Here is a 57,671-nt window from a genome sequence, read left to right on the forward strand (position 1 = left end):
TGGCGAATGGAAAATCGTGATTCCCTCACTGCTGCTTGGCGGTGTGTTCGGCTATCTGATGAAAAGCAGCGGTGTCTGGTTACACCGCCGCTCACAACATGCATCAGCGCGCGCGATTCGTCAGTCAGCCTGAGACTGATTTGCTTTGTGTTATGTATTCCCGTTTGCCATGGTAATCACCCGTTTTAAGGTCCAGCGTAGTAACACGGGAATACAATCCACACCGTTCTCCTCACAGTGGGAGACGATAGCCAGCGCCAGATCAGGCTTGGCATGTTTTTTCAGCACCCTGGTGACGACTTTTTTGGCCGGAATCGGATGGTCATGGGGGATTTTCACCATGTCTTTAAAAAAGAATTCGAAACCGTGAGCATAGAGAAAATGCTCAATATCCCGATCCGGTAATTCGGTGAGGCGATGGCGTTCCTGATCATGGCCTAACATCCCCTGAACCGTTGCTGCGTACTTTTTACCGGCGGCATCGCCATCGGTGACCACGTGCCATTCGATACCAAAGGCTTTGGCCACTTTGATTAAAGATTTCAGCCCCGACTGGGCAAACTCAATAATCTGCACGCCTTCTGCCGCCAGGTTATAGCCGCATTGGCGCGCCAGTTTCGCTGAATAGCCACACTTCAGTCTCACCTTCGACCAGCAGCCAGCAACGGGCAAATAATGCGCCGGAGCGATGGAAACGAATGTGAAAGCCGATGCGGCGCAGTTCATCCCGGCCCAAACCTTTGATCGGCATGCTGGTGGCGACAGTGCGGTCGGACTTTCTGACCAGGCGGCGAATCGAATGCAGCGGCACTGAACCGAGCAGGTCGCCACTGTTGGTGGTGAGGATTTTCTGCATGGGCAGCAGGGTCAGTAAACTCCACGCGCGGGCGAGGTGAGTCGGGTGCAGACGGCCTTCAGGATCTTCAATGATCAGAATCGGACGAGCAAAACGCCGCAACTGATGCGGCCCTTTGGCCTGCAGATAAGCGTTCAACAGACCCAGCAGCAGTAAACGGGTCTGGCGGTTTTTGGTTTCGTCGACAATTTGAGTCAGGTTCTTTTCATTGGTTGGTGTGCCGTAAACCAGACTTTCGCGCTCGCGGCGCGGGTTTTTACGCCCCTGATCTTTGAAGGAGAAATAGTGCTCTACCAGAGCGTGCATCGCATTAAGGCTACTGCGCATTTCGCCTTTATTGACGTGACCGGGAATCGCCATCAAACGGCGGCAAGTATTATTGATACGCTTTTCTACCCGGGAATTCACATCATGCTTGTTATCAAACGGACGCTCAAACTGACGGGAATCGCGCAGGCGGATGACGGGATGCAGGGTCATCAACTCCTTAGCGAGATTTTCCGGATGATGAATCGCAATAGGATTGCCATCCAAATCGAGGAATGCGTATTCAGTGGTAATATTGTATTGCACCCGTGAGCCGCTGATACGATAGATAATCCGGCTCTGGCCCTCATCATCTTCACGCCAAACCGGTTTAAGACTGCGGTAACGGCCCGCTTTAGGCTCCTTGCGGTCCGAGGCGATAAAACTGAGAATGATCTGGATATCCTGGGTCTGCGGGTGCGAGATAGAATAATCGACGTGAAAGTCCTGCAATTCGAACTTATACGGTTCGCCATTGGCAGGCATCATCACCGCCAGTGCGTCGAGCAGCGACGATTTACCCCAGGTATTTTCACCGATCAAAGTGGTAAGGTCATCGAGAGTGAGCGATAAACGACGAATGCCACGAAAACCTGATACTTCAATTCGCTCTAAATGCATAGGCTCAACTTCCTTGCTAGATGTTCGTGTTGAGTTCTTTTATTAAAGAATAATGAATAAAGAATAAAGGAAAAAGCGTGTTTCAGCCGACGGATACTTCACAAACTCGTTGCAATAACTAAATAAATACTTGAAGCAGAATAGAAATTTTCTGTTTTTGTTGCCCAAAGCCTACCGGGCTCTGTAATCGTTTGCCTGATTTCCTTTCTGTTTACATTACTTTATACGCGTTAAATGTGATGTACGTCTAAGCGGGTAAGTTTCTTTTCAAAGCCATTTCATAAAAGTCACGTTTCTGTCATGATCACATGGCTAGGATGAAAGAGAGAAAAAAGAGATAAAAACGATATGAAGAAAACAAAAGCGATAACGTCCGTCACTCTGGCTCACATCAACGATACCCATTCTTACTTCGAACCAACCTCCCTGCAACTGACTCTGGATATCCAGGGTAATACAATGATGCCTTTCGTCAGTGCAGGTGGTTTTGCCCGCATTGCTACCCGAATTCATCAGTTGCGGGACGATGCGAAGCGCATGCAGCGCAGCTTTTTGTTTGTCCATGCCGGTGATTGTTTCCAGGGAAACGCTCTATTTTTCCCTGTTTAAAGGCAAAGCCAACGCCGATATGCTCAATGCACTCAACATTGATGCAATGACCCTTGGCAATCACGAACTGGATATGGGTAACGAACCGGTCGCGCAATTTGCCGAGCGAATCAATTTTCCGTTGCTGGCCGGTAACTGGGATTTATCGGCAGAGCGAGCCAATAAGGCCCATCGCCTGTCTGAGAACAGCAAAGTAAAAGCGTACGATACTACACGTCGTTGCGCGAACTGGATTACTAAACCTGCCGGCGACTCACAGGTTGCGCTGTTTGGATTGTCGCTGGATAAAATGGCCGATATCGCCAACCCGGACAGTGATACTCCGTTTGTGGATGCCTTAGAGACTGCGCGTAATACTATTGATGAGATTCACCGTGCCGGTATCAATAAAATTATCCTGGTCAGCCATCTGGGCTATCAGGCGGATAAAGAACTGGCGGCAAAGGTCGATGGCATCAGCCTGATTGTCGGCGGACACAGTCATGTGTTACAGGGTGACTTTAGTGCGCTGGGATTATCTCGTGAAGAAGCGTATGGTCAGCACATCAATGATACATACGTAGTTCAGGCCGGTTTACATGCGCTGTCACTGGGCCACTGTCATATCGATTTTGATGAGCAGGGTAAGGTGGTCAGTTTTCAGGGGCGTAATGAACTGCTGTTGGGTCGTCGTCTGTTCCTGGATGCGAGTATGAATGAGGCCGGCAGTGATTCGGCTCACCTTGAAGCCTGCGAGTGGGTCAACAATCATCCTAACGTGGTGGTGTGTAAAAAAGATCCGGAGGTGCAGGGCATTCTGCTCAACAAATACATTCCCCGTGTACGCGAGTTGCAGAATCAGGTAGTCGCGCAAGCGTCACAGACGCGCCGCCATGTGCGCATTCCTGATGATGAGGGACCCAGCCAGCTGGCGCCTTTGGTGGCACAATCGTTTGTACATGCGATGCAAAACCGCGGTCATCCGGTTCAGTTTGCTATCCATAATGCCGGAGGTGTACGTACTTCAATCCTGCCCGGTAAGGTTACGGTGGCAGATATTGCCGGGAAGCTGTTGCCGTTTGCCGTTCCTATCGGTGTCTATCACGTCAGCGGGCAAACCATTGCCGATACGCTGGAAGGGGCGATCAACAACGCGATTAATAACGGCGTCGAAGGAAACCGGCTCCGGCAGCTACCCTTATACCAGTCATCTCAAGTTTGATTACGATGCGGAAAAACCAAAAGGTGAGCGCATCAGCCAGCTTAAAATTTTGTTGGGCAGCGAATGGCAAACTGTTGAAGCCCATCAATATTATTGTGGAACTTCGTCCGCTTATACCATGAAAGGCAAAGAAGGTTATGACGCGTTGCTGAACATGAAAGATGAAGGGGTAGTGACCAATGTGTCGATGGCCGATGCCTTTATTGAAGTCTTGACTGACTACCCGGATCTACTCAGTCCCCATTCGGAGGCGGCGTTGACCAGCAGTTCCCGCTGATGTGGCACAGTCTTTGCTCCAGCTTATAAGGAATCTGTTTCCAGGTCGACAATGTACCGGAGGAAAGGATGTGGGGTAAAGATTGGTTTGATGCTGCGGTCGTGGCAGCCTGGGTTGGCGTGTGGTCCGTACTTGTCTACGTACTGCCGTTAGCCGGGATATAAGAAAAAGGAGCGCGATTGCGCTCCTTTTTGCTTTTGGAGATTTAAATTCATCGAACGTTGAAATATCTGCAGGGAATCCGCCCACTCGAACTATTCAGAATTAGGTGTTCATTATATCAAATTGATATAATCTTATTGACTAAGCCAGATGGTTTGTTCATGATTGTATCAGTCTGATATAAAGTTACTAAGGACATTTACTGAATGAGCAGTTCAGAGCCTTTAAAAATTGCGGAGTTTCCGCTTACACCAAAATCAGCAAAACGAATCCTAAGAGACCTGGCGGAAAATCATACAGCCCGGGTGAAATTTTCAAAACACGCAAGGGAAAGGTTGCTAGAGCGCAAAATCACGATTCAACAGGTTTTGTGTGTTTTGAAAAGTACATCTAATCGTTTTCATGAAGGCCCTTATCAAACCGCAAAAGGTGATTGGCAAATGAATGTTGAAGGCATCGCTTCTGGTGATTCGATTCGGGTACCTTTAATACTCAGGCGGCATGAAGACGACCCGCAAGTACTGATAATCACAGTTATTGATATCTGATTAGTAAGATAAAAGATATTCCACTAGGAGTAAGACATGAGTGCATTATACCACTACAAAGAGTGTGGTTTGCCCAATGTACATTTGAAAAACGGCTACACTCTGGAAACCATTGATGGTGAAGAGTACCTAAGTATTGATGATTTGGATGGTCTGCATATTGCCATCGCAATACAGCTAGTTGAAAAATCTCAGGCGTTGACCGGAGATGAATTCAAATTTTTGCGTCAGCATTTCAATCACTCACGACGAGTATTGGGTGAGCTTCTGGGAGTCGATCAACAAACGATTGGCCGCTGGGAAAAAGGTGAAACCTCGATTCCTAAAAACGTCGACGCGACGATGCGACAACTATTTTTAGAGTCAATTGATGAAGACAGCAACCTGGGTTTACTGCTGCAAAAACTGGCAGCTGCTGAAGCAGAAGTGATGATGACTGACATTGTACTCGAAGAGCGCGACAATCATTGGTTGAAAGCTTGCTAATGGCATAAACCGCTAAGCTGAATACGTGACAGCAAAGCGCAAAAATAAAAAGAGCCTTTGAAAGGCTCTTTTTGCGTTCTTAGAATGTAACGGATTAATCTTCCAAGAAAATTAATCTGATCATTCAGACTTATTTTTTACGGCAGTACTCAGCAATGATGAACATTGACTGACCGTTTACCTTGCCTGAAACGTGCTTAGGATCGTCACTCAGGCTGATGCCACGAACAACTGTGCCTTGTTTGATAACCATAGAAGAGCCTTTCACCGGCAGGTCTTTGATTACCGTTACGTCGTCACCTTTTTTCAGCTCAACGCCGTTTACGTCACGCGGTTTTTCAGCATCATCGTCCAGGCCGATCTCTGCCCATTTCTGGGTCTCTTCGTCCAGATACATCATTTCCAGTAGATCCTGAGCCCAGCTTTCCGCTGACAAGCGCTTCAATTGACGCCACGCCAGCACCTGAACCGGTTGCACCTGGCTCCACATGCTGTCATTCAGACAACGCCAGTGGTTTACATCTACTGTCTCTGGTTCTTCAATCTGACCTTTACATGTATCACACAGCATAACCGCGTGATCGACAGTGATTTGAGTGTGCGGTGCCACCACAAAAGGAGACAGTGAAGATTGGGCTGCACAAAGTTCACATTTAGATTCGCAGCGCTCAAGTAGTGTTGCTTCAGTAGACATAGTCCCACCTTATAAATTTTAGTAAGCGCGTATTATCCACGTTACACACAAGAAAGAAAGGGATATTCTGACTTACACTTAAAATCAGTGGGTTATTTACCGAAAATTGCTGATAAATAACCCACAATCGCTGCAATTAAGCGCTGCCACAGTTAGGGCGCGGGGTGGAAAACGCGGGCATTGACTGGATTTTAGCCGTCAGGTCTTTGATACGGGTATTGTGTGAAGGGTGGGTCGAGAGCAGTTCAGGCGGTTGACCACCACCTGAGGCTTTATCCATATTTTTCCACAGTTCAATGCTTTGCTTGGGATCAAACCCAGCCTTGGCCATCAATTCCAGACCCACAATATCGGCTTCAGATTCCTGCGAGCGGCCATAGGGCAGTATCACGCCATATTGCACACCCAGACCGAGAGCGGCCATGGTTGCTTCTTTATATTGGGCATACTGGGTAGAGCCGATCGCGACATCGGTAATCTGCATGCCGACATTGGCTATCTGGGTTTGAGACAGACGCTCGTTACTGTGGTTGGCGAGGACGTGAGAGACTTCGTGACCCAGCACGGTCGCCAGTTGGTCCTCATTGACCGCGACTTTCAACAATCCGGAATAAACGCCGATTTTGCCGCCTGGCAGGGCAAATGCATTTACTTCATCGCTGTTAAATACCACCACTTCCCAGCTATCAAAGCCGCTCTGTTTAGGGATCTGGCGGGTAATCGCAGTAGCCACACACTGCACATACGCATTGGTCTTTGCGTCCTGATTAATAGGCACTTCCTGCTTCATTTGGCTGAATGACTGGTCACCCAGACTGGTCATATCCTGGCTGGAAAATAGCAGCAGCTGGTTACGCCCGGTTGGCGAGGCCGAGCAGGCAGTTAAACCGATAACAGCCAGCGCACAGCAGGCTTTGGTCCATGAACGCATTGGAGTCTCCCGATCAAAACGACACGAATAAAATGTGATAGATTTAAATCCTAACACGACTTAAAAAAAATGGAATGCTATTGGTGTTTTGTCATTATCATTCAGCTCGTTACAATACCTTGGTTAACTAGGTTTATAGCTTTGGCCTATACCTCAGATTTATAACTTAGGTTTATCAATAAAATCGCGATTGCGTTGAGCATAACTCCGCGCGACAGCGATGTATCACAGTCAGGAATGCTGCATGGAAATTTGGAAAAAGCCGATCAGTCTCGAGATCCTCAATCGCACATCGGCCAATACATTGATTGAACACCTTAATATTGTTTACAGCGAAATTGGCGATAATTTTATCTCGGCTACGATGCCGGTATGCCATTTTACTCATCAGCCGTTAGGCATGCTGCACGGCGGGGCTTCGGTGGTACTGGCGGAAACTCTGGGCTCGGTTGCGGCAAACTTTTGTGTGGATGATGACTCGTATTGTGTCGGCCTCGATATTAATGCCAACCATATCCGTTTCTATGCGTGAAGGGCATGTGACTGGCAAAGCAGAGCCTCTGCATCTCGGCGTCTCGACCCAGGTGTGGCAGATTACCATTACGGATCCGCGCGGCCGTCTGGTGTGCACCAGTCGTTTAACGATGGCGGTGCAGAAAGCGAAAAACAGCAAACAAAAACTGAATAGCGGTGCCTGAATGGTTATTGATTTTAAAAGCGGAAAAATTGTTGTGACGCCCTTTGAACTGGTTGTCCGTCTCAATGGTGAACATCGTGTAACGCTGCAAGCACAAAGCGATGCTGTGCAGCTGATAGGAAAAGGGGCGAATGTTATTTCGGTCAATGGCAGTGAAGCCAAGTGGTCAATCAAACTGGATAACGAACAGCAGTTGCAGCAGATTGGGGCTGAACTGGGGTGTGAAATCCTGTGACAAGCCCACTTGTAATATGAGACCAAAATAAGGAAAATCTCTTATCAATATCGATCTATGAGATTTCCTCCTTTATGAGCAGCCCGCGTTTACGAATCCAGTTTGAAACCCTGTTTGAACATTTCAACGGTCTTGATGCTGAAACCCAGTTAGAAGACGTCACAGAGATTCTGTTCTGTACCCGACGGAACGCGCGGATCGTACTCAATAAGATGGAGGAGGCTGGTTGGCTGGAATGGCATCCTGCGGCCGGGCGGGGCAAGCTATCGCGGCTGATTTTCAAGCGCAGCCGATCGGATGTGAGCGAAACTCTGGCCCGACGTTATCTGGATGAAGGCAAAATCGGCCAGGCACTCTCTGTACTGGATCAGGATGCGGCTAAGCTGACTCAGGTGATTCAAAGCTACCTCGGCGTTCAGCATCAGGAAGGTTTGCAGGTTGTGCGTCTGCCGTATTACCGTCCGCTCTCTATTCTTAACCCCGCCAAACCGATGCGCCGCTCGGAGCAGCACATCGCCCGGCAAATTTTCAGTGGCTTAACCCGCCTGGATGAAGATGAACAACTGCAGCCGGATTTAGCGCATACCTGGCAGGCAATCACGCCTCTGCACTGGCGCTTCTATCTGCGTCCGGGCGTTCGTTTTCATAACGGCGAACTACTGACCACCGAGATTGTTAAGCAGAGTCTGTGGGCGCTGCGGTTTGTCAACTTGTTTGCCCATATTGACCGGGTTGATTCTCCGGGAGACTGGGTGGTCGATGTACATCTGCAAAAAGCGGATCATCGTCTGCCACTGCTGATGGCCGAAGCGTGTGCCAAAATCTTGTTACCCGAGGCTGAACGCCCGGATAATTTCGACCTGATGCCGATTGGCAGCGGGCCATACAAAGTCGTAGTGAATGACGAGAAACGTTTGGTACTACAGGCTTATGACGGCTACTTTGGATTCCGGCCACTGCTGGACAGGGTTGAAGTCTGGGTCATTGATGAAGCTCATTCCTCAATGGTGTTTCCGAGTCTGTCGAACCCAATTAAAACCGCACGTGGATCGTTTACGGAGGATGTCGATCTCGATCCCGGTTGTACCTACCTGTTACTGAACCGCAACAACGGTATTGCTGCTAATGATCAATGGGCGACCTATTTTCAGAATAAACTCAGCACACTGAACCTGTTTCGGCGCCTTCCGGAAGAGAAAGTCGTTGAACTTGGTGTGCTGCCAGCGTACGGGCTGAAACCGGGCTGGTATCATCAGGCTCCGAGCAACAGTAGTATTCAGCCGCCGTCAGCATACAAGGTCACCGTAGCTTATCATGCTCAGCACCCGATGTTTCCTACTCTGGCACAAGTGATTCGACAGCTGCTTAACGAAGATGGTATTGACGTCGAGTTTATCAAATATGAACTGACGGTCGCGGAAGTTGAACAGGTGGACATCTGGATTAAAGCCATGGGGATCGCTAACCATCGTGATGACGCGTTAGCCGGCTGGCTGCTCAATTACTCGGATATCGAATACATGAGCCGGGCCGATGACTTTAACAGCTGGTGCGAGCTGGTCGATGAATGGCGAGCAGACGCGAAGGCGGTATTTCCGGCCAAAGAAACTCGGCAAAGCGCTGGTGGAGCAGCAGCAAATCGTCCCTATGTTCCACTGTTGGCTTGGTGTGTCGAAAGATCAATGTGGTTCGTTACAAAACGCAAAATGTAATGCGTTAGGCTGGTTTGATTTTAGTCAGGTCTGGGTTAAGCCGGAGTTGGACTGAAATGGCAAAACCACGTAAGAAGTTACCGGAAAAAACCGTCGATATATTCTGCAGTAAATGCCGTACCCAATTGCTTAAATATCACAAGGGTGGCAAAGGCGCTCTGGTGAAATGCTTTAAAGAGAGAATTAGTCAGGATTTTACTCTGTCAGAAGGTATCTGCCCGCAATGTGGCAGTGAATTTGCCCGATCTACTTTGATTCGAGGTACGCCCGCGCTGAAAATTGCTGGTGGTAAGGTGATGATAAAATAGCCTTTTTTGGAGTTAAGTGAGTAAAAATTCACAAATAAAGCAAAGAAAACATATGTTTTTACTGGTTCCGAAAAGAAATTGATTTTTATCTATAAAAACTGTCATTTTCTGGTTAATAAACTACCATTATGGCGGCGAAGTGGTAAACTACGCGCAGTTTATACATATTGCTATTTAAAAATTCTGCCAGGGGGATTCAATGGAACTCGCGTTAATCATTACTTTTATCGTTGCTGCTGTCGTTATGGTCAAAAAAGAGATGGCAGAGAACAAATAATTTAGCCCATTCGCACTTTTTAATACCGATTTTTGAATGAGTTAAGTTTCTCAAAACGAGTAAAATGTAAAAAGCCAGCTTTTGCTGGCTTTTTTAGTTCAAGTCTTCGTGTACTCAATCAGAATTCGTACTTCGCTGTCAGTGAGAAGTTGCGTTTTGGTTGCGTCAGGTCTTTATCTTCAGCAGACTGATCACGTACATCGTTCCAGTGGTAGTACTCTTCATCCGTCAGGTTGAATACACCGGCGCGCAGGGTGAGATCTTTAATCGGCTTGTAGTAGGCGGTGATATCAACCACGGTGGCGGCTGAAATCGGCTGGTAATCGCCGTTGATGTCGCTCTGTTTCTTCTTTGCGGTGTAGTTCAATGTCAGACTGGTACCCCAGTCACGGGCGGAATCGTAATTGATGCCGGCCACTGCGTTCCAAGGACTCACGCTGTTAAGCGGGTTACCTTCATCATCTTCACCTTCACTGTATGCGGCAACTAGACGGGTGCTGAAGCCCTGAACGGGTAAGAAGCCGTCCCATGACAGTTGGTTTGAGAATTCGACGCCTTTGATTGTTGCCTCGTCGATGTTGATTGACTGATACACCGCATCGCGTGTTGCAAAACTACCGGAAACCAGTTGGTTGTCGATGAAGTCATCGTAGTCACTGTAGAATACCGATACTTCGGTGCTGCTGGCATCGGTGTTAAAACGCCAGCCCATCTCGTAAGAGATACTCTTTTCTGATTTTAGATCCGGGTTGGGCTTGTTGACATAGCCGAAGGCCGGGTTACCGTAAGAGTAGTACAGCTCCTGGAAATCAGGGGCGCGGAAACCCTGGCTGACCTGGGCAAACAGGCGATGTTGTTCCGTCAGTTTATAAACGGTGCCCAGACGCGCGGTCACTGCCGAGTCAGAGTACTTGGTATATTCACTGATATCGTTCAGGCTAGGGTTTCGCACTGGCGTCACCCGGATTGGTTTCAAATGAGTCGTAACGTACGCCCGGAGTGATGATAAAATCATCCAGGGTAATTTCATCCTGAACAAACAGTCCGTAGCGGGTCTCGCTTGCTTCCGGAATGTAGAAAATCACCTGGTCAGAACCGACGCTGTTAAACTCTTTGTTGGTGTTTTCGATATCTTTATCGCTGAAAGAAGCGCCGTAAACCAAGTAGTGATCAGAGCTGCCCAGGGCAAAAGATTTATCAAACTGGGCATCCAGCTGAATGCCTTCATCTTTATACAGGTAATCTTTATGCTGCACATTACCGGTTGAAGAGCTGGTACGGTCAGTGATACCGGTTTCCTCTTTGCTCATCCAGTCCGCTTGCCAGGTGATACGGTCTGCAATCAGGAAACCTGCGTCCCAGATATGTTTAATGCCAATTTGATACTGTTCGGTTTCGTCCTGGCCGCTGGCATCAGTGTAACCATTGTATGCCAACTCTTTCAGGTCATCTTTGTTACGAATAAAGTTGCCTGAGAACTCCAGACGATGCTCCGGATTGAGTTGATACTGCAGTTTTACCAGCAGGTTATTCGCGCTGTGGTCGGTTTCATCCGGGCTGCCAAAGTTGTCTTGTTGCTCGCCGTCACGACGAGTGTAGGCAACCAGAGATTCCAGATCGCCGGTTTTATTGGCCAGAGCGATTGACTCGCTGAAGGTTTTGTCGGCGGAGCCGTATTGCAGTTTGGCATAACCACCAAAGTTGCGGCCTTTGAGTATATCGGCCGGATCTTTGGTTTCGAATGCGACAATACCACCAATTGCATCAGACCCTTGTAAAGAGGAGGCCGCGCCTTTGACAATCTCTACCGATTTGAGCATATCGGTATCCACTTCAACACGCGAAGAGTTTACAAAAGAAGAGCCTGAGTTGAACTGGTTGGCCTGTGACACACCGTCCACAATTACCTTAATACGGTTGCCTTCAATACCACGAATATTGATACTCTGAACACCTTGTCTGGAGTTCGTCTCCAAAGTTACCCCAGGGGTATACTTGAACAGGCTATCGAGATCCGAAACCAGATTCTTTTCAATCTCTTTATCGTCAATCACCGTGACTGACGCGGCGGTATCGGTTATTTGAGTGTTTGTCCGCGTCGCGGATACCACGATTTTTTCTGTTGGGGCATTATCATCTGCATAAGCAGTAGGAGAGAGCGCAAGCAATATAGCAATAGACAATAAGGATCGATTATACATCTGCTTTACCTTGTTATAGTTCATTAACGTTGTCGGCGGCAGAGTTTATTGGATCTAAATAATAATTACTATCATTTGCATTTGTATTTTTGCGGTTTTTTGTGATCCTCTGCGGATAAATGTATGTTTAGTTTGATATGAATCAATAACTTATAAAATTAGGTTGGCAAGATATAAAGTTTTTACTTTATTAACTAAGTGTGACGCAGATCACCATAAGGCATGCCATTCTGTAATGAGAGGATAACAATTTGCAAAGTCCAATTACGTTAGAGGCGCTCCATATTCTGGATGCCATTGACCGTCGGGGTAGTTTTGCGGCGGCAGCACATGAGCTTAATCGAGCACCAAGCTCACTCAGTTACCAGATTCAAAAGCTCGAGCAGGATCTGGATATCATGATCTTTGACCGTTCAGGGCACAAAGCCAATTTTACCGATGCGGGTAAGCTGATCCTGGAAAGGGGGCGCGGCATTCTGAATGCGACCGAAAAACTGGTCAACGACTCGACTCTGCTGGCTAATGGCTGGGAACTTGATATTACTTTAGCTTTCGACGGCATTATCCCTATTGCTAACTTTTTTCCGCTGGTCGAAGCTCTGGGAAATGTCAGCAAAACGCGGATTCGTCTCCAGGAAGAGATTCTGGCCGGCTGTTGGGAGTCTTTGGCTGACGATCGGGCCGATTTACTAATCTGTCCGCGTATCGAGACTTTGCCACAAGATGTCAAAGCCGAAACGCTGGGCAGTATGGAGATGGTGTGGGTGGCTGCAACCAATCACTATGTGCATAAACGCACCGGTGGATTTGATGCCGAAGCACGACAAAAATACCGTGCAATCGCAATTGCTGACACTGCACGCGATCAGCCGGCAATGAGCGTTAACATCCTGCAAAAGCAACCACGTCTTACCGTGACAAACTTTAATGCCAAATGTCAGGCGTTGTTAAGCGGTCTGGGCATCGGCACCATTCCTAAACATGTTGCGGAAACCGCTGATTGCTGAAGGCAAGCTGAAAATTATTGAAGGCAGTCCGGAAAGTCATATGGAACTGATTATGGCGTGGCGCCGCAATAAGATTGGTGAAGCAAAATCCTGGTGTATCCAGTATCTTAAGAAGCACTGGTCCCTGGTTTAACCCGAAACATCGTTCAGGTATTTGCGGCAGAATGACAATGCAGCCCGGCAGGCTACATGGCTTGCCGGGCTGCATTTTCTTGCATCGTTTCGAGTTTAAGGACCATATCGGCGGTCCCGTCTTCAAAATGAACGTCCACCGCAAATCCCAAGCCTTTTGCCAGCCCCAACATTCCACGGTTGGTTGGCATCGTCATGCCTGACATCTGCAGGGTACCTTTACTGCGGCAGTAATCGATGATTTTACCCATCAGAATTTTACCCAGGCCTTTACCCTTAAGATCGGAGCGGATCAGAATCGCAAACTCGGCATCGGTATTTTCCGGGTTAATCAGCGCGCGTGACACGCCGATAATTTCTGGCTTATCCCCCTGATGAGTCACAGCGACGAAGGCCATTTCACGGTCATAATCGATCTGCGTCAGGTTGGCCAACGCTTCATGGTTGAATTCGCCGACATCAGAAAAGAAGCGTTTGTAGAGATCTTCCTTACTGACCTTTTTAATAAACGCGGCATGGTCTGGTTCATCTTCGGGCAGAATAGGGCGTATAGTGACAACGTCACCATCTTTCGCCGTCACTTCCTCCGCCATCTCTGATGGGTAAGGTCGGATGGCCAACCGTCCCTGGGCATCACCGTTAAAGCGCTTGAGAGTTAAATCCGCATCGAGAATAGTAAATTGGCTGCCGTTGACCAAAACTGGATGGATATCCAGTTCATGTACTTGCGGGCATTCGACCACCATTTGTGAGATTCGGACCAAAAACTCCGACAGACCATCCACATCAATCGGTACCGGCAGTTTCTGCAGGCGTATCTTGCCTCCGCGAATCGCCCGCACAATCAGATAGCGGGCCAGGATCATATTAAGCGGCGGCAGCGCCGCAGCCGCATCTATTGCCTCGTTCCACTCCGAACCGCCCTGGCCGAGCAAAATCACCGGCCCGAAGGTGTTGTCATGTTTGACTTTAATTCGCAGCTCTTCACCACCGGCCAGTTTGGCCATGCCCTGAACCAGCAAGCCGTGGATATTAGCCGAAGGATAGGTGATCTGAGTTCGGTCGAGAATCGCCTGTGCCGCGTTGGCCACTTCGGCGCTGTTGCGCAGGTTGAGCATGACCCCCTGAACATCGGATTTGTGAGTAATATCCGGGGAACGTAATTTTACCGCAACCGGATAGCCTATGGTTTCCGCAATATGAACCGCTTCACTGGCATCAGATGCAATCCAGGTCGGCAGGACGCTGAAGTTGAAACATTTGAGCAGACTGCCGATTTGATGAGTATCGAGCTCGACCTGATCACTGTCTTGCAGATGCTCGTCAATCCACTGTTTGGCGCTGTTCACTTCTGAGACGTGAACGGCTTCTGCTGTGGTTGGCGTTTCCATCAGTTGCTTCTGGTTTCTTCGGTATTCCACCAGGTGCATAAATGCAACCACAGCACTCTCCGGGGTCCGGTACGTGGGGATCCCAGCCTGAGCAAAGATCTGTCGCGCCGGACGGGCGGTTTGTTCCCCGGACCAGTTAGTGAGAATATTGAACCGACGAGATCGCGGGTGTGATTTGATCACATCCACAATCGCCTGTGCGGTCTGCTCTGACTGAGCAATCGCAGAAGGACTGTGCATGATCAAAATGGCGTCGATGTTGTCGCCATCAAGCACCGCTTTTAACGCATTCACGTAACGCGTGTGGTCGCCATCGCCGACGATATCAATCGGATTACTGTGCGACCAGCTCTGCGGCAGGCACTGATTAAGCTTCTCATACACGCTCTCTTCCAGCTCAGCCAGTTTGCCACCGCGTTCGAGCAGGGTATCAATAGCCATAATCGCAGGCCCGCCACCGTTGGTGATGATTGCCAGACGCTCACCGCGCAGCGGTACCGAGTGAGTCAGAGTTTCTACCGCCGCAAACAACTCGTGACTGTTGTTGACCCGCAACATACCGGAACGCCGGATGGCTGAATCGTAGATGATGTCTAACGTATCATCACCACCGGTGTGCATTTGCGCCGCCTTACGGCCAGCGGACGTTCGGCCGCCTTTGAGGACCAGGATTCGGCGGTTACGCGAAGCCGCACGAGCGGCCGAGATAAACCGGCGTGCGTCCTGGATGGTGTCGACGTAGAGCAGAATAGCATCAGTGTGTTTGTCGGTACTGAGGCAATCAAGCAGGTCGGAGAATTCAATATCACTGGCGTTACCGAGTGAGACAAAGGCTGAAAAGCCAATTTCCTTGTCGTTCGCCCAATCAAGAATAGTGGTGCACACGGCTGCTGATTGGGAAATGAAGGCAATATTGCCTTTCAGGGCGGTGACCGGTGAGAATGAACCGTTAAAATTTACCCATGGCAGGATGAGTCCCAGACTATTTGGGCCGAGAATACGCATTCCGGCGCTTTTGGCTATTGCCTGACACTGCTGCTGAATCTCGTTACCTTGCGCATCCAGCGTATGCATGTCTGACGAGAGCACAATGACGCAGGACACTCCTTTTTCAGCGAGCTGCTGAAAAATAGCGGTATTGCGTGAAGCGTGTGTGCACAGAATCGCAATGTCAGGAACCAGCGGCAAGGCTTCAATCGTTTTATAGGCCAGAACACCGCAAACTGAGGGATAATAAGGCGTAACGGGCATAATCGCACCATCAAATCCGCCCTGAAGCAGGTTTTTCATCACGATATTGCCGGCCCGGAACGGGCGAACCGATGCACCGATCACGGCAACGGATTTCGGTTTCAATAACTGGCTTAAATTATTCATGAGTTAGGCTCACACGCGCACAGATGACGTGGGTATATCTTAACCAATAACCCATGCCTCTGTTACTGTATTTAATCTGGTTGTGATCCTGACGGCATGCAGGTGATGCGACTTTGTGTCACAAATCACAGGATATCGATGATAATTCTACTGCTACGCTTGATTCTGAGCGCTGCTATCGGCATGATTTAATTACTTTCTACTCAGAGTGTTTAAGATTCCATGAAAAAAATTGCAATAGTTGGCCTGTCAGCGCTACTCGGTGCATGTTCATCGGGCAGCTACATCACAGACGTAACGACCGAAAGTCATACTGAAGAGTACGCTGCCGCACCGGTTTCTCAGCCTGTTGTGTCTGCACAGGGCACCGCACAAGGCGTGACAGAGCAAAATGTTGAAATGAATGTTGTCAGAACGGCTCCGGTTGTCGCGCCAACCAACACCGTTCAGACCAAACCTGCTGCTCAGCAAAAACCAACGGTTTCTATCACACCTCCATCTGCAAAGCAGGTGGCAATGAACCCGCGTTACGGGTTTACCATTCAAGTGGTAGCGGTTGGCACTCAGAATAAAGTCGACGAGTTTGCGAATAAACTGCCAGGCAACGGCCAGCCTATTTGGGAAAACTATAAAGTCGTTAACGGTACCAAGTGGTATACCGTGCTATTTGGAGATTACGCCACTCGCAAGGAAGCTGAGGCAGCAATCGCAACTCTGCCGGGCGAATTTAAGTCTCTTAAGCCGTTCGTGAAAAGTATCGATACGATTAAAAATTCACAGTTCCCGACGCTGAATAAACTGAATTAACTCTGGTGAGTCATGAATAAAGGGGCAGGAAGCCCCTTTATTGTTTGTTCTATGACCATTTAAACCATGATTGTGTGAGAAATTCGCAGGAACGGTGTAAGTTGAGCGCGAATTGATTATCATAGCCAGCTAATAATTCCTGATGTCACGGAAAGATTTCAATGACAAAAAACACTATCTTACTGTTGTGTGGCGGCGGCTCTTCTGAACATGAAGTGTCACTTGTTTCTGCAAACTACCTTCAGCAGCAATTAGCTTTGACTGCAGATTTCGATGTCATTCGCGTCGAAATGAAACAAGACGGCTGGTTTACCGACGCCGGTGAGATTGTTTATCTGGATACCAACTCGGCGACACTGAACGATGAAGCGCTGTCAGTTAAGATCGACTTTGTGGTTCCTTGTATTCACGGCTACCCCGGTGAAACCGGTGATATTCAGTCGATGTTCGAACTGGCCGGAATTCCTTACCTGGGTTGTGGTCCGGAAGCGAGCTCTAACAGCTTCAACAAAATCACCTCCAAACTTTGGTATGACGCGTTAAATATCCCTAACACGCCTTATCTGTTTTTGTCTGAAAACAGTGAGCAGGCGTATCAGGATACCTTGGCGGCATTTCGTCAGTGGGGAAGTCTGTTTATCAAGGCTGCACGTCAAGGCTCTTCAGTAGGTTGTTACAAGGTCACTAAAGAGCATGAAGTTGCTGATGCTATCCAGAATGCATTTAAGTTTTCTGAACAGGTATTAGTTGAAAAAGCGGTTAAACCACGTGAACTGGAAGTGGCCGCCTATGAGCTGAACGGTGAACTGTTTATTACCAAGCCTGGTGAAATCATTGCACCGGAAGACGCCTTCTACAGCTATGAAGAGAAATACAGCGCCGGCAGTCATTCACGTACAGAAGTGGAAGCTCACAACCTGAGTGATGAGCAGCAACAACTGATTCAGGATGTCGCGCGTAAGGTGTTTACCCACATGAAGCTGCGCCATTTGTCCCGGATTGATTTCTTCCTGACACCGGAAGGTAACGTGTACCTGAACGAAGTGAATACCTTCCCGGGTATGACGCCAATCTCTATGTTCCCGAAAATGCTGGAACACAACGGCCACAAGTTCTCAGAATTCCTGGCAGATTGTGTACGCTCGTCACTAAGCGTAAAAGCATAATCAATCCAGTGGCTTAAAGCTGACAAATTTCAGCTTCTCTTGTTCCGCGGTGTTCTTACTTCCAATATATTGGTAAGGCATCGCGGCACTGAGCCAGCGTCCGAAACTCTTGAATATCCCTCGCTTTATACCCTTGTTTTGCCAACTGACGCGCAGCACCAATTCGGGCTGAATGGCCGGAAAATTTTAACTCTGGTTGCTGCAGATACTCACCGGCATTTCTCAAAATTCTGAAGATCGATGAATCATTCAAAGCTCCGGCGGAGATATTGCCGTGGCGATCAATAGCACGGAATATCACACCTTGTTGCTGGGGCAGTAATGCCACCCAACGCGATAGCGTCACTTTGGCCTGTGATGATAAAGCATAGGTCGTTTCACCAAACTGAATCAAATAATCTTCGCTGTCTTCACTCAGACAAACCAATTGCTCAAAGCTGAGTTTCTTTAACTCCGACCGCTTCAATGCACACTCAAACATAACGTGATAAATCGCCAAGTCTCTGATGACACGGGGCGCCGGATTATCATTGAGCAGTTCAAACAGTTCATCGAGGTGATGTTGATCAAAGCTGGCTGCCTGAGTATCGTCACCATGCTTCTCTAACCGTAATGAGGTAAGTGTCGTTTTTACCTGGCTGGTTGCAGTCGGGTCCTTTTGATTTAGCAAGCTATGAACAAGACTTATAGTGACAGCGTAACGTTTTATTGTGCTGTATTTTCTGGAACGAGCCTCAAATTCAAGGAATTGACGAACAGCTGTCGCAGAGGCCGGAATAGGGCGTACCGAGCGCGAAATGCAGAATTCCAGGAAGATATTCCAATCTTTCGTGAATGCCAGTAACGAGTTTGCACTGTACTGGTGCTGAGTCAGCTCATTTAGTTGGTCACGAGTGACTAGACGACCGAATTCAGTAACCTTCTGTTTTACAATGACTTGATCTGTGATCACCGTTAGATTTTTTTTCACTCTCACGCACTATAACTAGTTTTTTGCTAATAAATATACTTGCTAACACGAAATATACAATTATTATTTAATTTACCGTAACCAAAAGAAACAGATGCTTATGCCAATAGCTACTTATCGAGGGTTTAACCTCAAATCTGCGAACAATTCTACGGAAATATGGCAAGTTCAGATTAAGAACCATCTTTTGTCTGGCAACTTAGCAGCGGTAAAAAAGAGCATCGATTGGTGGTGTGAAACTGCTTCGATAATCGACCCGAAAGAGTTCGATTCTGTTGGCCGTAAACGAGATGACGCGGCTGGAATCCAGGAAAATTTCAATGGGTTTGCTCTGAAGAAACGACACTGGTGAAGCGAATGGTTGGTATTGTTTTTTCAATGGACGCTTAATTAAAGGCTCAAAAGTTGCCATTCAAAAGCATATCGAGGCATACTTGCTCGCTAGACAGCGTGCTGAAGCCCAACAAAAGAAGTAGTAGATTGTTATGACACTTGTATATTCGACAGAAGTCGGCCGAATTCAACAGGAACCAGAGAAAACCGAACGTCCTAAAGGCGACGGTATTGTCCGTATCCACAAAGAAACCAAAGGCCGTAAAGGCAAAGGCGTTTGTATTGTCAAAGGCCTGGATTTGGATGACGCGCCACTCAAACTTTTGGCAGCTGAACTTAAGAAAGTCTGCGGTTGCGGCGGCTCGGTAAAAGATGGCGACATCGAGATCCAAGGCGACATGCGCGACAAGATTAAAGCGTTGCTGGAAAAGAAAGGTTTCAAGGTCAAATTAGCCGGCGGCTAATCGGCTAATAACCAGGTTGATATCGGCAGATAGCAAAGTAGTTATTAGCTATTTTATGGTAAATATGGTTATGTTCAATAAACCATGTCGTAATCCGGATAAGGCTATCAACCAGGAAAGAGAGAAGAGTGCCTTAGACAGGCGCTCTTCTTAATACTCAATATTATTTAACATAACGTACATAATACGCACTTAGAGTGATTGCTCTAAAGTACTGTGGGCGTCAGCCGCATACAAAGCCAAGCTACCGCAAGCCATTGATAATCCTTGTAAACCCAGCCCGTTATACTTTTTTGCAATGTTTTCCCACATCGCTTTAATGGTTGGATTATCGTTGCGGTCAGCCTGGCAACCCAGTAACGCCACCTCTGGGTCAATTCCTGAATTCTCTGCAAGGAAAATTGCTTGTGAATCAGTCATATAGCGTTTGCATTTTCTGAATTCAGATATTCTCGACGCTGGAACTTTCATATCCAGCGCTATTTGTTCCCAGATTTGGTATTTATGATTCCCATAACTGGTAATTTGACTGCCTTGGTTGCTCGGCCTTAACCCGACACCTTGGCGGTCACCCAACTGTTAAGGTATTTGGTTATGGAGGACAACTCGGTTTTGATGACAGCTCATGACATTCAGGATCTCTCAATCTACCTGGCACTGTATGTGTCGCTGTTCTGTTTTGTCGGCTGCATACTTGGTCGTTTTGTCCTGACTCCAATCAAACGTTACGGCGTGACGTTCTCTCAATCTCGCTCTGTGGATGGTCACTGATATGGATACCATCTACTTCGACAACGCACCGGCCATTGGCATCAACGCTTATTTCCCTTGGGGCCATCGTTTCTTCAAATCACAGTTTGAGTTCGACTTGTATCTGTCGACTCACTACTGCAGTGACCCTTATCAGATGGTCGAAATCACCGATGAAAACTACCAGGAGCTGCTGCTCAAAGGAGTTTTCCATGCCATCTAAAAAGCCATTGAACCTATTTCACGATCAAGTGCGTCCGGTCAAGGTTGACCACTTGGCGTTTACGTTCGCGTACTCGGACTTGAAACACTTGGACCGCTCTAATGACCAGGACTTTATCAACCTGCAGTTTCCTGAGTATCGGGAGCCTGCATTGTCTACGCCTGAGCAACTGGATAACGCCATCACTCAGTACAAAAACAAGGTGCGCAAGATTCTGTCACATCGCTTTGAAGAGTTCATGCAAAAAGTGATGGGCTTTCGTCTGTCACCAATGCGCGGTCGCGGCCTGCATGGGTACGACGATTCGATGGTCATTCTGGATATGACCGGCACAGTCGAATGTGGTCTGGTCGGCATCGGCGGGAAACCTTGATACCGTGTTTGTTCAGATTAACGGTACAGGCTGCACACGACTGTTTGAGCGTATCTCACACACCAAACTGCATTGGTGGTTAGCCACAATTCTGGGCGTGACTCGCCTCGCCCGTCTTGATTTGGCCGTCGACGATTAAATAAAATAAAGTCGGTTAGCTTAAAGCAAGCAAAGGTTTTTCGAACGTGCGCACAAATAGTATTAATCCTTCTATTATGAGTCTATAACTCCGAAACCACTTTGCGATTCAAATCTATCCTAATGATGAAATAAACTGCTTGTTTAATATTGAGAAAATCGCCGAAGTAACCAATAGATGCCATTTAGAACACACAGAACTCACCACAGGTGACACACATCTTAGTTTTAGGAATTGCTCCCAAATGGGACTAACTCCCATCTATTAACACGTATATAATTGCTTATAGGTATAAAGGTTTGTTATACATTTGTTCGCTTCAGATCTGCTTTCAGGAGTGGGTTATAAAGTGGTTGCATGATTGTGTTGTCAGACTAATTTTGAGTGACGCGTTAAACAGACAATCTATCTACGATAGTTTTATATACGAGTTCACTTTGACTAAATTTAGAATCTTTAATAAAAACTAAAAAACTCAATATAGGTAATTGAAATGTCAGTAAAATTTCAACATTTAAATAAGTTCCGAAAAAATGAAAGCTTAATTGCTGAGTATGGCACCGAAAATGCTCATTTGATTTGGTGTATGGGGCTCTACTTAGATGAGTCTGATTTGGATAAGTTAGGAAACGGATGGTTTGACAGACGGCCCAAACGACAAGGGTATAGACTTTATCTATCAAAACAACTCTACTCTATACATTGTACAAGGCTATTTCTCTAAAAAAGAAGATTATAAAATAGAGGCTCCAGCAAGCAAAGCTGCAGATCTGAATCAAGCATTAGCATGGGTTAAAACGGGCAACATATCGGCGCTACCAGTAGATTTAAAAGATAAAATATCAGAGGTACGATCATTAATAGATAATGATGAAATCGATACAATAGAACTCTTATACACTCACAATTGCATCGAGTCTGAAAATGTTCGTAGAGAGCTTGATACGTGCGCGCAGTATCTAAAAAGTGCTTATTCAGAGAAAGATTTGGCCGTTGAATATAAAGAGCTTGGAGCAAAAAGTATTGAAAAACTTTACATATCACTATCTCAACAAATAGTAATAACAGAAGATATAAAATTCGACGGTGAAATATTTACATCTTTAAACGATGATGGTTGGAGTGCTTACTTAGGTTATGTCAATGGCAGTTGGTTACATGAACAATATTTGAAAAAACCGAATGATTTGTTCAGTGCAAACTATCGTGGATTTATGGGTATAAATAAAAGAAAAAAAATAAATAACGCGATCAGATCTACAGCAGAAAACAATCCAACAGATTTTTTTGTATTTAACAATGGCATCACTATTCTCACTGTTAAATTCAACTCTCTTAATAATACACTAAGCGGAATATCAATTATAAATGGTGCACAAACTACAGGTTCAATCGGTGCAGTATCTGATTCAGATAAGCTTAATAATGTGAAGGTAATGTGCAGAATTATTGAATGTGATGATGAAGAGAAGGTGAAAAAAATTGTGCAATACAATAACACTCAGAACCATATTACTACGTGGGACCACTATACAAACAGTATGGAACAAAAGGCACTAATAGAAGAGTTTAAAAAATTCGGATATACTTATTCTCTTAAGCGTGGCTTTGAAAATTCTGGTGCCTTATTTGGTATTGAATCAGTAGCTCAGCCATTAGTTGCATTCCATGGTGATTATAATAGTGCTAACAGAGGTAAAAACTACGTCTTTGAAACTAATAGCGCTTATCAAAATGCTTTCAAAGACTCAAAGGCTCAACATATTTTACTTGCTTATTGTGTTTCCAAAGCAATTGAAAGGCATAAAGGTTCTTTAAAATCCAAACAAAATAGAAAGGATAGCGATGAAAAGGCGTTTGTTTTTCTTCAGAATTTAAAATCTAGATATTTTGTTACTGCTGTTGTTGGTCAAATTTTGGATGAAATTGCTGATCAATCTATAGATGTAAAATTCGCGAAATTCAAGTATAACTCATGTATTACTTCTAATTTCAGTTTGGATGATTTAATCGGATTTTGGGTGCCTGTGGTCGCAGCGATATTACCTCTAATCATCAGTGTAACTAATACTGACTTGACGAGTTATTTAAGTGAAACTAAAGAGAATCAATTACAAATCGTTTCTGATTCAGTTAAAGAGAAACTTGCCTCACTAAGACAAATAACTGATTTACAACCTCTAACAGATTTAGCAACTCATATTGAGTAACTAATAGTAAAAATCCGCCTTCTTAGAAGGCGGATTTGGTTTACAGCCCCTGAAAGGGGCATTTCCGCGTTGTTAGTTCATCTTCAACTCTAACTGCGCCTCATGTTCTTGATCTTGCTTGTCTTGGTGTCTGACGTAACGTCTAATGATTTCTTCATTTACACCAACTGTATCGACAAAGTACCCTCGTGCCCAAAAATGATTTCCCCAAAGTTTCTTTCTTCTATGCGGATATTTATTAAACAACCGGGTTGTGTTTCTTACCGGTTTCCATTGAACGTGCTAATTGTTAAGTGTGCTTCTCGAATCACTGATGATGATTTTGGCAAACAACGTTAAGAGATTTCGATCCTGGCTTTCTCAACCTATCTTCAAATTGACCATAACTTAAGTTGCTCCACTCCTGATAATTGAATAACTCATATCAATGGCAAAAGACTTTGAACTTACCAAGTCTTATTCATACGGCCTAAGAACATGCTTTTTGCCTGTCATTATTCCACTGTTCTAACTGTCTACCTGCTTGTTTCAACTGGTTGACGACGTAAGCACCGAGCACGACACAGACATTGAATAAATGATCTACAACCCCCGCGATCAAGCCGACTTTGACACCGCTCAAATGCAAATCCGCTACACAATTCAAAATGCAATCATTAATCTTAACCTAGAAGTATTCGCACTGGGAGTTTTGCAATCATTAACAAAAAGAACCAAATACGTACCAATCTTTGCTATCAAAACTCATCGTCGAATTATAGTTTGCTGATTTGCACTATCTTGCTCGTTGCTATGCAAAGCTTTTGGTCAGATGTCACTGATATCACCTCTATTGGTGCAATGATGCTGATTTTGTCATACATATAATTAGTTATAGTGCGCTAGATATGCATTGCTGGAATTAAGTGAACATAGATTTATCTGAATAGTAACCCTAAGCAAACCCTGAATGTTTATTGTCTATAATCACAGTTACGTACTGAAAACACCATAAATGATGGGCTACAGGGCGGCCGTTTCATTGAGTGACGCCGTCACAAATTGAATTATCAAGTCAAACGCACATCCAAGCTACATTACCCCACTTTTTGTGTTGTGAAAATTTCTTATCTTGCCGCAATTGTACACTGTTTTATAGTTTTACCACTCAACACAAAGTACGTGATCAAAAGTAAAATGAAAAAACAAAATTACGTCTATCACTTTCGCTGGGCAGAGCAAACTTTTTGGCTTAAAAAACGTGGTGAGGACAAACGTAACCTTCTCAACCGAACGCTGAGTGGACTGGCGCGCTTAAACAAGCGCTTTCGCAAACTGGCACTACATAGTGCCGATACGCCTGAGCAACGATTCTTACATGAAGTGAAAGCGTATCAATATGCCATGGCGCATCAACTGCCGGTCGCCCGTCTTCGCTATGTCAACAAATCCTGGTTTATCACCGAAGATGGTGGCTCTCCTATCAATAAAACAGACGCCAATTCGCCTAAGCTGCTTTTCCGCCGGGCAATGTGTGCCTTAAATGAAATGCACCAGAAAAACTTTATCCACGGCAGGCCGGCAATGCGTGACATTCTGGTCAATCAAAACGGTAAAGTCACGTTTGTCGACCTGGAAGAAGCCCAGATCAGTAATGACCCGGCGCGGAAAGTTCGAGATGTAGTACTGTTTCTGCTCGACTCATATCGACTGCACAGCGTCAGTCAGCAAACGCGTATACGCGCAGTAGAAGCCTGGATTGCCGAAAGTAATGAATCAGTTCGCGCTGAATTCAAACGAGTCAGCCGCAAATTGAATCGCTATATCTGGCTTGCTCATACTGTCTTGCTGTTCAAGCCCAATCGACTGTCAAAACAACTGGTGCTGTTGGCGCGCTTTCTTGCTTGTATCGACCTTAATTAGTCATCACCCCGACATAGCACGTTGTAGCGCCTGAAGACACCCAATGCGACCCATCCGGAGCCTGTTTAGCGGAAACGACTCAAACAGGCTCAACACAGGATTCAGTAACATCACCCCGTCGATAACCCCGTTGGAAGTTTATCTGGTTCAACACAAACCGGGGCATCTTTTACGTTGCAACTGAGTTGCGGGGCAACCTCTGCCGTACACCAGACTTCAGATTAAACACAATACCGACCTGACGTTCTAAAACCTGTTCTGGCTTTATATCTGCCATTAGTAAGTAATCACACCGTAACGCATTAGCACAAAACACTGGTCTATTTTTTACCCCTAACGGAGATTGTAATAAAATTACAGATAGCTTTCATGGGAGTCGTACGGCAGGATTTTATCCTGCTATAAGTAGTTGTTTATTATTAATTTAGTGGGGTTAATTCAGAAATTACGGAAAAAAAGGAGGTGCTGGGTGATTTTGAAAGGCAAAAAAAGAGCACGTTACGTGCCCTATTCTTGGTTGTCTGCTTGTTGCTGCTGCTCCTGGCGGATTTGCTGCGCTACGATTTTAATCGCTTCTGCAGTACTGATGCCCTGCGCCATCAACTGCTGAATTTTTTCGACCGCCGCCTGTTGCTCGGCGTGGCTTAAGGTAGGTAAATCATCAAACATAAAAAAGGCTCCTTAATTAAGGAGCCCAACTATAGAGGTTCGTTTAGTAACTCGCAAGGAAGTTTACGTATCCGCCCATGGCATTTTCATTGGTGTAGCTGGCACCGATATCAAGCTGGAACAAATTCAGAGGCGATAAACCAATACCCGCTGTTACCGTCCCTTCACTTCCACTGTATGCCAGGTTCTTGTTATAACCGGCGCGCAGTTTTAGCTGACGCATTAAATCAATTTCACCACCGACGCGAATCATCTGTGTGTTATCGGCAAAATCATCAAAGCGTTTGTCTTCATTCAGATCGTAATCAACACTCAGAGTAACGTAGTCAGCAACGATGCCCGCCCCTACGGTGTATTGCGGACGAATCTGATACGAGTACTGCAGGTTTGGATTACCGGCTACCTGAGAAACCACGCTACGCGTTTCGATATCACGGCTGATCAGGTTACTGGCTGCCAGGCCAATCCGGAACGGACCATAAAACCACAACGCGCCGGCGTCGATGTTAAACGTAGTTTCGCCACGGCTGTTTTCACGTAAATCAGAAATATCGTAGTTGTTGATACCCGCTTCATACACATAGGTGTAGATACGTTGTAATTTCGGGCTGATACCAAACGACATGTGTTGGCCAAGGAAGGTTTGATACTTGGCCAGTGAAATACCGACTTCCGTCACTGCGACCGATACCGCATTGACGGTACTGTTCTGTGCGTTTCTCAAGGGTACACAAGTCGGTGTTCGCTGGCGTGCTGCAGTTGTCAGCAATTTGCGGCGTAGCAAAAGTTTCAGCATAGGCTTTGCCGAACAGGTTCATGGACAGATACTGGTTCGGAATACCAAAGGCGACGACACCGCCAATGTTGGCATTGACTACATCTCCGTTCACTTCATCCATTTTGGCCTGCAACTCGGCAGCGCGGGAAACATCACCACTGTCGATCAGATCGGAAATTGCATCCATATTATCGACCAGGTTATCCGGGTCGTTGTAGTTGATACCAAAGCTGGGAAGAATCATGCCGGCATCATCATTGCGACGATAAATCGCCACAATAGCCGGATTATAGAAAGGAGCTGTCAGGTAGTTTGCCGCGACTACGCCGACACCACCCATCGCATCACCACGTGCTTCAATCGCGTAGTTCGCTGCGAAAACGCCCGGAGCTGTCACAGAGACAGCCAGCGCGAGAAACTTTAATTTAGTATTCATGCCGTTACCCAACCATAAAATCCATTTGGTTATATAACGGCGTATTTTCCATTAACTTTAGTTATTCATCTAGCGAAACGTCATATGTTTTGCTGATAACTTGAGATTGCTCAATAACTATTGGCCCTTGCCAGCGATGATGGGTCATCGACACTGCTAACACATAGCGATCATCGGGCAAGTCGTCCTGCTCCAGTTTGGTCGGATAGTCTGACTCGTAGGTCTGTTTCCAGATCTCTTTGTACTTACCATCTTCATAATCAAACACGGAGACACCCAATTTAGGCAGCGGGCAATAACGGTTCAGCAGCGCGTTTTTCTCAACGACCCATTGGTCTTTCGAAGCCCAACGTACAGTCTGTTTTGCTTGCGGGTGACCGAAAATAATCCACGAGCTCCAGGTTTCTTTATCCGCAGCGGTGATATCCAGACGGTAAAGGCCCATATTGAGCTTGGTATTGAGATTGTAGCGTTTCAAATACGATTGCGTGTTTGATGTGACACTGTCACGGTCGGTTCGGGTAAAGGTACTGTCACTGGAAAGAGGCTTATCAACCCACTGTGTCAGCTTGATGTCGCTGATCGCTTTGGTCACTTTGGCATCAATCAGTACCTGGTACGCATCGCGCCCCGGGCTTTGAATATCAATTCTGCGCAGAGTGACTCCCGAAATCCAGTCCGGAAATGCTTTGTTATCTAAGCCTTTACCGCAATCGACAGTCAGTGATTGCAGCAATAGTTCATCGAGGTGTGAACGAATGTTTTTGTTGTGATCGAGCTGCCAGACTTCAACCAAAGAAGCGAACATGCTCGCTAGGTCGTTGTTGAGCAGGTTTTGGTGCGCCTGGGTCAGTGGAGTGCTTTTTTGAAACCACTCCACTGCCTGGGCTGATAAAGGCACGCTGAGCAGCGTGCCAATCAGTAAAGCCGTTGATCGCATTGTTATGCTTTCATTTTATATCCGACGCCGCGTAGCGTCTCGATATCCAGGCCAGGTAGTTTCTGACGCAGCTGCAGTACATGCGTATCCACGGTACGAGTCGTCGGAAAATGGTTGTAGCCCCAAACATGGTCAAGCAGTTCATCACGAGTGAACACCCGGCCCAGGTTGCTGGCCAAAAACAGCAGCAGATCAAACTCAGTACGTGTCAGAGTCACAGACTCACCGTTAAAGAACACTTCACGCGTTGCTTTATCGATGATCAGATTGTCAGTCACAACTTTGCTGTCGTCCATCTCATCATTGTCCGGCAGGCGAAGCTGGGCACGAAACGCGGGCAAACAGTTCTGCTTCAGCAAACGGTTTGGTCAGGTAATCATTCGCACCTGCATCCAGACCGGTTACTTTGTCTTTCACTGTAACCAATGCGGTCAGAAGAATAACAGGAATATCTTTAATTTCTTTCCAGCCAGCAAGATGTTGAACTGAGTCACCATCAGGAAGCTGTCGATCGAGAATAACCAAATCGGCTTGATCCCAATATTGCTTTACCGCAGCGATCGTTTCTGCATGTAAACAGTCATATCCTGCTTGCTCCAGACTGACCAACAGGCCGTCAGCTAGGTTTTTGTCATCTTCAACAAGAAGCAATGTCTGTTTCACAGGGTATCTCCAATATAAATGTGGTCGGTGGTCCAACGAGGTTCATTGTTCCCCCCATTCTTCCGACCATCGATTCTACTATAGTTAAACCAAGTCCTAAGCCACTTTTACTGACGAAAGGCTTGCGTAAATGACGCCAATCCTTATTGGTGAGCGTTCCCTGGTCCTTAACCTTAATGGTCACAGCATCCGCTCGGGTGATGACTTCCAGCGTCACCGGAGCAACGCCATACTTTACCGCGTTGCGTATTAAATTGTCGACACATGTACCAAGCCAATACACATTGAGCTTGGCGGCGATATCTTGGTTGATGATCAGCTCGACCGGTTCGGCAAACTCTTCTTCAACTTTAAATCTTAACCACTCTTCAACGGACGGAACCCAGTCTGTCGCAAGCGGCTTATTATCGGATTGCAGATAATCTTTACTTGCTTCAGCGAGTTGGCGTAAACGGCGTGAATCTTCACACAAGCGACGAAACTCATCGTATACAGACTCCGGTAAATGTTCAAATTCACGTCGGAAGCCTTCCACCGTCAGGGACAAACTGGCGATTGGGGTGCGCAGTTCGTGAGTCAGAATTTGCAGAATCAACATACGACTCTTCATATCCTGACGCTTTGAATTCCATCGGTAAACCGACCAACCCATCACCAGCAGGATGTTGGCAATCACCAACACCACCATACTTATACGTAACAGGTCAGAATGATCCTCAATATTCCAGCAGATGTTACCACGCTGTACAAAACAGGTATTTTCCGGCGACGCTATACTGAAGGACAATCCGGCTTTGCTGGCGTTTTCGTTCCAGGTATCGTCATCAAAGACATAGTATTCGTCACCTTTGCGCAGCCAAAGTTCCCCGTCATCACCAAACATTACGGCGCCGGCAATCAAAGCGGAGATGGTGTCTTCGCTCATACTTTGCAAACGGCCCAGTAACGTACCAGCTGCCGCTTTCGGACGCTCCTGGATGTGCATGTACTGAGTCAGCTTGTTCATCAGTTCAGGATGCACTTCAGCATACCGCGAAGCATAAGTACCGCCGCCGGGATGAATCAGCGCACTGCGCCCGAACCAGCGCAATGGTAATTGGGTGCCTTTACATAGTGCCCGGGTAAAAACCAAAGGTTCCGTCACTAAAGGGTTGAGAGGCAGTTTACCTGAGCACGTTCTTGCTAGCTGATACAGCTGCTGGATGTCCCGGATTGGATAGGATGATGTTTGCGGCAGCATCGTATCCGGTGTCAGCAACCGGGTCGGATAGTCATTCTGTATTGCACGTATATCGTAAGATACTACCGCGGATTTATAATCAAACAGCGATATAAACAGATCGATACGTTCCGGTAACGAATCTGCATAAGTCGCTGAGGAGAAAGAAATCCCCAGTAACGCTATGGTATTTAGTATCGCTTTAATCAATTTGAATCTTCGGTAGATCATAGGTTTACAAAACTATATCGTATTATCCGAAAAAGATACATTTACCGTGTTATATTGCTGTCAATAATGCATAGATCACAAACAAAGAAGCCAGCTAAATGCTGGCTTCTCTATTAAATGCAGGATTTTTACCCGCATGGTGTATGGTTTATAGTGCGCGTGAGATAGCGTCAACACTCTCTTTTGCATCACCAAACAACATATGTGTGTTGTCTTTAAAGAACAGAGGGTTCTGCACACCGGCGTAACCTGTGTTCATCGAACGCTTAAACACGATGACATTCTTCGCATTCCAGACTTCCAGAAACCGGCATGCCGGCAATCGGGCTGTTTGGATCTTCTTGTGCCGCCGGGTTAACCGTGTCGTTAGCACCGATAACCAGTACTGTGTCTGTCTCGCTGAAATCGTCGTTGATTTCATCCATTTCCAGTACGATGTCATACGGTACTTTGGCTTCTGCCAGCAGTACGTTCATGTGACCAGGCAGACGCCCCGCAACCGGGTGAATACCAAAGCGGACTTCAACACCCAGTGCGCGAAGTTTTTCGGTAATCTCATGCACCGGATACTGAGCCTGAGCCACTGCCATACCGTACCCAGGAGTAATGATGACTGACGTTGAGTTTTTCAACATGTCCGCCACATCTTCAGCGTTGATTTCACGGTGTTCACCCTGCTCTTCATCACTGCTGATCACCACGTCCTGACCAAAGCCACCGGCAATGACACTGATGAACGAACGGTTCATCGCTTTACACATGATGTAGGACAGAATCGCACCGGAAGAACCAACCAGCGCTCCGGTTACGATCAACAGGTCGTTGGCCAGCATGAAACCTGCCGCGGCCGCCGCCCAACCCGAGTAAGAGTTCAGCATAGAAACCACAACCGGCATATCCGCACCACCAATCGATGCCACCAGATGGTAACCAAACGCAAACGCGATAAGTGTCATCACGATCAGTGCAAACATGCTGCCGTCAGCATTCACAAACTGAACCATCAGCAGTGTAGAAACAACCACAGCCGCCAGGTTAAGCTTATGTTTGTGCGGCAGGTTGAGCGGAGATGACTTAATCAGACCACGCAGTTTACCAAATGCCACGATGGAACCCGTGAACGTCACTGCACCGATGAATACACCCAGGAAGACTTCAACCAGGTGAATCACGTGCTCGGCATGAGTCGCAACTTCAGGTGCGTCCAGGTAGCTGTTATAGCCAACCAGAACCGCCGCCATACCAACGAAGCTGTGCAGAATCGCAACCAGCTCCGGCATTTCGGTCATTTCCACTTTTTTTGCAAAGTGGATACCGATCGCACCACCAATCAGCATTGCGATGATAATCCAGACAAAACCCTCAGAACCCGGACTGAAAATAGTCGCTAGAAGCGCTATGGTCATACCGGCGATACCGTAGTAGTTACCGGATTTGGCTGATTCCTGTTTAGACAGTCCAGCCAGACTTAAAATGAAAAACAGAGCAGCAACAATGTAGGCCGCCTGTACTAATCCTGCAGACATTGTGTACTCCCTTAATTTTTACGGAACATTTCAAGCATACGTTTGGTCACGGTAAAGCCACCAAAGATGTTGATACTGGCAATCAAGACGGCGATAAACGCCAGGAAAGTCACCACGCCATTACCCTGCCCGATTTGCAGCAGTGCGCCCACAACGATGATGCCCGAAATCGCATTGGTTACCGACATCAGAGGTGTATGCAGAGCATGGGTAACGTTCCAGACCACGTAGTAACCCACGACACAGGCCAGAACGAATACGGTAAAGTGCCCAAGGAATGCAGCCGGGGCCACTGAGGCGATCCACGCAAACGCACCCACGCCAACCGCGAGACCAACCAGTTTTTTCACCGGAGAGACAGGTTCAGACTCTTTTTTTTCGGCTTTAGGCTGGGCTTTTGGCTTTTGTTGTGGCTGAGCAGAAACCTGAATCGGCGGTGCCGGCCAGGTGATTTCACCATCTTTGACCACGGTGACGCCGCGCACAACCACATCTTCAAAATCGATGTTGATATTGCCGTCTTTTTCTTTGCACAGCAGTTTCAGCAAGTTAACCAAGTTAGTTGCGAAAAGTTGAGAAGATTGCGTTGGCAGACGACCCACCATATCGGTATAGCCGATCACTTTAACGCCATTCGGGGTAACGAATACCTGGTCTTTGACTGTGTATTCACAGTTACCGCCGTTCGCTGCCGCCAAATCGACAATCACGCTGCCCGGTTTCATGCTGTCGACCATCTCTTTGGTCACCAGTTTTGGCGCAGGTTTGCCCGGGATAAGCGCAGTGGTAATAATGATGTCGACATCTTTCGCCTGAGCCGCATACAGTTCAGCCGCTTTACGGTTGAAATCATCCGACATCTCCTTGGCGTAACCGTCACCTGAACCGGAGTTTTCCTGATAATCAAGTTCCAGGAACTCAGCACCCATTGACTGAACCTGCTCTTTTACTTCAGGTCGAACGTCGAAAGCACGTACGATAGCACCCAGGCTACCTGCCGCACCGATGGCAGCCAAACCAGCAACACCGGCACCGGCGACAAATACTTTCGCTGGCGGTACTTTACCCGCCGCGGTAATCTGACCGGTAAAGAAGCGACCAAATTCATGCGCCGCTTCCACCACCGCACGATAACCGGCGATGTTGGCCATTGAAGAGAGAGCGTCCAATGCCTGAGCGCGAGAAATACGTGGTACGCAATCCATCGCCATGACATTGATACTTTTCACGGTCAGTTTTTCCATCAGCTCTGCATTTTGTGCAGGCCAGATAAAGCTGACCAGTGTGGCGCCTTCCTTAAGCAAAGCAATCTCGTCGACGCTGTCGTCGCTAAGCGGTGCATTGACTTTCAGGATGATGTCCGATTGCCAGGCTTCATCTTTAGTCACTACTTTTGCACCAGCAGCTTCGAATGCAGAATCTTCAAAACTTGCCAATTCCCCTGCCTGAGATTCGACAACGACCTCAAAACCTAGCTTGATTAACTGTTCAACCGACGATGGTGAAGCAGCGACTCGCGTTTCCCCTGCGAGTATTTCCTTTGGTACACCAATTTGCATAGCTTATCCTTGACTATTGGCACAATGAATATTCTTTTTTTATCTAACGACTGACCTAACTTCAAGCTATTTGTTATATAAATACAAAGTGTTATTTCATATAACGTCAGGTATTAAAAAGATGTGATTGACTCTACACCGATAGCAACTTCACCGACAACTTGGCAGAGGCGGAACCAGTATAAGCATATCCATCTGTAAACTGGAATTTGCAATGTGCTCAAAAAACAAAAGAGCCACCAGCATATCGACTAATGGCTCTTTTATTTATGATTTCTGTCAATGACTTGAGGGTTAGGAGAAGATATTACCGCTCATTTGATCGATGAACATCTGCGCTTTTTTCAGCATCAGTTCTTTGGCATCTTCTTTACTTGGCAGAACATCGGAACGAATGAAACGATGGGTTTTCAGTTCACCGTCTATTTCTTTGGTAATCCGGCCGGCGATACGATATTGGCCGCCTTCCGCCTGTGGCTCCTGATAAATAAGAAAGCCTTTGTATTCGACAGGCTGGACAACTTCAATTTGGTTCTCTGACTTACCGCCAAACAAACGAGAAAACAATCCCACAATTACTCCTTTGGCTCATGCATTTTGTGATTGATATCGGGGCGAATGAAACGCAAGCGTAGATGCAACACAGCTTTGTTATTCATAGCTGTCGTTACTGACTAACCTTAATGACCTGGCAGCCGGTTTAAACATCCGGTTTCGGATGACGCAATATCGGTTTTTCATACCATTCGAGTTCTGCGTCTTCATCGAAGTGCGTTTGCGTCATCACCACCGGCACATCATCACGGTTTTTACGTCGATCATCAAGGATCATTGATTCCGCTGCCTGAACGGCAGTTTCTGCCCTTGTCTTCAGCGTCAATAAGCGGGTTTCCGGTAGTGCCGCAAGAAAATCGATGTCGTGGCGAATGTAGATAGGTCGGATCTGGCTCAAAGCCAGACAGGCCAAGTCAGCCAGCTGTTCGTTGTTGTATTGCCGGGTATAATGCTCTTCTGCCAAAACATGGCCCACCAGCACTTCCATATAATTGTGCACATCAACACTGATTTGCATGTTTCCACTCCTGATCTTGAACAATCGTGGCCATAACGCCCCGATTCATGATTTTCAACTTAACGTGCCTTGTACTGACACACAAGCATTGCTGATAATTTCGCCTTTAATCTATGGCTTGACGCTCGGTTTATAAGATAAGTTTAGCAAAAAGCTTGGAAAATCATTAAATAGAAGTATCCTAGCGATCATAATAATTTTTAAACTATCAATAGTCACCGTTGAGCATGACATCGAGTTTAGTTAACTCTTATTGGTTTCGCTTTTTCTTTCCAATCGCATTGCTGTGCGCCCTGTGGCTGGGAATGAATAACGTTATTTTGCTCACCCGCGCCAACTTTGGTTTCGCGGGTAGCTTGCCCTACGTCTTATTTATCACCGCCATTGCTATTGCACAGCTGTTTAAGCAAAGCCGGATCGGTATGATCGCCAGTGCGATGATGCTGGGTTACTGGATCATCCAGACCCGTTTGCAAACCTCTCTCGATCACGGTTTCTGCGTTACTTGAACTCTCTTTGCTGGCTACTCTGCTGCCTGTTGCGTGTCTGCTGGCGTACACCTTTAAAAATACCGGATTAGTCAGTCGGGGCTTTACGCTTTATCTGGCGATATTAGTCATGTTTTTAGGCTGGAGCGGCCTGATCCTGACCCAGTATCAAGCCGGTGAGTTTAGCCTGGGCGGTGGGGATGGGATTTTGTTTGCCCTGCCGAGCATTTCAAAACTGCCGTTTATTGTTGTTCTCTATCTCTTGGCACTGACCGGTCTGACCGGAATCTTTGTGCTGACCCGTAACCACCTGATGGATGTGGTTGTCTATAGCGCTATCTTGCTTGCCAGTAATACCTTTATCTTTTTCCAGGTTCAGTTTATCTCCTGCACCATGTTTTCCCTGGCAGGAATTCTGCTAATTCTTCATCTGCTGTCCGCCAGTCATGAGATGGCGTTTATTGATCGTCTGACCCAACTTCCCGGCCGTCAGGCGCTTGATCTTGATATGCGTCATCTGCATGGCAATTTTGCTGTCGCGATGATCGATGTGGACCACTTCAAAAAGTTCAATGACACCTATGGACACGATACCGGCGATGATGTGCTGAAACTGGTCGCCAGTCGCCTGAGTTTAATTCAGAACAAAGCACGGGTATATCGTTACGGGGGCGAGGAGTTTACCGTGGTGTTCAAAGGCAAAAGAGCCCGCGATGCGATGGAGTATCTGGAATTATTGCGCTCCGATATTGCCCAGTATGATTTAGTCCTGCGAAATCTGACTGCTCGCCCGAAAGACGATAAAGACGGAGCTAAACACCGTAAAGGCGTAAAAAGTCAATCCGTCAATGTTACTGTAAGTATTGGCGTGTGTCACAGCGCGCAGCAATCCGACCCGTTTGCAGCATTAAAGCTGGCCGACAACGCTCTGTATAAAGCCAAACAGTCGGGACGTAATTGCGTTAAAAGCGCCGGACCCAAGGTGCATCACTCCTGATTAAAGAACAGGACAATACTGCCGCCTTTAAACGCACTGCCGTAATTCAGAGAGAGCCCGATCCCCACATTATCGATCCAATCACTTTTAAACGGCGGTGTCATCAACCAGCCAAAACCGTAGAAATAATGCCAGGATGAAGACACAGACCACCGGCCCCAACTTTGTGGCGACTCGTACTTGAGTCTGATATGCGGCTCTAGCACAGCCGCCCAGGCACTGGTATTAAAAATAAGATCGTCAAGAAACGGCTGAAACAACTGCCCGGTCGGACTGTGGTAATCAACGCTATTTTGATAATACATCAGATGATGGCCGATCCCCGGCTCCAGCGACCAATGCTGATCAAAATGATGCCTGACCCGATATGCGCTATAGAGATCAACCAATGTCTGATGAAAATCGTCATGGGGCTCGCCGTCGACAAACTGGATCGTTTCATCACTCAGTGTCCCCGATAAACGCAATAAGACACTGTGTTGATTCACTGCATCCTCCTCACTCAGTTCAAACGTATACGGCCATGAAGCGACCGCGTACGTTTTCCGGTTGTCGAGCGAAGTTTCGGTCCCCCAGTCTTCATTCTCGGTATTGAGAATCTCATTTGGGTTAAAATCACTGATGCCAACGGTAAACACTTCGCTGTCACTCAATACGACCGTAGCAGCAAAGTTATTCTCAAGAAACTTTTCAATAAAAGCGTAGCCTGCGTGCACCGGTAATGAGAACAGGCCTGAGAATGCCACCGCGATGACAGATTTTTTGGTTGCTGCGACACCGTTTTTAGTTGCGGCGACGCAGTTTTTAGTTACGGCGACACAGTTTTTTCCCGTGATAGCTGAGTTTTCACCTGAGATAGATGAGTTTTTACCAATGCTGCGCATGCGTTCATGTTGTTATTGTGCCATACCTAAAACCTATATCAGCCAGGATAAGTGCAGCGGAAATTCTGGTAAATTTATGCTTTCTATCACTAATTTGATAGCAATCTCGGCGCACAATGGCGCAATTGCAGTTGTCGCAATACAATAAATGAGCACAGAGAGTGTCAGATCATCATCGGGTAACAGAATCTCTGTAAATCCCTTGTAGTCGCGTATCAATGTGAACCGAATTAGACCAATGCCAAGGAGGCTATTTGGCTGTTAATCAAGAGGCGCTTGCCAAGTTTGGCCCCCTGATTCGTACCAGTTGGGTTTCGTCCCTTGTTAGTGGCAATCATCTGGTTAGTGTTATGGAGAGCAGCATCACTGATGGAATACGAGCCTCACGCCAGTATTTGGTTTCCACCGGCAGGCGTGACCTTTGCTATTTTCCTGGTGCTGGGTTGGTCGTACCTGCCGGTTTTGATCGCCTGCTGTATCGGATCAACATTCTGGGAAGACAGTTTGTATGGCTCACATCAGACCATTTCTACCCTCATCTCGACCGGTTTGCTGTTTGCCGCCATTCACAGCTGCTCCTACTGGGTCGGTGCTACTATTCTCAAACGATTCAATGAGCGCAGCGGTTATCTGAAAGTCCCGCATCTGATCTTAATTTTTCTTTTGGTTGCGGTGCTCTCCTCGGTATTAGCCGCCCTTGGCGGTTCCTCTGCGCTGGCTTTGACCGGCATTATTACCAGTGAGGAAATCACTTCGTTATGGGTGCCATGGTGGATAGGCGATTTGATTGGCGTTGTGGTCATCACGCCGATTATTGTCAGTCTGCTTGGCGGTATTTACCCGGAAGAAGGCCGCTGGCTGACTCAGTATTTTAAACCGCTGATCACTAATGCGCCGCCGGGACAATTTCTGCTCAAGCTCGCCACTTCTATGGTGATTTTAACGGTAATTAGCCTGCTTGTTGCCTACTATCCGTCGTCCCATATTGTGTTTACGGTTTTTTTCCTCGGTATTGCCCAGATGTGGATTGTATTTACCGAAACGGCAACCCGCTCATTTCTTAGTCTTGCTCTGCTCAGTACCCTGACCGCGCTGCTGATTGCCTGGCTTGGATTGTCTGAGAAAGCGTTGGTGTATCAGTTCACTATTTATCTGCTGGCGGCAAACACCTACTTCGGATTATGGGTGCCGCATATTCTGGTCGATAATCAGAAACTGCGCCGTTTATCAGAGCAGGACATGTTGACTGAAGTGGAAAGTCGCGGCTATTTCATTCGTAATGCCAAAGAGGAAATCGTACGCGCCAAGCGCTACAACCAACCCGTTTCTTTACTACTGTTTGATGTCGATAATTTTAAAGCCATCAATGATACCTATGGCCATATTGTCGGTGACAAGGTGTTAACCAATGTCGCACGCTTAGTGGATGAAACCATCCGGGCATCTGATAAGGTTGGCCGCTTTGGCGGCGATGAATTTATGGTACTACTGCCAGGCGATAACGAACAACAGGCATTACTGCTGGCAGAGCGCCTGCGCCACGCTGTTGCCTGCACAGATTTCGAAGAGCTCGATTGCCCCGTCACCTGTAGTTTTGGTGTGGCTGAAGTGCAAGAGAAACGATACGTTCAGCACCGCGTTTGAGCAGGCGGATAACTGTTTGCTGGAAGCAAAACGCGCCGGACGCAATCAGGTTAACGCCTGAGCCGAGGTAAGATTTGAGCTTAAGCCGAAACCGCACGCTATTCAGGGCACTAAAACTCTTCTCCTGAAAACAATTTTTATCTCGTGAAAACGAGCCCTATCCCCAGAGAACAAGCGCTATACGCTAAAAACAATCAAGGAGCCTTAATGGCTCCTTGATTGCTGATTATATGTCGCCTGCTTGGCAGATGACGTTGCCAGATAACATTGTGCGGTATAGAAATCAGCTAAATGCCTGGCAGGTCTGACGCAAGACGATTTGATTTTGTGCCAGCTCTTCAAACTGTCCGCCCTCAATCAAAGCGGCAATCTGATCCGCGTCGATGCGGGTTGCATCGTAAAGTACGGCACACAACTCATCGCCGTCCAGCAACTGATGCTGCTCACCATATTCGGTGTACCGAGATGAGCCCAGTGAAATAATCATGCGTTCCGGGTAGCCCGCTTCGGCAACTAATTGACGCAGGTCATGCAGCGCACCTTGATCTTGCTGAGTATTAAACTGACTCATCACCCAGGTAATCAGCTTTTCGTAACTGTAGCTGTAGTCTGACAACGAAACGTCTTTACAGCAGGATGCCCATTGACCATCACGATGATGGAAACTGCAGAAGCGATATTTATCCAGGTTGTCGAGTGCGCCAAAGCTTTCAAGCGGCCACACCTTTTTCGCGATCCCTTTCGAAGCCGGGCCCCAATTCTTTTTCTCAGCCAGTTTCTTCACTGTGGCGTTGCGGTAGGTAACGTCATTTAGCAGAGTCATCGACTCCGGCTCGATGCCAATCACCGAATCACCCAGATATTTCACCCGGGCAACCAGCGCAATTTCCGGTTCCATCTGCACTTTGGCCGAGGTTTCTTGTGGCAAACGCACCGTATCAAATGAATACGGATTCACTGCCAGGTACGCTTCTGAAGCACCAGAGACATAAAACGGGAAAATAGCCTGAGGGCTGCTTGCGTCGACCTGGCCTTGTAAACCATTGGCTTCACCCGTTTGCTGCAGGTGGCCGGCAAAATTTCCTGCGATACCGACCCCAAATAACGGGACTTTCTTATTATTTTTCGGGCTCAATCTGTCCTCCATGAACCTGATGTGTTGAAGAGTTACGCTGTCACTTGTAGCCCGCGTAGTACCATTTCGACTAAAAACTCCTGTGCCTGTTCAAACTCTTGTTCAGTCATAGGTGCGCCTTTAATCAACTGAATTTCCGTATCAAAATCGGCATAAAACTGAGTTGCGCCCCAAATCAGAAACAGCAGATGCAGCGGCTGAATCGGACGAATTAACCCCTGCTCTATCCAGGCTTCTATAATGGTCGCCTTGCCGGCTGCCCAGTTGACCATAGGGAACTGAATCGCATCGGCAATCACCGGCGCGCCCTGGATGATCTCCTGGGCAAAAATCTTCGATTCCTGCGGATGCGTGCGGCTGTATTGCATTTTACCGACAATATAATTTCGCAATACCGTTTCCGGTGGCAGACTGGCCGCCTCTTCCGAAAAGCCATCATTCCACATGGTGAGAATTTCTTGCAGCAGAGCCTTGTACAGCCCTGTTTTGGATTTGAAATAATACAGGATATTGGCTTTAGGTAAATTCACCCGGTCGGCAATCGCTTGTACCGAGGTCCCTTTATAACCATGTTTTACGAATTCATCGACCGCAGCCTGCAAGATCATTTCCTCATTACGACGTCGGATCTCGCCTGAAATAGACCGTTTTTTCTGTCCCTGTTCCGTATCCAAACCGGCTCCTTGTGCGTCCGTGTGTCTGATTTACTGCTGTTAAATGCAGCGGCTGTGGTGATATTGAGTGCCTGTTCTACTTGACTGTCTGTTTGAATAAACTGACCGCATGCCGCTGCTGATTCCCTAAATTAAGTATCGCTTCACTACCTGTTGTCAAGTGATGCAACACAATCCCGACTCCATCCCTGTTTTAGGGCAACTGCACTCTATTAGTACAGCGTAATACTGTCTGTCACTGTCTATCCCTTGTTGAATCTAGAGTTGAACAACAGGTCAGGTTTTTGCATTTACCTTTACGCAAAAACAAGAAAGGAATCAGTTTTCTATGACTACACCACTGCTTGAACTGTGGAATATCAGTAAGGTTTATACTGGTGTCGTGGCTAACGACACGGTCAATCTTACACTTTTCCCCGGAGAAATCCTCGCCTTACTGGGAGAAAACGGCGCAGGGAAATCGACTCTGGTCAAAATGATCTATGGCGTAACGCCACCCAGCGACGGAGCCATTCTATGGCACAACCATGAAATCAAGATTACGTCACCGAATCAAGCCCGCGAACTGGGTATTGGTATGGTTTTTCAACATTTCTCCCTGTTTGAAACCTTAACAGTACAGGAAAACATCCAGCTCGGTCTGGATAAAACCTTTCTCGACACTCTCGATGACCTGCGTCAGACCATCATCGACAAAAGTGCCCAGTACCAATTGCACGTTGACCCGGACCGCTATGTGCACAGCCTGAGCATCGGCGAGCGGCAACGGGTTGAAATCCTGCGCTGCCTTATCCAGAACACGCAACTGTTGATTCTGGATGAGCCGACCTCAGTCCTCGCACCGCAGGAAATTGAAGGCCTGTTTAAGGTCCTCAACCAACTCTCTTCCGAAGGCTGCGCCATTTTATTTATCAGCCATAAACTCAAAGAGGTTACTGCACTGTGTCACCGCGCGGTGATCCTGCGTGGCGGTAAAGTCAGTGGCGAATGTAATCCGGCGCAGGAAACGCCTAACTCGATTGCCAGAATGATGGTCGGCGACGAGACGCAACTATCGGAAAGTTATCCCAAAGCCAGCGGTCAGGACGCTATTTTACAAGCCAAAGCGCTCTCCTTAACTCCTTCTCATCCCTTTGGTTGTGCCCTGAACAATATCAACCTTGACCTGCGTCGCGGCGAGATTCTCGGTCTGGCCGGTGTGGCCGGCAATGGGCAGGAAGATTTGCTCGCGGTCCTGAGCGGCGAAGACACCCGCGCCCCGTCCGACAGCATTTACTGGCAGTCGCAACCAATAGGCAACATCAACGCCGGGCGACGGCGTAAACTCGGATTGGCTTATGTACCGGCCAACAGGCTCGGTCAGGGTGCGGTCCCGGATATGACGTTAGAGGAGAATACTCTGCTCACGCACGGTCATTCATTAAGCCGACGTGGGGTCATTGCGTTTACTAAGCTACGCCGGCTAGCCAATCAACTGATTGAAAGCAACCAGGTAAAATGCCGCAACGCCCAGTCTCAGGCCAAAAGTTTATCCGGCGGCAATCTGCAGAAATTCACTATGGGTCGCGAAATTACTCACGCCCCCAAGGTACTGATTTGTGCCCATCCGACCTGGGGAGTCGATATCGGTGCTGCCAGTGCAATTCACCGCCAGTTAATTGCGCTGCGTGATCAGGGCGCGGCCATTCTGGTGGTGTCCGAAGACATTGATGAATTGTTTGTGCTGTGTGACCGCATTGCGGCCATATACGAAGGTCAGGTTTCTGCTGCAGTGAGCACCACTCAAACATCGATCGACCAGATTGGCGAGTGGATCGCCGGCGGATTCGTCTCCGCGCAGGAGGTGGCACATGCTTAACGTCCAACCGCGCCTGGAAAGCTCGCGCACCATGATGTGGCTGTCGCCATTTATCGCCGTCGCGATTACGCTGGCGATTTCCAGCCTGCTGTTTACCTGGCTTGATGTCAGTCCGGTTAAAGCGTTTGAAGTCTTCATTCTGATGCCGTTTTCTGACAGCTACAATCTGGGCGAAACTGCTGGTTAAAGCCACGCCGCTGATGCTGTGTGCAATTGGGCTGGCGTTATGTTATCGCGCCAATATCTGGAACATCGGTGCGGAAGGACAACTGCTGATCGGCGCTGTCGCTGCCAGCGCCGTCGCCGTTAACGCAACCGATGAATCCGGCCCGGCCACCCTGCTTGCAGCGGTGTTGGCCGGTATGGCTGCCGGGGCATGCTGGTCTGCCATACCAACCTGGCTTAACCGCCGCTTTCATACCAATATCATTCTGACCACCATCATGCTCAATTATATTGGTTTATACGTACTGCTGTGGGCAGTGCATGGCCCGCTGCGCGATCCGCAAGGTTTTGGTTTTCCGGAATCCGTCATGTTTGCCGATTCAGTGCTTTTGCCTGCGCTGGCTGAATCAGGCCGGGCAACGCTGGCGATTGTGGCCGCGGTGATCATCGCTGTGACTGCCGGATGGATGCTGTTTAAAACCTTACCCGGCTTTAGCCTTCGGGTGCTGGGTTCTGAACGGGCCGCCGCTCGTTACGCCGGATTTGCAGAGAATCGTCTGGTATGGGGCGTGATGCTGTTTGCCGGCGCGCTGGCAGGTTTCGCCGGTGCCGCCGAAGTGACCGGACCAATTGGTCAGTTGATTCCTTCCGTGTCGCCCGGTTATGGCTATGCCGCGATCATTGTGGCTTATCTTGGCCGCCTCAATCCGATCGGCGTGATCCCGGCGGCCCTGTTTATGGGAGCACTTTATATGGGCAGCGATCTGGCCCAGATTGAACTTGGCCTGCCGACAGCCGTGACCGGGCTGTTCCAGGGCACTCTGCTGTTTTGTCTGCTGGCATGCGATTTCCTGATTCATTATCGCTTCGTCCCGGCTTCATCACTGCGCAAAGCCCCTCCGCCTGCAGACAATGCAGCCTCATCCGTTAGCACAGCACAACCTGGCTACCAAGACAACGGACTTAACCAAGCAAGCGGAATTAACCAAGAGAACGAACTTAACGAAGAAAGCGGCGTTAGCCCAAAAGGAGCGGCATGATGGATGCGCTATTACTTCAATCGCTGTGCATTGCAGCATTAAAAACCGGTACACCTCTGCTAATCATCGCGCTTGGTGAACTGTTATGTGAAAAATCCGGCGTACTCAATCTCGGTCAGGAAGGCATGATGCTGATGGGCGCGATGGCGGGCTTTGCCGGTGCCTTTGTCTCCGGCAGCTTATTGGTGGGCATCATCGTCGCGATGCTGGCCGGAATGATGATGGCGTTGCTGTTTGGTGTTCTGACTCTGTCACTAAGCAGTAATCAGGTCGCGACCGGACTGGCACTCACGATCTTCGGCACAGGTTTGAGTGCGTTTCTGGGCAGCAATCTGGTCGGTTCCACCATTGACGGTTTCAAAGCGTTACCGGTTCCTTATCTGAGCGACATTCCGTTTATCGGTCCCTTGCTGTTTAACCATGACATTCTGGTATACAGCAGTTTTGCTCTGGTGGCCGGCGCTTGGTGGGTCATGCGTTATACCCGTATTGGCCTGATTATCCGCGCAGTAGGTGAAAATCCCCACTCTGCTAACGCGCTGGGTATCAAGGTGCTGAGAATACGTTACATTGTCACCTTATTTGGCGGTGCCCTGGCGGGTCTGGCTGGTGCCTATATGTCGCTGGCCTACACACCAATGTGGATGGAAAACATGACCGCAGGACGAGGCTGGATAGCGCTGGCTCTGGTGGTGTTTGCTTCCTGGCGCATCGGATACTTGGTTCTCGGTGCCTATCTGTTTGGCTTTACCTCCATCATGCACCTGATGATGCAGGGTATTGGCTTTGATATTTCGCCTAACCTGCTGGCGATGACACCTTATGTCGCCACTATCGTGGTCATGGTGTTGCTCAGTTCCAATGAATTGCGTCAGAAACTGGCGACACCGATGAGCCTGGGTAAACCTTTTGATCCCAAACGGCATTAACTCTCAAACATAATCAGTTCTCAACCAACTAAAAACGCATCAACTTGGTGCATGAGTATGCAATAAGGCACTAATTTGAATCATAACAGTGCAGCGTTTGGTAAAAGATAAAAATGGACCTTGCGCTGCTCTGCCTCATCACCCCTTATCGGTAAAGGGCTGAACAGAAAACGGAAAATAATTTTTCAAAATACGACCAATTGGTCAGGTTTTTGCTTTATCTCAACTTGGATGAGGCGCGCGCAGACAAACCTCGCACGTTGCACTGCGCGCCCGCATCCACATTAAAAATGAAAACGGAGAATTTCATGAAACTCAATCAGTGGATGACAGCAGCAGCACTTTCGGTATCTGCGCTTTTCTCAACTTCGACTCTGGCGCAGGATCCGCTCAAAGTCGGGTTTGTCTATGTAGGGCCTATCGGTGATCACGGCTGGAGCTATGAACACGATCAGGGTCGTATCGAGATGGAAAAATACTTTGGTGACAAAGTCACGACGACCTATGTCGAAAACGTTGCTGAGGGCGCGGATGCAGAAACGCGTGATTACTCAGTTGGCTAAATCCGGCAACGAGGTCATATTTACTACCTCCTTCGGGTTTATGAACCCGACCGTCAAAGTCGCAAAACGATTTCCCAATATCACTTTTGAACACGCGACCGGCTATAAGATGAGTAAGAACCTGGGCACTTACGCCCTGCGTACTTATGAAGGTCGTTACGTTTCCGGGGTTGCTGCCGGTATGGCGACCAAGAGCAATACGCTGGGCTACATCGCCACCTTCCCGATACCGGAAGTCATCCGCGATATCAATGCCACCTATATGGGGGCAAAAAGCGTCAATCCGGATATCCAGCTGAAAATCGTCTGGGTTAATACCTGGTACGACCCGGGCAAAGAGTCTGATGCAGCGAACGCTCTGATTGACCAGGGCGCAGATATCATTATCCAGCACACTGACAGCCCGGCGCCATTGATCGCAGCAGAGAAACGCGGCGTGATGGGGATTGGCCAGGCATCGGATATGAGCCATTTCGCTCCGAAAGCCCATATGTTTTCGGTACGTGACCACTGGGCTCCCCACTACATTCAGGCTGTCCAAGGTGTGATGGATAACAACTGGCAGGCACAGGACTACTGGGGCGGCCTGAAAGAGGATTTATTGCAGATTGTCTCTATCAATCCTAATCTTCCAGAAGAGATCAAAAAAGCGATTGAGAGCACCGAGCAGAAGATCAAATCCGGAGAAATCGTTCCGTTTACCGGCCCGATGAAGGACAACCAGGGCAAAGAGGTAATCGCAGCGGGTCATTCGTTGACTGACAAAGAACTGGCCGCAGTCAACTGGTACGTTGAAGGTATCGACGCCAAGATTCCAAACTAATTCAACTCAGGCTCGCGTTTCCGGTGGAAGTCGGTGCGCGAGCTGTTTTTTGGTTATTAAGTTGACCATTTGGACAAGTTTTAGCAACACAGAGGAAGTTATGTTAGAGCTCATGATTAACAGCGACGTAGTCAAAGTAGCGTCGGCACAAGCCGACACCATGCTGCTCAACTACCTGCGCGAAGAAAAGCAAATGACAGGCTCTAAAGAGGGCTGCGCCAGCGGTGATTGCGGCGCTTGCACCGTGGTGATGGTGGATCTCGATGATGATCAGAGAATGCGCTATCGTCAGATCAACGCCTGTATTACCCCCATTCATGCGCTGCACGGTAAACAAATCATCACCGTGGAGCACCTTAAACAACACGACCAACTGCATCCGGTTCAGCAAATGGTCGTCGATCGTCACGGCTCACAATGCGGTTTTTGTACCCCGGGGATCGTGATGTCGCTGTATGCGCTCTCTAAACAGGAGCAGCCGCCGCACAATCCGAGTGATTTTCTCGCCGGCAACCTGTGCCGCTGTACCGGATACGGCCCGCTGATTGATGCCGCCAACGCCATCGCTGAGAGTAGCATTGACGATCCGCTCAGTCACAACGACGCTTCGGTAAGAAACCTGGCTCCATTCGGTCGAGCCAAGCAGCGAAGCCGATTACGCCCGCCCGCAAAACCGTACCGAGCTGGCTACAGCTATCGCCGCCATGCCGGACGCCAAACTGATTGCCGGCGGAACCGACCTGGCGCTGGAGGTGACTCAGCAACATCATCCGCTTGAACAACTGATCGATCTGTCACACGTTGATGACCTGCTCACCATCACCCCGACTGAGACCGGCTGGCGTATCGGCGCTGCGGTGCCGATGAATCAGGTGCATGCATTTATCAAACAACACTATCCGAGCGCTGACGAGGTGATTGAACGTCTCGGCAGCCTGACGATACGGAACCGTGCCACTTTAGGCGGCAGCCTGGGTCACGCGTCGCCAATTGGTGATATCGCCCCGCTGCTGATCAGCCTGCATGGCGAAATTGAAGTCGATGATGGCAAGCACAAAGCCCGCTTTGCACCAGATGCGTACATCACCGGTTATCGGCAGACCGCATTGAAAGCCAACCAATGGATCAGCGCCATTCACCTGCCCCACATGGCCGATAACGAGCGTCATGCGATCTACAAAATCAGTAAACGCTATGAAGACGATATCGCCACCGTCACGCTGGGTCTGAACATGACCTTTGATGAGCAGCAAACCGTGACCCGCTGCATCATTTCCGCCGGCGGCGTTGCTGCCAAATCGGTACGCCTGAGTGAGCTGGAAGCGCTGTTCATTGGTCACCCGCTTACCCAGTCAGTAGTGAAGAAGGCCCAGAACAAAGTGCCTGAGGTGATTCAGCCACTCAGCGACGTGCGCGGCAGCGCGGCTTATCGGGTAAAACTGGTACAAAACCTGCTGCAACGTTTTTATCTCGAGTCCCGACATATCGAAACAAGGCTGGTGCAAGATGCGTAAATTAACTTCTGTTACCACCGACCACACGGCCAGTCCGTCCGTGAAAAGCGATCCGTCTGTGAAAGGCAAGCCGCTGGCGCCGGTCAGTCAACCGGTTAAAGTCAGCCAACCGGTTAAACAGGTTGGCCAGGATGCGGCTGCCAGCCATTCGGTGGTCGGTCACTCATACAAACACGAAAGCGCAAAGAAACAAGTGGCTGGTGAAGCCCTGTTCGTCGACGACTACGTCACACCGCGTGACTGCTTACATGCTGCCGTGGTGACCAGCACCATCGCCAAGGGTAAAGTAAAACAGCTGGATCTCTCCGCCGTCTCAGCCGCTCCGGGTGTGGTTAAGGTCTTGACCGATGAGAGCATTCCCGGAGAGAAAGACATCGGCACGATTTTAAAAGGCGATCCGTTGCTGACCATTCATAACGAAGTGCGTTATTTCGGCCAGCCACTGGCCTTGATACTGGCCACCAGTCATGAACTGGCTTGGCGAGCGGCCCGTTTAGCGCAAATAGAATACGAAAAAAGTGACACCGTCACCCTAACCCATACTCAGGCATGTCAGAACCCACCGCTGTTACCGACTCACCAGATGGGTCAGGTGATCGCCAACGATGTGTTTACTCAGGCGCCGGTGCATCTGAGTGGCGACATTCATGTCGGCGGGCAGGAACACTTCTATCTCGAAGGTCAGGTCAGTCTGGCTGAACTGACCGAAGACGGAGGAATTTTCCTGCGCACTTCAACCCAGAACCCGAGTGAAGTACAGAAGCTGATTGCCGAAGTGCTTGCCATCGATTTTAACCGCGTCACGATCGATATGCGCCGCATGGGCGGCGGTTTTGGTGGCAAAGAGAGCCAGGCGGCGCAATGGGCTTGTCTGGCCGCGCTGGGCGCACATCATACCAAACGCGCCGTCAAAATACGTCTGCCGCGCAGCATAGATATGACCGCTACCGGTAAACGCCATCCGTTTTATAACCGCTACCAATTAGCAGCAGATGCGGAAGGCAAATTAATCGCCGCCAATATGGAAGTGAATGGTCTGTGCGGCCACTCCGCCGATCTTTCGGATGCGATTGTCGACCGGGCGATGTTTCACGCCGATAATGCCTACGCCCTTGGTAAGGCTTGTGTCATTGGCCATCGCCTGCAAACCGACATGGTTTCTCACACCGCTTTCCGCGGCTTTGGCGGCCCGCAAGGCATGATGGTGGTTGAAAAAGCGTTGCAAGAGCTTTCGCTCAAGGTCGGTAAAGACGCACTCGATGTACGCTATACCAACCTTTACAGTGCCGCTCAGCACACTACACCTTACGGCATGGAGGTTGAGCAGCATGCCGAGATGCGAGACATCATGCAGCAGCTGGAAAGTAGCAGTGACTACCGCGCGCGCCGAGCGGCGATTACCCAGTGGAACCAGACCCATCCGGTGCTCAAGAAAGGCCTGGCGCTGACGCCGGTCAAATTTGGTATCTCGTTTACTGCAACGCACCTCAACCAGGCGGGTGCACTGATCCATGTTTACACCGACGGCACGCTGCAGGTTTCTCACGGCGGAACCGAAATGGGCCAAGGCCTGCATACCAAGGTTCAGCAAATTGTTGCGCAGAGCTTCGGCATTGACATCGACAAGGTACTGGTTACCTCCACCCGCACCGATAAAGTGCCGAACACCTCGCCGACCGCCGCTTCATCCGGCGCTGATCTGAACGGGATGGCCGCGCACAATGCAGCGATGATCATCAGACAGCGTCTGATCGAGTTTGCCTGTCAGCATTTTCAGGTCGATGGCGCCGACATCATCGATGGCAAACTAAGTGGTATCGAATCATCCCCAAGATATGAACATCCGCTCTCCTGGCCAGAGCTGATTCAGATGGCATATCTCAACCGCGTGTCTCTGTCTGCGACCGGCTTTTACCAAACGCCGAAAATTGGCTACGACCGCAAAACCGCCTCCGGCCGGCCATTTTTCTATTTCGCGCTCGGTGCCTCCTGCTCTGAAGTGACCATCGATACCTTAAGCGGTGAAATGCGCGTTGATCGCGTCGATATCCTGCACGATGTCGGTAACAGCCTTAACCCGGCTATCGATCGCGGTCAGATTGAAGGCGCCTTTATTCAGGGCCTCGGCTGGCTGACCACAGAAGAAACTGGTCTGGGCTAACGATGGCCGTCTGCTTAGCAACAGCCCGATGAATTACAAGATCCCGACCATAGGTGATTACCCGCAACAGATGCACATCGATCTGTATGACAAAGCGAACCCGGAGCACAGCATTTATCGCTCCAAAGCCGTCGGTGAACCGCCGTTTATGCATGCCATCAGTGTGTGGTGCGCGGTTTACGATGCGGTAGCGTCACTGAGCGGCTATCGCTGCGCGCCGCTGCTGCACGCGCCGGCAACCGGTGAAGCCATTCTCAATGCCTGTGAGCATCAGCTGCAGTGGCTGAATGAACACAGCGCTGCCAAGGAGACTGCCGATGTCACCAACCAATAACACGTTTTTATCCAGCCCCGGCCTGAGCTGGCTAAGTGCCTGTCAGCAGCTTGAACAACAGGGCGAAGCGTATTGCATCGCGACCATCGTCGCCTGTGTCGGTTCGGTACCAAGAGCCAGCGGCGCCAAAATGGTGATTACCCGCCATAGCCAGTTCGACACCCTGGGTGGCGGCAATCTGGAATATCAGGTGATTGCTAAAGCGCGTGACAGCCTGAGCAAGCATCACAGCGAACTTTTCATCGAGCGCTTTACTCTGGCCGCGGACCTTGGTCAGTGCTGTGGCGGCGCGGTGCAGGTGATGTTTGAGTTCTTCCACAACTGCACACCGCAAGTGGTGATTTTTGGCGCCGGCCATGTGTGTCAGGCGCTGACCAACGTACTAGCAGAGTTACCGTGTCACGTAAAAGTGATCGACAGCCGCAGCGAGTGGCTTGAACCACTGCAAAACAAAGGCATTGACACCGAACTCGCGCCGGCTCCGAGTGAATGTGTCGCGACCCTGCGCGACAAGGCTTATGTGCTGATCATGACTCAGGACCACGCGCTGGATTATGACCTGACGCTGCGCGCGCTCGAACAACAGCGCTTTGCCTATATCGGCCTGATCGGTTCGCAGGGCAAACGTCAGCGCTTTGAATTTCGTCTCAAAGAGAATCTCAGCCAGCCGCAGCTGATTGACCAGCTCACCTGCCCGATTGGTCATCCGGATGTGCAGGGCAAACTGCCGATGCAGGTTGCGGTCTCAGTGGCGGCGCAGTTGATACAGCAATTTGAACAACATACAACCACTGAGCCAACGGGCGACGCGCAGTGGAAGCAAGTCAATAACGCCCGCCAGCAATTAAAGGAGAAGCATGAATGAGTTCAGAACTGTCGGTTATCGATCTGAACGACCAGCAACTGGCCAGGATCTGCACCAGCCAGCGCTGGCAGCAGCAAATGAAACAAGCCATGCCGTTTGCCAGCGGCCAGGATTTACTCCGGGCAGCAGAGCACGCCTTCGGGCAACTGGAAGAGGCAGACTGGCTGGAAGCGTTCGCCGGCCACCCGATGATCGGTGATCTCGCCAGCCTGGAAAAGAAATACGCACAAGGCAAAGCCTTGAGTGAAAAAGAACAGAGCCAGGTTAAGCAGGCTTCAGCCGAGGTATTACACGAGCTGCTGACGCTCAATCAGCGCTACCGTGACAAGTTCGGCTTTATCTTCATCGTTTGTGCCAGCAACAAAAGCGCCGACGAGATGCTTGGCCTGCTTAAAGCACGCATTGACCGTTCGCGCGCAGAAGAGCTGCAACAGGCAGCCATAGAACAACAAAAAATCAGTCATATCAGAATGGAAGTATATTTATGAAGCAACTCAGTTGTCATGTGCTCGATACCGCCAACGGCAAGCCGGCGGCCGGTATTGCAGTCAAACTGTTTCATCTGCAAGGTTCAGACACTGCTGATTCATTCAGCCTGGAGTGCCTGGCTGAAGGTGTCACCGACCTGGATGGTCGCGCCAGATTCAGTGATATCAGCCTGATGCCACAAAACTATACCCTGCGTTTTATGGTCAGCCCCTATTGCCAGGCACAATTCGGCCAGGCTTTCTTTCCGTTTATCGACGTCAATTTCAGCGTCAGCGATGAACGCAACCACCACATTCCTCTGTTACTGTCTCCCTTCTCCTATTCCAGCTACCGAGGAAGTTAGTATGTCGATTGTGGTACATCGCGGCCGTTTGCTGCACTTTCCAGAAGTGACATTGTCACCAAAAGACCATCATCATTACTGGGAAGATGGGGTTCTGGTGGTAGAAAACGGTCGGATTCAACATGTCGGTGACGCGGCGCAGTTCTTCTCTGTTTCCGCCAATAAAGCCTTGTTGATTCAGGGCAACGTGACTGAGCATCGCGGCCTGTTAATTCCGGGCATGATCGATGCGCACGTGCATTACCCGCAGGTCGAAATGATTGCCAGTTATGGCAAGCAACTACTGGACTGGCTCAACAGCTACACTTTTCCGGCTGAGCTGCGCTACAGTGACGCGCTCTATGCTGCGGTGCAGGCTGGCTTCTTTTTGCAGCAGCTGTTTGCGCACGGCACCACCACAGCCAGCGTATTTGCCACTGTGCACCCACAATCAGTGGATGCCTTTTTTGATGCGGCGCAGAAATATGACGCGCGTATGGTGTGCGGCAAGGTTCTGATGGACCGTTTCAGCCCGGACGAACTGCAGGATACACCAGACGCAGGCTATCGCGACAGCAAGACTCTGATTGAACGCTGGCACAAACAAGGCCGCGCTTTATATGCGATTACCCCGCGTTTTGCGCCAACCAGCAGCCCGCAGCAGCTCGCCAGAGCGGGTCAGCTTGCCAAAGAGCACCCGGACACCTTTATTCAGACTCACCTGAGTGAGAATCTCAATGAGGTCGCCTGGGTCAAGGATCTCTACCCGGACTGTGACGATTATCTGGATGTCTATCAGCGCTATAATTTGGTGCGGGAGCGGGCTTTGTTCGGTCATGCTATCCACCTGAGTGAGCGTGAGCAGCAAGCCCTGGCCAAAAGCGGTGCAGCGGTAGCGTTTCTGCCCGTCGTCAAATCTGTTCCTTGGCAGTGGTTTACTGCCTTATGAACAGCTCAAACAGGCACGTATTCCGGTCGCTATCGCCAGTGATGTTGGCGCAGGAACCAGCCTGAGTTTGCTGAAAAACCAGAGTGATGCCTACAAAATCTGTCAGCTGCAAGGCTATAGCCTGGATGCATTTGAATCTTTGTACCTCTGTACACAGGGAGCCGCCGCTGCCATGGGGCTCGAACACCTGATTGGCAACTTTAATATCGGCACTGAAGCCGATTTTGTCGAGCTCGATCTTGCTGCCTTCCCGATGCTCAAGCAGCGTTTTCTGCGCTGCAACGATTTAGCCGAGCAGCTTTTTGCCCTGATGACGCTGGGTGACGAGCGTACGATCGAGCGAACTTATGTTCATGGAAAATTAGTCTATCAAAAGGATATTTAATTATGTGGCCTCAACTGTACGAATGGTTAGCACTGTTTATCAAATGGTTTCATGTCATCTGCGGTATCGCATGGATTGGCGCCAGTTTTTACTTCACCTGGCTGGATAACAGCCTGGAAACCCCGCCAAAATGGAAAAAAGATAAAGGCATCAAAGGCGACTTGTGGGCCGTGCACGGCGGTGGCTTCTACGAAGTCGCCAAGTATCAGGTTGGTCCGGAAAAGATGCCGGAAAAACTGCACTGGTTTAAGTGGGAAGCTTATACAACCTGGCTGACCGGCTCGGCTCTGCTGATCTGGATGTACTACTTTAACGCTCAGGCGTACCTGATTGACCCGCGTGTGATGGAACTGACCTCACTGCAGGCGGTCGGTCTGGGTGTCGGCGGCGTCCTGCTTGGTGTGGTGGTGTATGAAATCCTGATGCGTTCACCGCTGAGTCGGAACACGGTGCTATTCAGCGCAGCAATTGTGCTGTTCGGCGCCCTGTTCTTCTATGGCTTTACTCATCTGTTCAGCGGCCGTGGCGCCTTTATCCATATGGGCGCTCTGATCGGCTCGATCATGGTTAACAATGTCTTCCATAAAATCATTCCCGGACAGCGAAAAATGGTGGCGCAGGTGGCAGCAGGTGAGCCGGTCGATCCGGCTCCGGGTCTGGAAGGTAAGCGCCGTTCGATTCACAACAACTACTTCACCCTACCGGTAATATTCCTGATGATCAGTAACCATTACCCGATGATTTACCAGCATGCTAACAGTTGGCTGATCGGTCTGCTTATCATGGTGATCAGTGCCTATATTCGTCACTACTTCAACCTGAAACATACCGGCCAGAAAAAGCCAGCGGTCATGTTTATCGGGGCCGGCGCCATGTTCCTGCTTGCTGTGGCCATCAGTTGGCAGACCACGGCGCAGATGCAGGCCAAAAAAGCACTGGCGCAGCAAATCAGCACTAAGCCTGCCGCCACTCAACCGGCCTCTCAAGTAGCTGGTCTGAATGAAGATCAGCACATCGCTCAGCAGATCATTAAAGATCGTTGCAGCCAGTGTCACAGCTCAGCGCCGACTGATGATGTATTCAAAGTCGCGCCAAGCGGCGCGGTGTTTGATAATTGGCAGGACATTGAACGCTGGAAAGCGCGTATTCTGGCCCGCGCGGTGGAAAGTGCCGATATGCCTTTCCTCAATAAAACCGAAATGACTGACAGCGAACGTCAGTTACTCAAGCAGGCATTAACCCAGGTGAACTAACCGCTTTCAATTCTTCGTCTCAAGCCACCGGCTGCTCTGCTGGTGGCTTTTTTGTTTGCGCTGGTTGTTAAACTTAGCACTCAGGATGGTCAGGCAATGTACTCAAATAAAACGTTTAGTTATTCACCCATCGTAAAATAATGTAAAAGCCCGAACCACTTCGCGTGATGTGCGCTCCAATGCTGCGTTATTTCAACCATCAAGAGATTACCAATGAAACACTTACCAATGAAACACCTACCACTGACGCTGGCGCTGAGCTGCACTCTGTTTACTTCGTTCTCGTTCGCCCGGCAAGGGCCATCCGGCGATCAAGATATGGGGCCGCCACCTTCGTTTGCAGAGATGGACAACAATGGTGATGGCGTACTGACCGAGGATGAACTGCAAGGGCCGATGCAGCGTGATTTCTCACAAATGGACAGTAACAGCGATGGCGAAGTGACTGAATCGGAACTCGACAGCTTTATGCGTAGCCATAAGCCTCCGCAAAGACCGCAGGACTGATTGAATATCGGCTAGGTATTGATTATCACCAGCCTCCAATCACCGCGCCCTGAGGCATTATGGTAAGGGGACAATAAAAAGCCCGGCTCAACTGGCCGGGCTTAGATTACAGAATTGAGTCAGAAAAACGTAGCGCTATCAGGCAAAGCTTTTCAGCATCTCGATAAAACAGTGTAAGCCCACAGCAACATCAGACTGAGTCACCTGCTCACGCGGGTTGTGGCTGATACCCTTCTCACAGCGGATAAACAGCATGCCAACATCGGTCATGGTCGCCATCGCCAGCGCATCATGGCCCGCACCACTTGGCAAAAAGCGCGGTTTCGTCTGCGTGACGCTTTCCACCACTGACGCCCACTTTTGCTGCAGTGATTCATGACACGGCACTGCTGCCGCTTCATAGATGTTCTGCGAACTGAATTTCAGGCCACGCTTATCGGCGATCTTATTCAGTAACGCCAGAAGCTGGGTGGTACACGCTTCGAGAGTGTCCTGCGATAAACTGCGGATATCAATGGTAAAACGGGTTTCACCCGGAATCACATTGACCGCGCCCGGCAGTACTTCACACTTACCGACCGTCGCTACAATGCCCTTGTCGGCGGCGAATTTTTCGATGTAAGTGATCATTTCAGCAGTACCGCACAGCGCGTCGTTACGCAGATTGACCGGAACCGTACCGGCATGACCGGCCATCCCTTTGACACCACACTGAAAACGTTTCGCCCCGGCAATACCGGTAACAACACCGACCGCGAGATCTTCCGCTTCCAGCACCGGGCCCTGCTCAATATGCGCTTCGAGATAAGCGAGCGTATCTTCAGCGCGGCGCGCATCGCTGCCTGCTTGTTCCGGATCCAGACCAAATGCTCGCATCGCTTCAGCCATACTGATGCCGTCAGCATCTTTCACATCCAGCCAGGCCGGATTAAAACAGCCCGCCACACCACTTGAACCAATCAGCGTGGTATTAAAACGGGTGCCTTCTTCATCAGCGAAAGCAACCACATCAATATGAAACGGAAACTCCTGCTCAGATAAAGCCGCCAGGGCTTCAATCGCCATGATGACCCCCAGGTTGCCATCATACTTACCGGCATTACGGACCGTATCACTGTGCGAGCCGAGAATCAGAGTTGGCTGAGTCGGGTTCGCCGACACTTTACGTCCCCACTGGTTACCGACACTGTCTTCCCAGGTTTCCAGACCGGCTTTTTGCATCCACACAGCCAGTTGATCATGGGCCAGACGGTGCTCAGGCGTGAGGTAAGCCCGGGTCACTTCCCCGGGCGTGTCGGTAAACGAGCCAAGCACATCGGCTTGTTCCATCAAGCGCTTTGCACGATCTTCCATAGTGATTCCATTCATCGTAGCCATTGGCGCTCCTTAAACCGATTGATTAACCAAAGTATTCCATTGCTGCAACCACTGCCTGTCCAGGTACGATTGCTGCTTTGTGCTTGATAAGAACCGCTTCCAGAGCAGCCAGAGTAGACAGCACGCATTCCTGACGCGCGTTGTAACCCATGGTACCGATACGCCAGATCTTACCGTGCAGCGGACCAAACGAGGTACCGATCTCGATACCGAAGCGGTTCAGCAGTTCCATACGGACTGCATCACCGTTGACGCTGGCCGGGATATAAACACCGACGACGTTATTCATCTTGTAAGCCTGGTTACCAAACAGTTCCAGACCCATCGCACGCAGACCAACCGCCAGTGCATCACCGGCTTGCTTATGACGAGCAACCACATTATCCACCCCTTCTTCCAGGAAGATACGTGCACATTCACGTGCTGCATACAGCATGCTGGTGGCTTCGGTGTGGTGGTTAAGACGTTCAGGCCCCCAGTAATCCATGATCATCGCCAGATCAAAGTAGTTAGACTGGATCATCGCATCTTCACCCTGCGTGTGGTGATCGGCGCGAATACCGGCTTCTACGTGTTTACGACGGTTGATCACTTCTGCACAGCGATCGCTCAGCGTGATTGGCGCAGAAACCTGAAGGGCCACCCAGACATTTCTGCAGACCGGCAGAGACCGCATCCAGATGCCATTCGTCCACTTTGAGATCGTTACCTGCGATTGATGCCGTGGCGTCACAGTAGAACAGTACACCATAACGCTGACAGATTTCGCCCATCTCAGCCAGAGGCTGGTTCATTGTGGTTGAGGTATCTCCCTGTACCGTTGCCAGCATTTTAGGCTGGAACGATTTAATCGCCGCTTCCACTTTATCCGCCGGACACACTTCACCCCATTCGATATCGATGGTTTTCACCACTGCACCGACACGCTGCGCGATTTCGCACAGCAGGTGGCCAAAACGGCCAATCACAGGGATCAGGACTTTGTCACCAGGTTGCAGAACGGAAACCAGTACCGCTTCAATACCGGAACGCGCTGTACCATCCACCAGCATGGTTTGCTTATTTTCAGTCTGGAATACACCACGGTACAGTGACTGTACCTGGTTCATATAACCGGTCATCACCGGATCATACTGACCAATCAGTGACTGAGAGATCGCCTGATGAACTCGTGGGTAAGCATTAATCGGACCCGGGCCCATCAACAGACGTTGTGGCGGGTTCAGGGTTTCAAATAGTTCGTTTTGGGCTTTCATCTCATTCTCCAAGTATACTGCGTCCATCACTACGAGGATCGCTGGTTGCGCACGCTTTTCCTTCGCTATTCAATACGATAGCGCCAGCATGTCCCATTAATTCGTTCACATCGGCCACGTAAGTAACATCGTGTCCGCGTTGCATCAGTTGCTCGCCGTATGCGTCATACAGCGAACGTTCAAGTCGTAAGTTGTTGGTGCTGTTACCCCAGGTACGTCCCAGCAGCCAGCGCGGCTTCGCCACCGCATCAGCCAGGGTGTCGCCCTGATAATGGTAACGGCTGAACAGGCAAGCCTGTGTCTGTGGCTGGCCTTCTCCGCCCATGGTGCCGTAACTCATGCGGCTGCCATCATTAAGCTCGGCATACGCCGGGTTAAGGGTGTGGAACGGTTTTTTGCCCGCAGCCAGTACGTTGTGATGACTTGCATCGAGCGAGAAACTCTTGCCGCGACAATTCCACAAAATACCGGTCTCAGGCAGAAACAAACCGGAGCCGAACTCCCAGTACACACTCTGGATAAAGCTCACCATGGTGCCGTACTGATCCGAAGCGCCCATCCAGATAGTGTCACCCGGCTTCGCCTGATGTGGCCACGGCAG

Annotated in this window: 48 protein-coding genes and 14 pseudogenes (2 of these 62 cut by a window edge); 38 read left to right on the forward strand and 24 right to left on the reverse strand. The window is 48.9% G+C overall.

Annotated elements, in window-relative coordinates; genetic code table 11:
• Positions 1–133: the end of a DUF1097 domain-containing protein gene (locus ABDK09_02440; protein XAW88247.1), read on the forward strand. It extends 350 nt beyond the left edge of the window; only the last 133 of its 483 coding nucleotides appear in the window; its start codon lies off the left edge, out of view; it ends in the stop codon at positions 131–133.
• Positions 134–150: 17 nt separating this feature from the next.
• Here the strand turns inward: ABDK09_02440 and ABDK09_02445 are convergent.
• Positions 151–1,783: pseudogene (locus ABDK09_02445) on the reverse strand (ATP-dependent endonuclease).
• A gap of 348 nt (positions 1,784–2,131) precedes the next feature.
• Between ABDK09_02445 and ABDK09_02450 the strand changes: the two are divergent.
• From ABDK09_02450 to ABDK09_02460, 3 genes and pseudogenes are all read left to right on the forward strand, one after another.
• Positions 2,132–3,870: pseudogene (locus tag ABDK09_02450) on the forward strand (bifunctional UDP-sugar hydrolase/5'-nucleotidase).
• A 368-nt stretch (positions 3,871–4,238) separates the two neighbouring features.
• A complete protein-coding gene (locus ABDK09_02455) occupies positions 4,239–4,580 on the forward strand; it encodes a DUF4258 domain-containing protein (GenBank protein XAW88248.1) in 342 nt (113 codons plus the stop codon).
• A 36-nt stretch (positions 4,581–4,616) separates the two neighbouring features.
• Complete coding sequence (locus ABDK09_02460) at positions 4,617–5,066, forward strand: helix-turn-helix domain-containing protein (GenBank protein XAW88249.1); 450 nt, start codon at positions 4,617–4,619, stop codon at positions 5,064–5,066.
• A 130-nt stretch (positions 5,067–5,196) separates the two neighbouring features.
• Here the strand turns inward: ABDK09_02460 and ABDK09_02465 are convergent, their stop codons facing one another.
• Both ABDK09_02465 and ABDK09_02470 read right to left on the reverse strand, forming a co-directional pair.
• On the reverse strand, positions 5,197–5,760 hold the full coding sequence (locus ABDK09_02465) for a PhnA domain-containing protein (GenBank protein XAW88250.1): 564 nt from the start codon (positions 5,758–5,760) through the stop codon (positions 5,197–5,199).
• 136 nt (positions 5,761–5,896) lie between these two features.
• Positions 5,897–6,691, reverse strand: a complete 795-nt coding sequence (locus ABDK09_02470) for a M48 family metallopeptidase (protein XAW88251.1) — start codon at positions 6,689–6,691, stop codon at positions 5,897–5,899.
• A 244-nt stretch (positions 6,692–6,935) separates the two neighbouring features.
• On the opposite strand from ABDK09_02470, the pseudogene ABDK09_02475 reads away from it, so the two are divergent.
• The 4 genes and pseudogenes from ABDK09_02475 to ABDK09_02490 all read left to right on the forward strand — a co-directional run bounded on the left by ABDK09_02475 (position 6,936) and on the right by ABDK09_02490 (position 9,643).
• Positions 6,936–7,389: pseudogene (locus ABDK09_02475) on the forward strand (hotdog fold thioesterase).
• Positions 7,390–7,623, forward strand: a complete 234-nt coding sequence (locus tag ABDK09_02480) for a DUF3389 domain-containing protein (GenBank protein ID XAW88252.1) — start codon at positions 7,390–7,392, stop codon at positions 7,621–7,623.
• A 74-nt stretch (positions 7,624–7,697) separates the two neighbouring features.
• Positions 7,698–9,390: pseudogene (locus ABDK09_02485) on the forward strand (SgrR family transcriptional regulator).
• A 1-nt stretch (position 9,391) separates the two neighbouring features.
• Entirely contained in the window at positions 9,392–9,643 is a 252-nt protein-coding gene (locus tag ABDK09_02490; protein ID XAW88253.1) for a hypothetical protein, read from the forward strand.
• A gap of 395 nt (positions 9,644–10,038) precedes the next feature.
• On the opposite strand, the pseudogene ABDK09_02495 reads toward ABDK09_02490, so the two are convergent.
• Positions 10,039–12,121, reverse strand: a pseudogene (locus tag ABDK09_02495) (TonB-dependent hemoglobin/transferrin/lactoferrin family receptor).
• 251 nt (positions 12,122–12,372) lie between these two features.
• Here ABDK09_02495 and ABDK09_02500 point away from each other — a divergent pair.
• A pseudogene (locus ABDK09_02500) lies at positions 12,373–13,261 on the forward strand (LysR family transcriptional regulator).
• Positions 13,262–13,313: 52 nt separating this feature from the next.
• Here ABDK09_02500 and ABDK09_02505 read toward each other — a convergent pair.
• Positions 13,314–16,028, reverse strand: coding sequence for a bifunctional acetate--CoA ligase family protein/GNAT family N-acetyltransferase (locus ABDK09_02505; GenBank protein ID XAW88254.1), 2,715 nt, complete (start codon positions 16,026–16,028; stop codon positions 13,314–13,316).
• Between the two features lie 222 nt (positions 16,029–16,250).
• Between ABDK09_02505 and ABDK09_02510 the strand changes: the two genes are divergently transcribed.
• A complete protein-coding gene (locus ABDK09_02510; GenBank protein ID XAW88255.1) occupies positions 16,251–16,835 on the forward strand; it encodes an SPOR domain-containing protein in 585 nt (194 codons plus the stop codon).
• 161 nt (positions 16,836–16,996) lie between these two features.
• Complete coding sequence (locus ABDK09_02515) at positions 16,997–18,001, forward strand: D-alanine--D-alanine ligase (protein XAW88256.1); 1,005 nt, start codon at positions 16,997–16,999, stop codon at positions 17,999–18,001.
• On the opposite strand, the pseudogene ABDK09_02520 reads toward ABDK09_02515, so the two are convergent.
• Positions 18,002–18,971: pseudogene (locus ABDK09_02520) on the reverse strand (tyrosine-type recombinase/integrase). It abuts the gene before it with no gap.
• Between the two features lie 100 nt (positions 18,972–19,071).
• Between ABDK09_02520 and ABDK09_02525 the strand changes: the two are divergent.
• Both ABDK09_02525 and yciH read left to right on the forward strand, forming a co-directional pair.
• Positions 19,072–19,447 (forward strand): annotated as a pseudogene (locus ABDK09_02525) (DUF3319 domain-containing protein).
• Positions 19,448–19,456: 9 nt separating this feature from the next.
• Positions 19,457–19,768: a stress response translation initiation inhibitor YciH gene (yciH, locus tag ABDK09_02530; GenBank protein XAW88257.1), complete on the forward strand. Its 312-nt coding sequence runs from the start codon at positions 19,457–19,459 to the stop codon at positions 19,766–19,768.
• Between the two features lie 192 nt (positions 19,769–19,960).
• Here the strand turns inward: yciH and ABDK09_02535 are convergent, their stop codons facing one another.
• Positions 19,961–20,293 (reverse strand): DUF3693 domain-containing protein, encoded by a 333-nt coding sequence (locus ABDK09_02535; protein ID XAW88439.1) that lies wholly within the window; start codon positions 20,291–20,293, stop codon positions 19,961–19,963.
• A gap of 69 nt (positions 20,294–20,362) precedes the next feature.
• Here ABDK09_02535 and ABDK09_02540 point away from each other — a divergent pair, with 69 nt between their 5' ends.
• The 4 genes and pseudogenes from ABDK09_02540 (at position 20,363) to ABDK09_02555 (ending at position 23,463) form a co-directional block, all read left to right on the forward strand.
• Positions 20,363–20,539, forward strand: a complete 177-nt coding sequence (locus tag ABDK09_02540) for a hypothetical protein (protein XAW88258.1) — start codon at positions 20,363–20,365, stop codon at positions 20,537–20,539.
• Between the two features lies 1 nt (position 20,540).
• Entirely contained in the window at positions 20,541–20,741 is a 201-nt protein-coding gene (locus ABDK09_02545) for a hypothetical protein (protein ID XAW88259.1), read from the forward strand.
• Positions 20,731–21,250: pseudogene (locus ABDK09_02550) on the forward strand (replication initiation factor family protein). The gene ABDK09_02545 and the pseudogene ABDK09_02550 overlap by 11 nt, the downstream one beginning before the upstream one ends.
• Before the next feature lie 641 nt (positions 21,251–21,891).
• Positions 21,892–23,463, forward strand: coding sequence for an AIPR family protein (locus ABDK09_02555; GenBank protein ID XAW88260.1), 1,572 nt, complete (start codon positions 21,892–21,894; stop codon positions 23,461–23,463).
• A 72-nt stretch (positions 23,464–23,535) separates the two neighbouring features.
• On the opposite strand, the pseudogene ABDK09_02560 reads toward ABDK09_02555, so the two are convergent.
• Positions 23,536–23,712: pseudogene (locus ABDK09_02560) on the reverse strand (transposase).
• 792 nt (positions 23,713–24,504) lie between these two features.
• On the opposite strand from ABDK09_02560, the gene ABDK09_02565 reads away from it, so the two are divergent.
• Entirely contained in the window at positions 24,505–25,365 is an 861-nt protein-coding gene (locus tag ABDK09_02565) for a hypothetical protein (protein ID XAW88261.1), read from the forward strand.
• Positions 25,366–25,872: 507 nt separating this feature from the next.
• Here ABDK09_02565 and ABDK09_02570 read toward each other — a convergent pair.
• The 9 genes and pseudogenes from ABDK09_02570 to ABDK09_02610 all read right to left on the reverse strand — a co-directional run bounded on the left by ABDK09_02570 (position 25,873) and on the right by ABDK09_02610 (position 34,458).
• Entirely contained in the window at positions 25,873–26,034 is a 162-nt protein-coding gene (locus tag ABDK09_02570; GenBank protein XAW88262.1) for a YoaH family protein, read from the reverse strand.
• Between the two features lie 43 nt (positions 26,035–26,077).
• Positions 26,078–27,248, reverse strand: a pseudogene (locus ABDK09_02575) (conjugal transfer protein TraF).
• A gap of 61 nt (positions 27,249–27,309) precedes the next feature.
• Entirely contained in the window at positions 27,310–28,194 is an 885-nt protein-coding gene (locus tag ABDK09_02580; protein ID XAW88440.1) for a DUF2861 family protein, read from the reverse strand.
• Positions 28,191–28,851 (reverse strand): annotated as a pseudogene (gene vxrB / locus ABDK09_02585) (response regulator transcription factor VxrB). The gene ABDK09_02580 and the pseudogene vxrB overlap by 4 nt, the downstream one beginning before the upstream one ends.
• Entirely contained in the window at positions 28,826–30,301 is a 1,476-nt protein-coding gene (gene vxrA / locus ABDK09_02590; protein XAW88263.1) for a sensor histidine kinase VxrA, read from the reverse strand. The pseudogene vxrB and the gene vxrA overlap by 26 nt, the downstream one beginning before the upstream one ends.
• Positions 30,302–30,449: 148 nt before the next feature.
• Positions 30,450–31,827 (reverse strand): annotated as a pseudogene (gene pntB / locus ABDK09_02595) (Re/Si-specific NAD(P)(+) transhydrogenase subunit beta).
• 11 nt (positions 31,828–31,838) lie between these two features.
• The gene (locus tag ABDK09_02600) at positions 31,839–33,386 is read right to left on the reverse strand and encodes a Re/Si-specific NAD(P)(+) transhydrogenase subunit alpha (GenBank protein ID XAW88264.1); all 1,548 of its coding nucleotides are present in this window, start codon (positions 33,384–33,386) and stop codon (positions 31,839–31,841) included.
• A 294-nt stretch (positions 33,387–33,680) separates the two neighbouring features.
• A complete protein-coding gene (locus tag ABDK09_02605; protein XAW88265.1) occupies positions 33,681–33,959 on the reverse strand; it encodes an HlyU family transcriptional regulator in 279 nt (92 codons plus the stop codon).
• 127 nt (positions 33,960–34,086) lie between these two features.
• Positions 34,087–34,458 (reverse strand): late competence development ComFB family protein, encoded by a 372-nt coding sequence (locus ABDK09_02610; GenBank protein XAW88266.1) that lies wholly within the window; start codon positions 34,456–34,458, stop codon positions 34,087–34,089.
• Between the two features lie 227 nt (positions 34,459–34,685).
• Between ABDK09_02610 and ABDK09_02615 the strand changes: the two are divergent.
• Positions 34,686–35,943 (forward strand): annotated as a pseudogene (locus ABDK09_02615) (GGDEF domain-containing protein).
• Here the strand turns inward: ABDK09_02615 and ABDK09_02620 are convergent.
• On the reverse strand, positions 35,934–36,689 hold the full coding sequence (locus tag ABDK09_02620) for a Solitary outer membrane autotransporter beta-barrel domain (protein XAW88267.1): 756 nt from the start codon (positions 36,687–36,689) through the stop codon (positions 35,934–35,936). The pseudogene ABDK09_02615 and the gene ABDK09_02620 overlap by 10 nt on opposite strands.
• 4 nt (positions 36,690–36,693) lie before the next feature.
• Between ABDK09_02620 and ABDK09_02625 the strand changes: the two genes are divergently transcribed.
• Together ABDK09_02625 and ABDK09_02630 are read left to right on the forward strand one after the other, a co-directional pair.
• Positions 36,694–36,975 carry a hypothetical protein gene (locus ABDK09_02625; protein ID XAW88268.1) on the forward strand — a complete coding sequence of 94 codons (282 nt, stop codon included), beginning with the start codon at positions 36,694–36,696 and terminating at the stop codon, positions 36,973–36,975.
• Between the two features lie 221 nt (positions 36,976–37,196).
• The gene (locus tag ABDK09_02630) at positions 37,197–38,471 is read left to right on the forward strand and encodes a diguanylate cyclase (GenBank protein XAW88269.1); all 1,275 of its coding nucleotides are present in this window, start codon (positions 37,197–37,199) and stop codon (positions 38,469–38,471) included.
• A 283-nt stretch (positions 38,472–38,754) separates the two neighbouring features.
• On the opposite strand, the gene ABDK09_02635 is transcribed toward ABDK09_02630, so the two are convergent.
• Positions 38,755–39,606, reverse strand: coding sequence for a DUF5718 family protein (locus ABDK09_02635; protein XAW88270.1), 852 nt, complete (start codon positions 39,604–39,606; stop codon positions 38,755–38,757).
• 32 nt (positions 39,607–39,638) lie between these two features.
• Positions 39,639–40,280 carry a TetR/AcrR family transcriptional regulator gene (locus ABDK09_02640; protein XAW88271.1) on the reverse strand — a complete coding sequence of 214 codons (642 nt, stop codon included), beginning with the start codon at positions 40,278–40,280 and terminating at the stop codon, positions 39,639–39,641.
• 328 nt (positions 40,281–40,608) lie between these two features.
• On the opposite strand from ABDK09_02640, the gene ABDK09_02645 reads away from it, so the two are divergent.
• The 17 genes from ABDK09_02645 to ABDK09_02725 all read left to right on the forward strand — a co-directional run bounded on the left by ABDK09_02645 (position 40,609) and on the right by ABDK09_02725 (position 54,437).
• Positions 40,609–42,138, forward strand: a complete 1,530-nt coding sequence (locus tag ABDK09_02645) for an ABC transporter ATP-binding protein (protein ID XAW88272.1) — start codon at positions 40,609–40,611, stop codon at positions 42,136–42,138.
• Entirely contained in the window at positions 42,131–42,325 is a 195-nt protein-coding gene (locus tag ABDK09_02650) for a hypothetical protein (protein ID XAW88273.1), read from the forward strand. Before ABDK09_02645 ends, ABDK09_02650 begins: the two co-directional genes overlap by 8 nt.
• Positions 42,326–42,338: 13 nt before the next feature.
• Positions 42,339–43,343 (forward strand): ABC transporter permease, encoded by a 1,005-nt coding sequence (locus tag ABDK09_02655; protein XAW88274.1) that lies wholly within the window; start codon positions 42,339–42,341, stop codon positions 43,341–43,343.
• Positions 43,340–44,272, forward strand: coding sequence for an ABC transporter permease (locus ABDK09_02660; protein ID XAW88275.1), 933 nt, complete (start codon positions 43,340–43,342; stop codon positions 44,270–44,272). The genes ABDK09_02655 and ABDK09_02660 overlap by 4 nt, the downstream gene beginning before the upstream one ends.
• A 308-nt stretch (positions 44,273–44,580) precedes the next feature.
• Positions 44,581–44,835: a hypothetical protein gene (locus tag ABDK09_02665; GenBank protein XAW88276.1), complete on the forward strand. Its 255-nt coding sequence runs from the start codon at positions 44,581–44,583 to the stop codon at positions 44,833–44,835.
• Positions 44,804–45,658, forward strand: coding sequence for a BMP family ABC transporter substrate-binding protein (locus tag ABDK09_02670; protein ID XAW88277.1), 855 nt, complete (start codon positions 44,804–44,806; stop codon positions 45,656–45,658). Before ABDK09_02665 ends, ABDK09_02670 begins: the two co-directional genes overlap by 32 nt.
• A gap of 100 nt (positions 45,659–45,758) precedes the next feature.
• Positions 45,759–46,436, forward strand: a complete 678-nt coding sequence (locus ABDK09_02675) for a 2Fe-2S iron-sulfur cluster-binding protein (GenBank protein XAW88278.1) — start codon at positions 45,759–45,761, stop codon at positions 46,434–46,436.
• On the forward strand, positions 46,363–47,172 hold the full coding sequence (locus tag ABDK09_02680; protein XAW88279.1) for an FAD binding domain-containing protein: 810 nt from the start codon (positions 46,363–46,365) through the stop codon (positions 47,170–47,172). Before ABDK09_02675 ends, ABDK09_02680 begins: the two co-directional genes overlap by 74 nt.
• Positions 47,165–49,333, forward strand: a complete 2,169-nt coding sequence (gene xdhB, locus ABDK09_02685) for a xanthine dehydrogenase molybdopterin binding subunit (GenBank protein XAW88280.1) — start codon at positions 47,165–47,167, stop codon at positions 49,331–49,333. The genes ABDK09_02680 and xdhB overlap by 8 nt, the downstream gene beginning before the upstream one ends.
• Positions 49,334–49,361: 28 nt before the next feature.
• Positions 49,362–49,667 (forward strand): hypothetical protein, encoded by a 306-nt coding sequence (locus ABDK09_02690; GenBank protein ID XAW88281.1) that lies wholly within the window; start codon positions 49,362–49,364, stop codon positions 49,665–49,667.
• The gene (gene xdhC, locus ABDK09_02695) at positions 49,651–50,532 is read left to right on the forward strand and encodes a xanthine dehydrogenase accessory protein XdhC (protein XAW88282.1); all 882 of its coding nucleotides are present in this window, start codon (positions 49,651–49,653) and stop codon (positions 50,530–50,532) included. The genes ABDK09_02690 and xdhC overlap by 17 nt, the downstream gene beginning before the upstream one ends.
• A complete protein-coding gene (gene uraD, locus ABDK09_02700) occupies positions 50,529–51,020 on the forward strand; it encodes a 2-oxo-4-hydroxy-4-carboxy-5-ureidoimidazoline decarboxylase (protein XAW88283.1) in 492 nt (163 codons plus the stop codon). The genes xdhC and uraD overlap by 4 nt, the downstream gene beginning before the upstream one ends.
• The gene (gene uraH, locus ABDK09_02705) at positions 51,017–51,364 is read left to right on the forward strand and encodes a hydroxyisourate hydrolase (GenBank protein XAW88284.1); all 348 of its coding nucleotides are present in this window, start codon (positions 51,017–51,019) and stop codon (positions 51,362–51,364) included. The genes uraD and uraH overlap by 4 nt, the downstream gene beginning before the upstream one ends.
• A 1-nt stretch (position 51,365) precedes the next feature.
• The gene (gene guaD / locus ABDK09_02710; protein ID XAW88285.1) at positions 51,366–52,292 is read left to right on the forward strand and encodes a guanine deaminase; all 927 of its coding nucleotides are present in this window, start codon (positions 51,366–51,368) and stop codon (positions 52,290–52,292) included.
• Positions 52,282–52,677, forward strand: coding sequence for an amidohydrolase family protein (locus tag ABDK09_02715; GenBank protein ID XAW88441.1), 396 nt, complete (start codon positions 52,282–52,284; stop codon positions 52,675–52,677). Before guaD ends, ABDK09_02715 begins: the two co-directional genes overlap by 11 nt.
• Before the next feature lie 2 nt (positions 52,678–52,679).
• Positions 52,680–53,930, forward strand: a complete 1,251-nt coding sequence (locus ABDK09_02720; GenBank protein XAW88286.1) for a urate hydroxylase PuuD — start codon at positions 52,680–52,682, stop codon at positions 53,928–53,930.
• Positions 53,931–54,143: 213 nt separating this feature from the next.
• On the forward strand, positions 54,144–54,437 hold the full coding sequence (locus ABDK09_02725) for an EF-hand domain-containing protein (GenBank protein ID XAW88287.1): 294 nt from the start codon (positions 54,144–54,146) through the stop codon (positions 54,435–54,437).
• Positions 54,438–54,575: 138 nt separating this feature from the next.
• On the opposite strand, the gene ABDK09_02730 is transcribed toward ABDK09_02725, so the two are convergent.
• The 4 genes in view from ABDK09_02730 to ABDK09_02745 are tightly spaced (at most 22 nt apart) and all read right to left on the reverse strand, a layout consistent with a single transcriptional unit that may run on beyond the window.
• Complete coding sequence (locus tag ABDK09_02730; protein ID XAW88288.1) at positions 54,576–55,814, reverse strand: allantoate amidohydrolase; 1,239 nt, start codon at positions 55,812–55,814, stop codon at positions 54,576–54,578.
• 22 nt (positions 55,815–55,836) lie between these two features.
• Positions 55,837–56,406: a hypothetical protein gene (locus ABDK09_02735; GenBank protein ID XAW88289.1), complete on the reverse strand. Its 570-nt coding sequence runs from the start codon at positions 56,404–56,406 to the stop codon at positions 55,837–55,839.
• Entirely contained in the window at positions 56,390–57,070 is a 681-nt protein-coding gene (locus ABDK09_02740) for an aminotransferase class V-fold PLP-dependent enzyme (protein XAW88290.1), read from the reverse strand. The genes ABDK09_02735 and ABDK09_02740 overlap by 17 nt, the downstream gene beginning before the upstream one ends.
• A 1-nt stretch (position 57,071) precedes the next feature.
• Positions 57,072–57,671, reverse strand: the 3' end of a protein-coding gene (locus ABDK09_02745; GenBank protein XAW88291.1) for a gamma-glutamyltransferase family protein. It continues 966 nt past the right edge of the window; only the last 600 of its 1,566 coding nucleotides appear in the window; its start codon lies off the right edge, out of view; its stop codon occupies positions 57,072–57,074.

It is taken from the genome of Vibrio sp. CDRSL-10 TSBA (assembly GCA_039696685.1).
In the GTDB taxonomy this organism is placed as follows: Bacteria; Pseudomonadota; Gammaproteobacteria; order Enterobacterales; family Vibrionaceae; genus Vibrio.

Excerpts from the sequence above, each read along its gene's own strand:
- ABDK09_02455 (XAW88248.1), top strand. The coding sequence starts at position 4,239 with ATGAGCAGTTCAGAGCCTTTAAAAATTGCGGAGTTTCCGCTTACACCA.
- ABDK09_02460 (XAW88249.1), top strand. The coding sequence starts at position 4,617 with ATGAGTGCATTATACCACTACAAAGAGTGTGGTTTGCCCAATGTACAT.
- ABDK09_02465 (XAW88250.1), bottom strand. The coding sequence starts at position 5,760 with ATGTCTACTGAAGCAACACTACTTGAGCGCTGCGAATCTAAATGTGAA.
- ABDK09_02470 (XAW88251.1), bottom strand. The coding sequence starts at position 6,691 with ATGCGTTCATGGACCAAAGCCTGCTGTGCGCTGGCTGTTATCGGTTTA.
- ABDK09_02480 (XAW88252.1), top strand. The coding sequence starts at position 7,390 with ATGGTTATTGATTTTAAAAGCGGAAAAATTGTTGTGACGCCCTTTGAA.
- ABDK09_02490 (XAW88253.1), top strand. The coding sequence starts at position 9,392 with ATGGCAAAACCACGTAAGAAGTTACCGGAAAAAACCGTCGATATATTC.
- ABDK09_02505 (XAW88254.1), bottom strand. The coding sequence starts at position 16,028 with ATGAATAATTTAAGCCAGTTATTGAAACCGAAATCCGTTGCCGTGATC.
- ABDK09_02510 (XAW88255.1), top strand. The coding sequence starts at position 16,251 with ATGAAAAAAATTGCAATAGTTGGCCTGTCAGCGCTACTCGGTGCATGT.
- ABDK09_02515 (XAW88256.1), top strand. The coding sequence starts at position 16,997 with ATGACAAAAAACACTATCTTACTGTTGTGTGGCGGCGGCTCTTCTGAA.
- yciH (XAW88257.1), top strand. The coding sequence starts at position 19,457 with ATGACACTTGTATATTCGACAGAAGTCGGCCGAATTCAACAGGAACCA.
- ABDK09_02540 (XAW88258.1), top strand. The coding sequence starts at position 20,363 with ATGGAGGACAACTCGGTTTTGATGACAGCTCATGACATTCAGGATCTC.
- ABDK09_02545 (XAW88259.1), top strand. The coding sequence starts at position 20,541 with ATGGATACCATCTACTTCGACAACGCACCGGCCATTGGCATCAACGCT.
- ABDK09_02570 (XAW88262.1), bottom strand. The coding sequence starts at position 26,034 with ATGTTTGATGATTTACCTACCTTAAGCCACGCCGAGCAACAGGCGGCG.
- vxrA (XAW88263.1), bottom strand. The coding sequence starts at position 30,301 with ATGATCTACCGAAGATTCAAATTGATTAAAGCGATACTAAATACCATA.
- ABDK09_02600 (XAW88264.1), bottom strand. The coding sequence starts at position 33,386 with ATGCAAATTGGTGTACCAAAGGAAATACTCGCAGGGGAAACGCGAGTC.
- ABDK09_02610 (XAW88266.1), bottom strand. The coding sequence starts at position 34,458 with ATGCAAATCAGTGTTGATGTGCACAATTATATGGAAGTGCTGGTGGGC.
- ABDK09_02625 (XAW88268.1), top strand. The coding sequence starts at position 36,694 with ATGACAGATTTTTTGGTTGCTGCGACACCGTTTTTAGTTGCGGCGACG.
- ABDK09_02630 (XAW88269.1), top strand. The coding sequence starts at position 37,197 with ATGGAATACGAGCCTCACGCCAGTATTTGGTTTCCACCGGCAGGCGTG.
- ABDK09_02645 (XAW88272.1), top strand. The coding sequence starts at position 40,609 with ATGACTACACCACTGCTTGAACTGTGGAATATCAGTAAGGTTTATACT.
- ABDK09_02650 (XAW88273.1), top strand. The coding sequence starts at position 42,131 with ATGCTTAACGTCCAACCGCGCCTGGAAAGCTCGCGCACCATGATGTGG.
- ABDK09_02655 (XAW88274.1), top strand. The coding sequence starts at position 42,339 with ATGCTGTGTGCAATTGGGCTGGCGTTATGTTATCGCGCCAATATCTGG.
- ABDK09_02660 (XAW88275.1), top strand. The coding sequence starts at position 43,340 with ATGATGGATGCGCTATTACTTCAATCGCTGTGCATTGCAGCATTAAAA.
- ABDK09_02665 (XAW88276.1), top strand. The coding sequence starts at position 44,581 with ATGAAACTCAATCAGTGGATGACAGCAGCAGCACTTTCGGTATCTGCG.
- ABDK09_02670 (XAW88277.1), top strand. The coding sequence starts at position 44,804 with ATGCAGAAACGCGTGATTACTCAGTTGGCTAAATCCGGCAACGAGGTC.
- ABDK09_02675 (XAW88278.1), top strand. The coding sequence starts at position 45,759 with ATGTTAGAGCTCATGATTAACAGCGACGTAGTCAAAGTAGCGTCGGCA.
- ABDK09_02680 (XAW88279.1), top strand. The coding sequence starts at position 46,363 with ATGCCGGACGCCAAACTGATTGCCGGCGGAACCGACCTGGCGCTGGAG.
- xdhB (XAW88280.1), top strand. The coding sequence starts at position 47,165 with ATGCGTAAATTAACTTCTGTTACCACCGACCACACGGCCAGTCCGTCC.
- ABDK09_02690 (XAW88281.1), top strand. The coding sequence starts at position 49,362 with ATGAATTACAAGATCCCGACCATAGGTGATTACCCGCAACAGATGCAC.
- xdhC (XAW88282.1), top strand. The coding sequence starts at position 49,651 with ATGTCACCAACCAATAACACGTTTTTATCCAGCCCCGGCCTGAGCTGG.
- uraD (XAW88283.1), top strand. The coding sequence starts at position 50,529 with ATGAGTTCAGAACTGTCGGTTATCGATCTGAACGACCAGCAACTGGCC.
- uraH (XAW88284.1), top strand. The coding sequence starts at position 51,017 with ATGAAGCAACTCAGTTGTCATGTGCTCGATACCGCCAACGGCAAGCCG.
- guaD (XAW88285.1), top strand. The coding sequence starts at position 51,366 with ATGTCGATTGTGGTACATCGCGGCCGTTTGCTGCACTTTCCAGAAGTG.
- ABDK09_02720 (XAW88286.1), top strand. The coding sequence starts at position 52,680 with ATGTGGCCTCAACTGTACGAATGGTTAGCACTGTTTATCAAATGGTTT.
- ABDK09_02725 (XAW88287.1), top strand. The coding sequence starts at position 54,144 with ATGAAACACTTACCAATGAAACACCTACCACTGACGCTGGCGCTGAGC.
- ABDK09_02730 (XAW88288.1), bottom strand. The coding sequence starts at position 55,814 with ATGGCTACGATGAATGGAATCACTATGGAAGATCGTGCAAAGCGCTTG.
- ABDK09_02740 (XAW88290.1), bottom strand. The coding sequence starts at position 57,070 with ATGAAAGCCCAAAACGAACTATTTGAAACCCTGAACCCGCCACAACGT.